Annotated in this window: 57 protein-coding genes and 3 pseudogenes (2 of these 60 only partly in view); 52 read left to right on the forward strand and 8 right to left on the reverse strand. The window is 61.9% G+C overall.

What is annotated here, in order from left to right; translation table 11 throughout:
* Both ACRQ5J_RS03335 and ACRQ5J_RS03340 read right to left on the reverse strand, forming a co-directional pair.
* Positions 1-432: the 5' portion of an ABC transporter ATP-binding protein gene (locus tag ACRQ5J_RS03335; RefSeq protein WP_432381132.1), read on the reverse strand. It extends 288 nt beyond the left edge of the window; 432 of the gene's 720 nt are visible here — the first part of the coding sequence; it begins with the start codon at positions 430-432; the stop codon falls past the left edge of the window.
* 20 nt (positions 433-452) lie between these two features.
* Positions 453-1721 carry an efflux RND transporter periplasmic adaptor subunit gene (locus tag ACRQ5J_RS03340; RefSeq protein WP_432381133.1) on the reverse strand — a complete coding sequence of 423 codons (1269 nt, stop codon included), beginning with the start codon at positions 1719-1721 and terminating at the stop codon, positions 453-455.
* Between the two features lie 171 nt (positions 1722-1892).
* Here ACRQ5J_RS03340 and ACRQ5J_RS03345 point away from each other — a divergent pair, with 171 nt between their 5' ends.
* Entirely contained in the window at positions 1893-3410 is a 1518-nt protein-coding gene (locus ACRQ5J_RS03345; protein WP_432381134.1) for a MutS-related protein, read from the forward strand.
* Here ACRQ5J_RS03345 and ACRQ5J_RS03350 read toward each other — a convergent pair.
* Positions 3363-3902, reverse strand: a complete 540-nt coding sequence (locus tag ACRQ5J_RS03350) for a coiled-coil domain-containing protein (protein ID WP_432381135.1) — start codon at positions 3900-3902, stop codon at positions 3363-3365. The genes ACRQ5J_RS03345 and ACRQ5J_RS03350 overlap by 48 nt on opposite strands.
* A 159-nt stretch (positions 3903-4061) precedes the next feature.
* On the opposite strand from ACRQ5J_RS03350, the gene ACRQ5J_RS03355 reads away from it, so the two are divergent.
* The 3 genes from ACRQ5J_RS03355 (at position 4062) to ACRQ5J_RS03365 (ending at position 7510) form a co-directional block, all read left to right on the forward strand.
* Positions 4062-4589, forward strand: a complete 528-nt coding sequence (locus ACRQ5J_RS03355; protein ID WP_432381136.1) for a GbsR/MarR family transcriptional regulator — start codon at positions 4062-4064, stop codon at positions 4587-4589.
* 73 nt (positions 4590-4662) lie between these two features.
* Complete coding sequence (locus ACRQ5J_RS03360) at positions 4663-5817, forward strand: TIGR01777 family oxidoreductase (protein ID WP_432381137.1); 1155 nt, start codon at positions 4663-4665, stop codon at positions 5815-5817.
* Positions 5818-5908: 91 nt separating this feature from the next.
* On the forward strand, positions 5909-7510 hold the full coding sequence (locus ACRQ5J_RS03365; RefSeq protein WP_432381138.1) for a methyl-accepting chemotaxis protein: 1602 nt from the start codon (positions 5909-5911) through the stop codon (positions 7508-7510).
* 46 nt (positions 7511-7556) lie between these two features.
* On the opposite strand, the gene ACRQ5J_RS03370 is transcribed toward ACRQ5J_RS03365, so the two are convergent.
* Both ACRQ5J_RS03370 and ACRQ5J_RS03375 read right to left on the reverse strand, forming a co-directional pair.
* A complete protein-coding gene (locus ACRQ5J_RS03370) occupies positions 7557-8315 on the reverse strand; it encodes a carbon-nitrogen hydrolase family protein (protein WP_432381139.1) in 759 nt (252 codons plus the stop codon).
* Positions 8315-10224: pseudogene (locus tag ACRQ5J_RS03375) on the reverse strand (phosphoethanolamine transferase). The gene ACRQ5J_RS03370 and the pseudogene ACRQ5J_RS03375 overlap by 1 nt, the downstream one beginning before the upstream one ends.
* Positions 10225-10516: 292 nt before the next feature.
* On the opposite strand from ACRQ5J_RS03375, the gene rpsL reads away from it, so the two are divergent.
* The 7 genes from rpsL (at position 10517) to ACRQ5J_RS03410 (ending at position 17086) form a co-directional block, all read left to right on the forward strand.
* Positions 10517-10900: a 30S ribosomal protein S12 gene (gene rpsL / locus ACRQ5J_RS03380; protein WP_090192387.1), complete on the forward strand. Its 384-nt coding sequence runs from the start codon at positions 10517-10519 to the stop codon at positions 10898-10900.
* 106 nt (positions 10901-11006) lie between these two features.
* Positions 11007-11477 carry a 30S ribosomal protein S7 gene (gene rpsG, locus ACRQ5J_RS03385; protein ID WP_160992324.1) on the forward strand — a complete coding sequence of 157 codons (471 nt, stop codon included), beginning with the start codon at positions 11007-11009 and terminating at the stop codon, positions 11475-11477.
* Between the two features lie 108 nt (positions 11478-11585).
* Positions 11586-13691: an elongation factor G gene (gene fusA / locus ACRQ5J_RS03390; RefSeq protein ID WP_432381140.1), complete on the forward strand. Its 2106-nt coding sequence runs from the start codon at positions 11586-11588 to the stop codon at positions 13689-13691.
* Between the two features lie 70 nt (positions 13692-13761).
* Entirely contained in the window at positions 13762-14952 is a 1191-nt protein-coding gene (tuf, locus tag ACRQ5J_RS03395; RefSeq protein WP_432381141.1) for an elongation factor Tu, read from the forward strand.
* Between the two features lie 127 nt (positions 14953-15079).
* Positions 15080-15397, forward strand: coding sequence for a 30S ribosomal protein S10 (gene rpsJ, locus ACRQ5J_RS03400; RefSeq protein WP_072786805.1), 318 nt, complete (start codon positions 15080-15082; stop codon positions 15395-15397).
* A gap of 104 nt (positions 15398-15501) precedes the next feature.
* On the forward strand, positions 15502-16344 hold the full coding sequence (locus ACRQ5J_RS03405; protein ID WP_432381142.1) for a DUF817 domain-containing protein: 843 nt from the start codon (positions 15502-15504) through the stop codon (positions 16342-16344).
* 31 nt (positions 16345-16375) lie between these two features.
* Positions 16376-17086, forward strand: coding sequence for a siderophore-interacting protein (locus tag ACRQ5J_RS03410; protein ID WP_432381143.1), 711 nt, complete (start codon positions 16376-16378; stop codon positions 17084-17086).
* A 5-nt stretch (positions 17087-17091) separates the two neighbouring features.
* Here the strand turns inward: ACRQ5J_RS03410 and ACRQ5J_RS03415 are convergent, their stop codons facing one another.
* Positions 17092-18363, reverse strand: a complete 1272-nt coding sequence (locus ACRQ5J_RS03415) for an ROK family transcriptional regulator (protein WP_432381144.1) — start codon at positions 18361-18363, stop codon at positions 17092-17094.
* Between the two features lie 364 nt (positions 18364-18727).
* On the opposite strand from ACRQ5J_RS03415, the gene ACRQ5J_RS03420 reads away from it, so the two are divergent.
* The 34 genes and pseudogenes from ACRQ5J_RS03420 to ACRQ5J_RS03585 all read left to right on the forward strand — a co-directional run bounded on the left by ACRQ5J_RS03420 (position 18728) and on the right by ACRQ5J_RS03585 (position 44015).
* Positions 18728-21712 carry a TonB-dependent receptor gene (locus ACRQ5J_RS03420; protein ID WP_432381145.1) on the forward strand — a complete coding sequence of 995 codons (2985 nt, stop codon included), beginning with the start codon at positions 18728-18730 and terminating at the stop codon, positions 21710-21712.
* Positions 21713-21846: 134 nt separating this feature from the next.
* On the forward strand, positions 21847-22872 hold the full coding sequence (locus ACRQ5J_RS03425) for a cupin-like domain-containing protein (RefSeq protein ID WP_432381146.1): 1026 nt from the start codon (positions 21847-21849) through the stop codon (positions 22870-22872).
* Positions 22873-23172: 300 nt separating this feature from the next.
* Positions 23173-25965: a TonB-dependent receptor plug domain-containing protein gene (locus tag ACRQ5J_RS03430; protein ID WP_432381147.1), complete on the forward strand. Its 2793-nt coding sequence runs from the start codon at positions 23173-23175 to the stop codon at positions 25963-25965.
* Between the two features lie 314 nt (positions 25966-26279).
* A complete protein-coding gene (rplC, locus tag ACRQ5J_RS03435) occupies positions 26280-26936 on the forward strand; it encodes a 50S ribosomal protein L3 (protein WP_176645915.1) in 657 nt (218 codons plus the stop codon).
* A gap of 3 nt (positions 26937-26939) precedes the next feature.
* Positions 26940-27560, forward strand: coding sequence for a 50S ribosomal protein L4 (rplD, locus tag ACRQ5J_RS03440; protein ID WP_135205165.1), 621 nt, complete (start codon positions 26940-26942; stop codon positions 27558-27560).
* Positions 27557-27871 (forward strand): 50S ribosomal protein L23, encoded by a 315-nt coding sequence (gene rplW, locus ACRQ5J_RS03445; RefSeq protein WP_072786811.1) that lies wholly within the window; start codon positions 27557-27559, stop codon positions 27869-27871. The genes rplD and rplW overlap by 4 nt, the downstream gene beginning before the upstream one ends.
* Positions 27871-28699, forward strand: a pseudogene (gene rplB / locus ACRQ5J_RS03450) (50S ribosomal protein L2). Before rplW ends, rplB begins: the two are co-directional and overlap by 1 nt.
* 9 nt (positions 28700-28708) lie before the next feature.
* Positions 28709-28984, forward strand: a complete 276-nt coding sequence (gene rpsS / locus ACRQ5J_RS03455) for a 30S ribosomal protein S19 (protein ID WP_155436392.1) — start codon at positions 28709-28711, stop codon at positions 28982-28984.
* A complete protein-coding gene (rplV, locus tag ACRQ5J_RS03460) occupies positions 28981-29313 on the forward strand; it encodes a 50S ribosomal protein L22 (RefSeq protein ID WP_174864456.1) in 333 nt (110 codons plus the stop codon). The genes rpsS and rplV overlap by 4 nt, the downstream gene beginning before the upstream one ends.
* Positions 29314-29322: 9 nt before the next feature.
* Positions 29323-30102 (forward strand): 30S ribosomal protein S3, encoded by a 780-nt coding sequence (gene rpsC / locus ACRQ5J_RS03465; RefSeq protein WP_432381148.1) that lies wholly within the window; start codon positions 29323-29325, stop codon positions 30100-30102.
* A 2-nt stretch (positions 30103-30104) separates the two neighbouring features.
* Entirely contained in the window at positions 30105-30524 is a 420-nt protein-coding gene (gene rplP / locus ACRQ5J_RS03470; protein ID WP_092280172.1) for a 50S ribosomal protein L16, read from the forward strand.
* Between the two features lie 12 nt (positions 30525-30536).
* Positions 30537-30728, forward strand: a complete 192-nt coding sequence (gene rpmC, locus ACRQ5J_RS03475; protein WP_090192442.1) for a 50S ribosomal protein L29 — start codon at positions 30537-30539, stop codon at positions 30726-30728.
* On the forward strand, positions 30725-30991 hold the full coding sequence (gene rpsQ, locus ACRQ5J_RS03480) for a 30S ribosomal protein S17 (protein ID WP_231767623.1): 267 nt from the start codon (positions 30725-30727) through the stop codon (positions 30989-30991). The genes rpmC and rpsQ overlap by 4 nt, the downstream gene beginning before the upstream one ends.
* A gap of 278 nt (positions 30992-31269) precedes the next feature.
* Positions 31270-31638, forward strand: a complete 369-nt coding sequence (rplN, locus tag ACRQ5J_RS03485) for a 50S ribosomal protein L14 (protein ID WP_050409761.1) — start codon at positions 31270-31272, stop codon at positions 31636-31638.
* Between the two features lie 10 nt (positions 31639-31648).
* Complete coding sequence (gene rplX / locus ACRQ5J_RS03490; RefSeq protein WP_092280168.1) at positions 31649-31963, forward strand: 50S ribosomal protein L24; 315 nt, start codon at positions 31649-31651, stop codon at positions 31961-31963.
* A gap of 6 nt (positions 31964-31969) precedes the next feature.
* Positions 31970-32509, forward strand: a complete 540-nt coding sequence (gene rplE / locus ACRQ5J_RS03495) for a 50S ribosomal protein L5 (protein WP_072786817.1) — start codon at positions 31970-31972, stop codon at positions 32507-32509.
* Between the two features lie 6 nt (positions 32510-32515).
* Positions 32516-32821, forward strand: coding sequence for a 30S ribosomal protein S14 (gene rpsN, locus ACRQ5J_RS03500; protein WP_218307160.1), 306 nt, complete (start codon positions 32516-32518; stop codon positions 32819-32821).
* Positions 32822-32834: 13 nt separating this feature from the next.
* A complete protein-coding gene (rpsH, locus tag ACRQ5J_RS03505; protein WP_432381149.1) occupies positions 32835-33230 on the forward strand; it encodes a 30S ribosomal protein S8 in 396 nt (131 codons plus the stop codon).
* A 10-nt stretch (positions 33231-33240) separates the two neighbouring features.
* Positions 33241-33774, forward strand: coding sequence for a 50S ribosomal protein L6 (gene rplF, locus ACRQ5J_RS03510; protein ID WP_161077546.1), 534 nt, complete (start codon positions 33241-33243; stop codon positions 33772-33774).
* Positions 33775-33807: 33 nt separating this feature from the next.
* On the forward strand, positions 33808-34149 hold the full coding sequence (gene rplR, locus ACRQ5J_RS03515; protein ID WP_432383575.1) for a 50S ribosomal protein L18: 342 nt from the start codon (positions 33808-33810) through the stop codon (positions 34147-34149).
* 9 nt (positions 34150-34158) lie between these two features.
* Entirely contained in the window at positions 34159-34677 is a 519-nt protein-coding gene (rpsE, locus tag ACRQ5J_RS03520) for a 30S ribosomal protein S5 (protein ID WP_432381150.1), read from the forward strand.
* Positions 34678-34687: 10 nt separating this feature from the next.
* Positions 34688-34870, forward strand: a complete 183-nt coding sequence (gene rpmD, locus ACRQ5J_RS03525; RefSeq protein ID WP_090192459.1) for a 50S ribosomal protein L30 — start codon at positions 34688-34690, stop codon at positions 34868-34870.
* Between the two features lie 25 nt (positions 34871-34895).
* Positions 34896-35327 (forward strand): 50S ribosomal protein L15, encoded by a 432-nt coding sequence (gene rplO / locus ACRQ5J_RS03530; protein ID WP_432381151.1) that lies wholly within the window; start codon positions 34896-34898, stop codon positions 35325-35327.
* Positions 35328-35357: 30 nt separating this feature from the next.
* Positions 35358-36692 (forward strand): preprotein translocase subunit SecY, encoded by a 1335-nt coding sequence (gene secY / locus ACRQ5J_RS03535; protein ID WP_432381152.1) that lies wholly within the window; start codon positions 35358-35360, stop codon positions 36690-36692.
* 20 nt (positions 36693-36712) lie between these two features.
* The gene (gene infA / locus ACRQ5J_RS03540; RefSeq protein ID WP_005663428.1) at positions 36713-36931 is read left to right on the forward strand and encodes a translation initiation factor IF-1; all 219 of its coding nucleotides are present in this window, start codon (positions 36713-36715) and stop codon (positions 36929-36931) included.
* A gap of 34 nt (positions 36932-36965) precedes the next feature.
* A complete protein-coding gene (rpmJ, locus tag ACRQ5J_RS03545; RefSeq protein WP_005663407.1) occupies positions 36966-37079 on the forward strand; it encodes a 50S ribosomal protein L36 in 114 nt (37 codons plus the stop codon).
* Positions 37080-37106: 27 nt separating this feature from the next.
* Complete coding sequence (gene rpsM, locus ACRQ5J_RS03550; RefSeq protein ID WP_090192434.1) at positions 37107-37472, forward strand: 30S ribosomal protein S13; 366 nt, start codon at positions 37107-37109, stop codon at positions 37470-37472.
* Between the two features lie 14 nt (positions 37473-37486).
* On the forward strand, positions 37487-37891 hold the full coding sequence (rpsK, locus tag ACRQ5J_RS03555) for a 30S ribosomal protein S11 (RefSeq protein WP_072786827.1): 405 nt from the start codon (positions 37487-37489) through the stop codon (positions 37889-37891).
* A gap of 188 nt (positions 37892-38079) precedes the next feature.
* Entirely contained in the window at positions 38080-38703 is a 624-nt protein-coding gene (rpsD, locus tag ACRQ5J_RS03560) for a 30S ribosomal protein S4 (RefSeq protein ID WP_092280154.1), read from the forward strand.
* A gap of 138 nt (positions 38704-38841) precedes the next feature.
* Entirely contained in the window at positions 38842-39819 is a 978-nt protein-coding gene (locus ACRQ5J_RS03565) for a DNA-directed RNA polymerase subunit alpha (protein WP_432381153.1), read from the forward strand.
* A gap of 189 nt (positions 39820-40008) precedes the next feature.
* A complete protein-coding gene (gene rplQ / locus ACRQ5J_RS03570; protein WP_090192432.1) occupies positions 40009-40404 on the forward strand; it encodes a 50S ribosomal protein L17 in 396 nt (131 codons plus the stop codon).
* A gap of 157 nt (positions 40405-40561) precedes the next feature.
* Positions 40562-42715 carry a TonB-dependent siderophore receptor gene (locus ACRQ5J_RS03575; RefSeq protein WP_432381154.1) on the forward strand — a complete coding sequence of 718 codons (2154 nt, stop codon included), beginning with the start codon at positions 40562-40564 and terminating at the stop codon, positions 42713-42715.
* A 57-nt stretch (positions 42716-42772) separates the two neighbouring features.
* Positions 42773-43381, forward strand: a pseudogene (locus tag ACRQ5J_RS03580) (PepSY-associated TM helix domain-containing protein); the annotation flags it as partial.
* 1 nt (position 43382) lies between these two features.
* Entirely contained in the window at positions 43383-44015 is a 633-nt protein-coding gene (locus tag ACRQ5J_RS03585) for a PepSY-associated TM helix domain-containing protein (protein WP_432381155.1), read from the forward strand.
* 51 nt (positions 44016-44066) lie between these two features.
* Here ACRQ5J_RS03585 and ACRQ5J_RS03590 read toward each other — a convergent pair whose 3' ends face one another.
* Complete coding sequence (locus ACRQ5J_RS03590; protein WP_432381156.1) at positions 44067-45728, reverse strand: M20/M25/M40 family metallo-hydrolase; 1662 nt, start codon at positions 45726-45728, stop codon at positions 44067-44069.
* A gap of 135 nt (positions 45729-45863) precedes the next feature.
* Here ACRQ5J_RS03590 and dsbD point away from each other — a divergent pair, with 135 nt between their 5' ends.
* Positions 45864-47882, forward strand: a complete 2019-nt coding sequence (dsbD, locus tag ACRQ5J_RS03595; RefSeq protein ID WP_432381157.1) for a protein-disulfide reductase DsbD — start codon at positions 45864-45866, stop codon at positions 47880-47882.
* On the opposite strand, the gene ACRQ5J_RS03600 is transcribed toward dsbD, so the two are convergent.
* Complete coding sequence (locus ACRQ5J_RS03600) at positions 47883-48428, reverse strand: Spy/CpxP family protein refolding chaperone (protein WP_432381158.1); 546 nt, start codon at positions 48426-48428, stop codon at positions 47883-47885.
* Positions 48429-48616: 188 nt separating this feature from the next.
* On the opposite strand from ACRQ5J_RS03600, the gene ACRQ5J_RS03605 reads away from it, so the two are divergent.
* From ACRQ5J_RS03605 to ACRQ5J_RS03630, 6 genes are all read left to right on the forward strand, one after another.
* Complete coding sequence (locus ACRQ5J_RS03605) at positions 48617-49345, forward strand: response regulator (protein ID WP_432381159.1); 729 nt, start codon at positions 48617-48619, stop codon at positions 49343-49345.
* Between the two features lie 237 nt (positions 49346-49582).
* Positions 49583-50695, forward strand: a complete 1113-nt coding sequence (locus ACRQ5J_RS03610) for an ATP-binding protein (RefSeq protein ID WP_432381160.1) — start codon at positions 49583-49585, stop codon at positions 50693-50695.
* Positions 50696-50818: 123 nt separating this feature from the next.
* On the forward strand, positions 50819-51274 hold the full coding sequence (locus ACRQ5J_RS03615; RefSeq protein WP_432381162.1) for an efflux RND transporter periplasmic adaptor subunit: 456 nt from the start codon (positions 50819-50821) through the stop codon (positions 51272-51274).
* On the forward strand, positions 51262-51981 hold the full coding sequence (locus ACRQ5J_RS03620) for an efflux RND transporter periplasmic adaptor subunit (RefSeq protein ID WP_432381163.1): 720 nt from the start codon (positions 51262-51264) through the stop codon (positions 51979-51981). The genes ACRQ5J_RS03615 and ACRQ5J_RS03620 overlap by 13 nt, the downstream gene beginning before the upstream one ends.
* A gap of 3 nt (positions 51982-51984) precedes the next feature.
* Positions 51985-55134 (forward strand): efflux RND transporter permease subunit, encoded by a 3150-nt coding sequence (locus ACRQ5J_RS03625; RefSeq protein ID WP_432381164.1) that lies wholly within the window; start codon positions 51985-51987, stop codon positions 55132-55134.
* Between the two features lie 306 nt (positions 55135-55440).
* On the forward strand, positions 55441-55653 hold the start of the coding sequence (locus ACRQ5J_RS03630) for a cell envelope integrity protein TolA (protein ID WP_432381165.1). 696 nt of this gene lie beyond the right edge of the window; only the first 213 of its 909 coding nucleotides appear in the window; it begins with the start codon at positions 55441-55443; its stop codon lies beyond the right edge, outside the window.

A 55653-nucleotide genomic window follows, 5' to 3' on the forward strand; every position in this document is an offset into this window, starting at 1 on the left:
GCCGGACAGTTCGGCCGGATAGTGCTTCATGCGCGAGGCCAGGCCGACCTTGGCCAGCGCGTCCTCGATGCGTTCCTTGCGCTCGGCGGCGTTGAAGCCGCGATAGCGCAGCGGCACGTCGACGTTATCGAACAGCGACAGGTCGGGAATCAGGTTGAAGCCCTGGAAGATAAAGCCCAGCTTTTCGTTGCGCAGGCGCGAGCGGGCGTTGTCGTCCATGCCCTTGACGTTGACGCCGTCGAGGATGTATTCGCCGTCGGTGAATTCCTCCAGCAGGCCGGCGATGTTGAGGAAGCTGGTCTTGCCGGAGCCGGAGGGCCCGGTGACGGTGACGAATTCGCCCTGTTTGACGTCGATCTCGAAGCCGCGCAGCGCGTGCGTTTCGATCATGTGGGTGCGGTACACTTTGCTCAGGTTTTTCATGCGCAGCATGGCGGTCCTCTTCAGGAAAGTTATTGGTTGATCGAGACGCGTTCGGCGTTCTCGAAGGTTTCGGTGCCGGCGATGACGATCTTGTCGCCCTGTTTCAGGCCGCCGAGGATTTCCACGGCGGAGACGCTGGTGGCGCCCAGCTTGACCGGCGTGCGGATGGCCAGGCCGTCGCGCACCAGGTAGACGAAGCGGCCGCCTTCGGATTCGACGAACGGGCCGCGCTGCACCATCAGCACATTCGGCTTTTCGTCGATCAGCAGGCGCGCGGTGACGCGCTGGTTCTGGCGTAGCGCGGCCGGCTGCTCGCCGTTGAAGCGCACGCGCGCCAGCACTTGGTTCTTCACCACTTCCGGCGACAGCGCCGACAGCTTGCCGTTGGCGGTGCCGGTGCCGTAGTTGACTTCCGCCGTCATGCCAAGGCCGATGTCGGCGACGTAGGTTTCGGGCACTTCCAGCTCCACCTCGAGGCGCGACAGATCCACCAGCGTCATCAGCGGCGTGTTGGCCGGCACCACGCTGCGGTTGGCCACCGACAGCGTGCCGATAAAGCCGTCGACCGGCGCCCGCACGGTCAGCTCGTCGACGCGGCGCTGGGCGTTGGACAGCGTGCTGCGTTGCTGGTCCAGCTGCTTGACCTTGGATTCCAGCTCCAGCGCGACGTTGTCGTTTTCCAGCGTCGAGGCCTGTTCCGCGTGCCTGGCACGGATGGCGGCGGAGTTCAGTGCGTCCTTGGCCTTCTGGTATTCGATCTTGGCGATGATGCCTTCGTTGGAGACGGCGTCGTAGCGCTCCAGCGTGCGCTGCGCCGACAGGCGGTCGATTTCGGCGGTGTCGGCGTCGCGCTGCGCCAGCAGTTTCTGCTTGCGCGCCAGGATGCGCTGGCGCGCGACGTCCGCTTCGATCTGCGCGTAGGCCGCTTGCTCCTTCTTCAGCGCGTCGGACAGGTCGGGCGATTCCAGCACGGCCAGCACGTCGCCTTTCTTGACCGTGTCGCCGGCGTTGACCTTGAGCGTGACGGTGGCCAGCGACGGCGCATATAGCGTCGGGCTGACGGCGGCGACGATGCGGCCATTGACGGCGGCGTCGCGGATCAGGGTGCCGCGGCCGACTTCGGCGATGCGCAGGCGCGAGATGTTGACCGAGTGGTCGCTGCCGCGCCAGGTGCTGAACAAGTACCAGCCGGCGGCCAGCAGCGCCACGGCGCCGGCGGCGAGGATGATGCGGCGCCTGTTGTTGTGGCCTTTGGCGGGCGTGATCACGGCGTCTTGATTGGAGGTGTCGCGTATCATGGTGGTTCGGTTGTGAGTGGACGGACAACGTTATGCAGAAAATGTGCCATCTTCTAAGTTGTTGATTTGTATGGCTTTGCCTGCGGCTGTCCGTTGTCCGCGAGCGTCCGTTTTGTCCGCGTCGTCCGGCCCGGACTTGAAAATTTGGCAAGCGGATGCATATGCGGCGCCATGACCGACTATCCTTTCGTCCCCAGCGACGTCGCCTTGTACCACCGCACCGTGTCCGGCACGGACAGCGTGGTGGATGCCCACACCTGGAATGATTTGCTGCTGCCTGCGTACAGCGCGCGGCTGGCTCACGAAACCAGCATTCTTGGCCAGCAGGAGCTGCACCGGCGACTGCACGTCGCGCAGGGCGGCGGAGCGGATTCCGTGGCGCGCGTGCGCGCCTTGCTGGCCGACCCGCCGCTGCGTCAGCGTTTGCAAACCGCTGTCGCCGATCTGCGCGGCGCCGATCGCGAGATCAGCGGGACTTTGTTTGGCGCGGCGTTGCCATCGTCGCCGCGCTGGCTGCCGGCGCTGGCCTGGCTGCCGCTGGCCTGCATCGGGGTTGTGGTGGGCGCCCTGTTCTCCGGCTGGCTGCCGTTGTGGGGCGCTGCCGTGGTGCTGGCGCTGCTGTTATGCGCGATCCAGGCGCGTTATTACGAAGCGGTGCAGGAGTGGGGGCGGGGGCTGCATACGACGCAGATGATGTTGCGCGCGCATACCTTGCTTGGGCAGGTGGACGATGTGACGACGGCTATGCTGCGCGAGGATGCGGCGCAGGCGGCCAGGCTGAATCGTCGCCTCAGCCGTTCGCTGGTGGCGGACATGCCGGGCGCGCGCGAATATAGTGACTGGCTGTTCCTGCACAATGTGCGCCACTATTTCCGCAGCCGCGACGTGGTGCGCGAGCACCTCGGCTTTCTGCGCGCCAGCTTTGAGCGCGTGGCGGCGCTGGATGCGGATCTGGCGCTGGCGCGGCATTTGTCGTCGTCGGCGTCGTATTGCTGGGCGGAGCAGGGCGATGCCGTGCAGCTCGACGAGGTGGTGCATCCGCTGCTGGACGGCGCGGCGGCGCTGAGCTTGGGCATGGCGCGGCAGGGCGTGTTCATCTCCGGCCAGAACGGCATCGGCAAGAGTACCTTGTTGCGCACCGTGGGGCTGAATTTGATGACGGCGCGGGCTTTCGGCTTCTGTTACGCGGCGCGCGCGGTGACCCTGCTGCTGCCGGTGTACAGCAGCATGCAGAACGAGGATGCGCTGTCGAGCGGCGAGAGTTTTTACATGGCCGAACTGCGGCGCGGGCAGGAGCTGCTGGCGCTGGCGGCGCAGCGGCCGGCGATTTTCATCATCGATGAGATTTTCCGCGGTACGAATTATGTGGAGTCGGTGGCGGCTGCGGGGGCGGTGCTGGATGCGCTGGCGGCGCGCGGGCGGGTGCTGGTGGCCTCGCATCATCTGGTGCTGGCGTCATTGTTGTCGGAGCGTTTGCAGCCCTGGTGCGTGAGCCGCGTTGATGGACGCTGGCACGTGGCGCCTGGACTGCTGGTGGATACCAATGGCATCGCGCTGTTGGCCGAACGTGGTTTCGCACCGGCGATTACCGAGCGGGCGAACCGCATCCACGCGTGGCTAAGCAATTACATGGCGCATCCGTCAGGAGAACAGCTTTACCAGGTTGATGGCGTGCAGTGCCAGGGATAAGCCTAGCATGACGTAGATCGGCGTGAACTTGGTCCGTAGCGCGTCGATTCTCGCGTTCAAAGATGCAATCTTCGTATCCATGTCCGCGCGTAGCCCATCAATCTTCGCGTTCAAGAATGCAAACTTTGTATCCATGTCTGCGCGTAGCGCGTCTATCTTTGCATCCATGGATATCGACAGCTTTTCTATCTTCGCGTCCATAGAGGCGCGCAATGCATCGATCTTTGCATCCATCGATGTTTGAAGCAATTCTATTTTCGCGTCCATGGCCGTTCGTAGCGCCTCGATCTTTGCGTCCATGGCTGCGCGCAGCATTTCTATGCGGGCCAGTACGTCGGTTCTGAGCAGCACTAGCTCGCTCGGAGAGACGCTGGCTTCCGCCATCGCCGTGCTGAGCGCGTTGGCGTGTGCCTCCGCATCAGCTGCCGGAACCCCGGCTTCCATCAGGTTGCGCGTGTATTCAAGGGTATCGAATTTGATCGGCATAGTCATGATACCTCCCCATTTGATCGTAGCAGAAAGCCCGCGGCAGCAGCCATTCTCCATCGTATCGAATCGCTAACGCTGACTGTTGAGGTATCGCAGACATGCGCATTGACTTCTGTGCAATTGCATTCTATGATTTCTGTAATGACAGAAATAAGAGAAATCATGGACCTCTCGCCGACGATTCAAAAATACATCCTGCACTGGGGTGAAATGGGCGCGCGCTGGGGCGTGAACCGCACTGTGGCGCAGATCCATGCGTTGCTATTCCTGGTCAACCAGCCGCTCAACGCCGAGCAGATCGCCGAGACGCTGAATGTGGCGCGCTCGAACGTCAGCAACAGCCTGAAAGAACTGCAAAGCTGGGGCCTGGTGCGCATCACCCACATGGCGGGCGACCGGCGTGACCACTTCCTGGCCTTGCAGGACGTGTGGGAAATCTTCCGCGTCATCGTCGAGGAGCGCAAGAAGCGCGAGATAGATCCGACGCTGACCGTGCTGCGCGCCTGCGCCGCTGAGGCGGAACACGATCCGCAACTGGAACAGGCCACCAAGGTCAAAATGGACCAGGTACTGGATTTCCTCGAAATGCTGACCTCCACCTACGACGATTACAAGCATCTGCCGCCAGCCACCATGCAACGCTTCCTGAAAATGGGCGGCAAGGTGGCCCGCATGCTGGGAACCGATTAAAAACCGCCCAATCATTTCTGTTTTTACAGAAATTTTTGACCGCAAACACCGTCAACCGTGAGGTGCCTGAACCATGATGATCTCTTCCGAAGGCGAGCTGTTCGAGAAAATCCCCGGTGCTCCGTGGCGCGCGCTGCGTCCGGACATCCCGGCACGCGTCGACAAGAATCCGCTGCCAGGCAAGACCTTCCTCTGCCACCGCAACAACAGTAGCAAGCAGTTCGGCATCCGCATCGGCGTCTGCCTGTCCCGCATGCGCGATGCCTGGGCAGCGCGGCGGCTGGCCCGAACCGAGGCTGCGCCGGCGCCACTGCGTTTCGCCGACGGCGAGCGCAGCTTCCTGGTCACCGGCGCCACCGGTTTTATCGGCCAGCGCCTGGTGCATGCCTTGCTGCGCGACGGCCACCAGGTGACGGTGCTGACGCGGCAGCCGCGCCAGGCCGCGCAGCTGTTCGATGGCCGCGTCGAATGCATCGCCAACATGGCGCAGTTGCCGCCGTCGCGCCGCATCGACGTCATCGTCAATCTCGCCGGCGCGCGCATCCTGGGCTGGCGCTGGACCGCGGCGCGGCGCGCGGTGCTGCGGCACAGCCGCATCGGCCTGACGGCGCAACTGGTGGCGTGGATCGCCCGCGCCGAACACAAGCCGGCGCAGCTGCTGTCGGCGTCGGCCATCGGCTATTACGGCGTGCAGCCGCGCGGCGACGACACCGAACTGACCGAACGGCACGGTCCGCAGCCTGTCTTCATGTCCGACCTGTGCCGCGAATGGGAGGCGGCCGCGCGCGGCGCCGAGGCGCATGGCGTCAAGGTCGCCTGCATGCGCTTCGGCCTGGTGCTGGGACGGCAGGGCGCGTTGCCGATGATGCTGTTGCCGGTGAAGCTGGGCCTTGGCGGTCCGCTGGCGGGCGGCCGGCAGTGGCTGCCGTGGATACACGTCGATGACCTGATCGCCGGCATTGCCCACCTGTGCCGCACGGGCGGCAGCGGCGCGTATAACTTCACCGCGCCCGAATGCCTGCCGCAGGGTGAGTTCAACCGCACGGCGGCGTCGGTGCTGCGGCGCCCGTATGGCTTGCCGACGCCGGGCTGGCCGATGCGCCTGCTGTTGGGCGAGCAGGCCGATCTGCTGCTGGAGGGGCAGCGCGTGGTGCCGGCGCGCTTGCTCGACAGCGGCTTCGTGTTTGCCCATCCGCAGCTGCGCGGCGCCCTGCACGACCTGTTGTAGCAATGCCTTCACAAAAGTTAATTGCTAGCTCATGAAACTTCAAAATTTGGTATAGTCTTTCTAGTCGGAAATACCAATTTGCGGAGGCGGGATGAATAAGGTTACGGTGCGGGCAAGCTTGCTGGGTGTGCTTGTTTTGTTTACGATAATGTTGCTTGCCGGTGCAGGCCTGGGCATTTTTGCCTTGCAGCAGTCGAACCGCTCGATTGCCGAGGTGCACACGATTTCCTCGCAAATCATCACCATCAACGATGCCTACAAGGACACCACCCGTACCCGTTCCGCGCTGACGCGCGGCTATGCCGCGCTGAAAGAGGGCGACGACAAGGCCACCCGCGATTCGGCGCTGGCCTCCGCCAATAAATCCTACCAGCGCACGCTGGACTTCCTCGACAAGTTTGAAAAGGCGCCGGCGTTCCCCGGCCAGGACACGCAGCTGAAGAAAGACCTGGTGGACTCGGGCCGCAAGCTGTCGGCCGTGCTGGAACGGGCTTCGGGCGCGCTGGCCAAGGACGACACCGCCGCTTATTCGGCGATCAATTCCAATGAGCTGACGCCGGTGGGAGCGGCGTTCTCGGCCTCGCTGGAAAAGTTCCAGAAGCTCGGCGACGCGCAAATCCAGGAGCTGACCGATACCCGCGCCAAGGAATACAGCATCGTCATGGGGCTGGTGGCGCTGGGCCTGCTGATCGCGCTGGCCGTGGTGCTGGGCGCGCACCTGATGCTGCGGTCCACCGTGCTGCGTCCGTTGGAAGGCGCGGTCGAGCAGCTGGACCGCGTGGCCAGCGGCGACCTGACGGCGCATATCGAGGCCTCCGGCGATAACGAAATCCAGCGCCTGCTGTCGGCGATCCAGCGCATGCAGCGTGACTTGCTGTCCACCGTGTCGCGCGTGCGCAACGGCGCCGATGTGATCAATACCGGCTCGCAGGAGCTGGCGTCCGGCAATATGGAGCTGTCGTCGCGCACTGAAACGCAAGCCAGTTCGCTGGAGGAAACCGCGGCGTCGATCGAGGAGCTGACCAGCACCGTCAAGCAGAACTCCGAGAACGCGCAGCATGCGCGCACGCTGGTGGAGGGCGCGTCGGTCACGGCGGCGCAGGGCGGCGAGGTGATGCAGCAGGTGGTCAGCACCATGAACGATATCAACGACGCTTCGCGCAAGATTGTCGATATCACCGGCGTGATCGACGGCATCGCCTTCCAGACCAATATCCTGGCGCTGAACGCGGCGGTCGAGGCGGCCCGTGCCGGCGAGCAGGGCCGCGGCTTCGCGGTGGTGGCCACCGAGGTGCGCAACCTGGCGCAGCGTTCGGCGGCGGCGGCCAAGGAAATCAAGGTGCTGATCGATGATTCGGTGCAGAAGATCCAGTTGGGCACCAATCTGGTCGAGCAGGCCGGCACCACCATGACCACGCTGGTGGGCAATGTGCATCAGGTGACGCAGATCGTGGGCGAAATCGCCGTCGCCAGCCGCGAGCAGAGCGATGGCATCGATCAGGTCAACCAGGCGGTGGCGCAGATGGATGAGGTGACGCAGCAGAATGCGGCGCTGGTGGAGGAGGCGGCTGCCGCCACCCAGTCGCTGCAGGATCAGGCGGCCGAGTTGCAGCAGACCGTCAGCATTTTCAAGATCAACGACAGCGCCGTACCGGCGGCCCGCGGCGCGGGCCATCAGCTGGCGCTGCGTTAATTCCGCAGCGCGCGGCGCCGGTCGCCAAGGCCGGCGTCTTCGTTCCTCAGGCTGGCGCCGCCAGCGGCAGCACGCGACCGCGCCAGCCGCCGTTTTCTTCCCCGATGACCAGGTAGTCGCCCGGCCCCGGCGCCTGCGCCAGCAGCTCGCCGCCGGGCGCCCAGAAGGCGCTTTTGCCGGCCACCGCGTAGCCGCCCGACGGCGCGGCGTGGTTGGCCATCAGCACGCCCATGTGGTGTCGCGCCGCATAGCCTTGCAGCAGCGCGGCGTCGGCCGCGTAACCGCCATCGGAGATCAGCACGCCCGCCACGTACAGCGATGCGCCGGCGTCGGCGGCGGCTTGCGCGTGTTCGGCGCGCGTGGTGTCGGCGCAGATGGCTTCGACATAGCGCTGGCCGTGCAGCGCGTGGGCGCAGGCGCCGATCGGCCCCGGCCGGGCATACACCTGTTCGCCGCCATGCAGGTATTGCTTGCGGTAGACGCGGGCGCCGCCGTCCGCCGCCAGCGTGAGGCTGGCGATGCATGGCAGCGGCGCGCCGGCGTCGGTCAGCGGCGCGCCGACGATCACCGTCATGCCGGCCGCCACCGCCGCCGCGCGCAGCGGCGCCAGGCGCGCATCGTCCGCCGTCAGCGCGCAACCGCGCAGCAGCGGCGGTTCATAGCCGCACAGCGACAGTTCCGGGAACACCAGCAGGTGCACGCCTTGCGCCTGTGCGGCGGCGATGAAGCGCAGATGCGTGCGCAGATTGGCGGCGAGATCGCCGGCCACCGATGGCGCTTGCGCCGCCGCGATGCGGATGCCCATTACTTCTCCTGTTTGAGTGGCTTGCCCTTGTCCATCACTTCGCCGCAGTCGCCCTTGAAGGTGGCGTTGTCGTAGTTGGACCAGCCATAGCTGTCGACGTAGCGCTTGTGCTGCTTGAACTGCTGGCTGACAAAACTCCATTCCAGCTTTTCGTCGGGGTAGGCGATATTGCCCATGTCGAGCAGCGTGTGGAAGATGTTCTCCGTGGCCAGCCGCGCCTTGCGGTGGCGTTGCAGCTGCCTGACCTTGTCCGGATAGTGCGCTTGGAATTGATCCGAGTACCATACCACCGCCGGCACGTGGAATTCGAACTGCGTGTTGTGGCCGTGGAAGGCGAGGTTGCAGCTGCCGTCGTACAGCGTCTGGCCATGGTCGGCCACATACAGCATCGACGCCAGCTGCTGCGTTTCCTTGAGCTGGCCGATCACCTGGGCCAGGAACCAGTCCGTGTACAGGATCGAGTTGTCGTAGCTGTTGTTGATCTCGGGCTTGAGCTTGAGGTCGGTGTAGGCCGGCTGGGCGACGCCGAACAGCGACGGCTGCCACTTGTCGAACTCCTTCGGGTAGCGCTGGCTGTAGTTCCAGTGGTTGCCCAGCGTGTGCAGCACGATCAGCTTTTTCGGCGCCGGATCGGCCACCGCCCGTTGCAGCGGCTCCAGCAGGATCTGGTCGAAATTGGAGTGGTTGGTGAAGCCGCCCAGGTTCATGAACTGCACCACGTTGGCTTCCCTGGCAAACACCGACACCGGCGTGTCGAAACGGCCGAACGAGATCTGGTTGGACAGCCAGAAGGTCTTGAAGCCGGCTTCCTTGTAGGCGGTGAGGAAGGATTTTTCGTAGAAGCCATCCTTCAGCGACTGCATCGCCGGCTTGCGCGAGATAATCACCGGCACCGACAGCCGTGTCGCCGAGACGGCGGTGATGACGTCCGGCAGCGTGACCAGGTTGCTTTCCTGGCTCAGCAGCGGCGTGGTGTCGCGCGTGTAGCCGTTGATGCCCCAGCGGTCGTAGCGCGACGATTCGCCGATGACCAGGATGACGATTTCCGGCGTGTCGTTCTGCACCGGCTGGTGGGCCTTGAAGCTGAAGCTGCTGCTGCGGCGGCCGAGGTCGGCCGGTAGGCGCGCTCCTTGTAGAAGTCGATGCCGCGCGCGGTCAGGCCGAACGGCCACGACGCGGCGAATTCGCCCAGGCTGAGCGGCGAGCGCAGCGGCCAGGGCAGCGGCGCCAGCGCCCAGCCGGTGCGGCCGGCGCCGGCAATGGCCGGGATGGCCGGGGCGCTGGCTTCGGCCGCCTCCTGCCCGGCCCCGTCGCTGGCGCTGGCACTGGCCGTGGCGGCGTCTGCCGGGGTGAGGGCGGCATGGCGCAAGGCAGGATGCGGCGTCGCGCTGGCCGGTGGCGCCGGCCGCGCATGCACGCCAAACTCCCAGCCGTAGGCCAGCAGGCCGGCGCCGCCCAGCACGATGGCCAGCGTGGCCCGGCGCGGCGTGCCGCGCCAGCTCAGCGCCGGGCTGCGCAGGGCCGCCAGCTGCACCGCGATCCACCAGGCGATCACGCCCAGCAGCACCGCCGCCATCAGCCAGACCTTGTTGCCGAGGAATTCCATCGCCTCCTTCGGGCTGGTTTCGGCGATGATGCCCAGGTGGTGGGTGGAAATGCCCTGGCCGTAGTAGACGAACAGGTAAATCTCGGTCGGCAGCGCCAGGAAGGCCGGCAGCAGCAGCCAGTGGAACCGGGCCGGGCGGCCGAACACGCTCCACACCGCCAGCCACGCCAGCGCCTCGACCGCCAGCACGTGGCCCAGTTCCGGCACTTGTTTTCCAAGCAATAGCGGCAGGCACGGCGCCAGCGACAGCAGCAGGTAGCTGGCGAGCACAAACAGGGGAGCGGGGCGCAACAGGGATCGCATGGCAACGGCGGCAGTGGTAGTGCCCGCTATTATCTAGCGTTTCACTGGCTTTCTGCTAGTGTCTGCTCCCGGCCGCACCCCGCGGCGGGCCGTGAAATTGGTTGACTGGGCCGTGCTTCAAGTCTATACTCGCGAGTTCTCAATTTATTCTGCACATCGTATACGTTGAATCTGGCTGCTCCATGAGGGTGGCTGGTTGCGCCTCCGACGGCCCAATAGATCGAGAGAAGGTTTTTTGTCCCCGGCATTGTGACCGGGTTGTTAACGTTGTTATTTAGTTGGGTTTAGAACGATGCCAACCATCAATCAACTGATTCGCAATCCACGCACCAAACTGGTCGTGAAGAGCAAATCGCCGGCGCTGGAAAACAGCCCGCAAAAACGTGGCGTGTGCACCCGTGTGTACACCACCACTCCTAAGAAGCCTAACTCGGCACTGCGTAAAGTTGCCAAAGTGCGTCTGACCAACGGTTTCGAAGTGATTTCGTACATCGGCGGTGAAGGCCACAACCTGCAGGAACACAGCGTTGTGCTGCTGCGCGGCGGTCGTGTAAAAGACTTGCCAGGTGTGCGTTACCACATGGTTCGCGGTGCACTGGATACCCAGGGCGTTAAAGACCGTAAACAAGCTCGCTCGAAATACGGTGCCAAGCGCGCCAAGCAAGCTAAGAAGTAATCTACATTAATTGAGTTGAGCCGGTCGCGAGGCCGAGTAAGTGGTTGGCTATGATGGCCGCCGCGAGTGACCGCAAGGCACTCAACTGAAGATAAAAGGAAATGACATGCCACGTCGTCGTGAAGTACCCAAGCGCGAGATCCTGCCGGATCCAAAATTCGGCAACACCGATGTCGCCAAATTCGTGAACGTTCTGATGCTGTCCGGTAAAAAATCGGTCGCAGAAAACATCATCTACGGTGCCTTCGAGCACATCTCGCAGAAATCCGGTAAAGACCCGCTGGAAGTGTTCGCCACCGCGCTGAACAACGCCAAGCCGCTGGTTGAAGTGAAATCCCGTCGCGTCGGTGGTGCAAACTACCAGGTGCCGGTTGAAGTCCGCCCAGTGCGCCGCATGGCGCTGTCGATGCGTTGGCTGCGTGAAGCCGCTAACAAGCGCAGCGAAAAATCGATGCCACAACGTCTGGCAGGCGAACTGCTGGAAGCGGCTGAAGGTCGTGGCGGCGCGATGAAGCGTCGTGACGAAGTTCACCGCATGGCTGAAGCGAACAAAGCGTTCTCGCACTTCCGCTTCTAATAAAATCGGCCAGCTGCGGCTGGCTGTTATCCGTTGTTCGAGGCCGGGCTCATTTTTGGTACCAAAAATGGCGCTCGGTTTTGTCCATTAAACGATTTAGGATTAATTATGGCCCGCAAGACCCCCATCGAGCGCTACCGCAATATCGGTATCTCCGCTCACATCGATGCAGGTAAGACCACCACTACCGAGCGCGTTCTGTTCTACACGGGCGTGAACCACAAAATCGGTGAAGTTCACGATGGCGCCGCCACCATGGACTGGATGGAGCAGGAACAAGAGCGTGGTATCACCATCACCTCGGCTGCGACCACCTGCTTCTGGAAAGGCATGGCGAACAACTTCCCAGAGCACCACATCAACATCATCGACACCCCAGGCCACGTCGACTTCACCATCGAGGTGGAACGTTCGATGCGCGTGCTGGACGGTGCTTGCATGGTTTACTGCGCAGTGGGCGGTGTTCAGCCACAGTCGGAAACCGTATGGCGTCAGGCTAACAAGTACAAAGTGCCACGTCTGGCCTTCGTCAACAAGATGGACCGTACCGGCGCCAACTTCTTCAAAGTGTACGAGCAGATGCGCGCACGCCTGAAGGCCAACCCGGTTCTGATCCAGATCCCGATCGGCGCCGAAGACAACTTCAAGGGCGTGATCGACCTGGTCAAGATGAAAGCCATCATCTGGGACGACGCCTCGCAAGGCATGAAGTTCGACTACGTCGACATCCCTGCAGAGCTGGCTGATCAAGCCGCCGAGTGGCGCGAGAAGATGGTCGAAGCCGCTGCTGAAGCGAACGAAGACCTGATGAACAAGTACCTGGAAGAAGGCGATCTGTCGGAAGCCGAGATCAAGAAAGCCATCCGCGAGCGTACCATCGCTTCGGAAATCGTTCCGATGATGTGCGGCACCGCCTTCAAGAACAAGGGCGTGCAGGCCATGCTGGACGCGGTCATCGAGTACCTGCCGTCGCCGATCGACATCGATTCCGTTAAAGGCACCGATGAAGACGAGCAACCAGCGACCCGTAAAGCAGCTGACGACGAGAAATTCTCGGCGCTGGCCTTCAAGATCATGACCGACCCGTTCGTCGGCCAACTGGCCTTCTTCCGCGTGTACTCGGGCGTGATCAACGCCGGCGATACCGTGTACAACTCGGTCAAAGGTCGTAAAGAGCGTCTGGGCCGTATTCTGCAGATGCACGCCAACCAGCGTGAAGAGATCAAAGAAGTGCGCGCCGGCGACATCGCCGCCGCGGTTGGTCTGAAAGACGTGACCACCGGCGAAACCCTGTGCGATCCAGCGTCGATCATCACCCTGGAAAAAATGGTCTTCCCTGAGCCGGTGATTCAACAGGCCGTGGAACCAAAAACCAAGGCCGACCAGGAAAAAATGGGCCTGGCGCTGAACCGCCTGGCACAGGAAGATCCGTCGTTCCGCGTGCGTACCGACGAAGAATCGGGCCAGACCATCATCGGTGGTATGGGCGAGCTGCACCTGGAAATTATCGTGGACCGCATGAAGCGCGAATTCGGCGTGGAAGCCACCGTGGGCAAACCACAGGTTGCATACCGCGAAACCGTCCGCAAATCGGTTGCTGATGTGGAAGGCAAGTTCGTCAAGCAGTCGGGTGGTCGTGGTCAGTACGGTCACGCTGTCGTGACCCTGGAACCACAGGAACAAGGTAAAGGCTTCGAGTTCGTCGACGCGATCAAGGGCGGTGTGATTCCACGTGAATTCATCCCTGCGGTTGAAAAAGGCGTGCGCGAAACCCTGAACACCGGTGTTCTGGCTGGCTACCCAGTGGTGGACGTCAAAGTGACCCTGACCTTCGGTTCGTACCACGATGTTGACTCGAACGAAAATGCATTCCGCATGGCCGGTTCGATGGCATTCAAGGAAGCGTGCAAACGCGCCAACCCAGTCATCCTGGAACCAATGATGGCTGTGGAAGTGGAAACGCCGGAAGACTACGCCGGTACCGTGATGGGCGACCTGTCGTCCCGCCGCGGTATGGTGCAGGGCATGGACGAAATCCCAGGCGGCGGCGGCAAGATCATCAAAGCCGAAGTGCCACTGTCGGAAATGTTTGGTTACTCGACCACCCTGCGTTCCGCAACGCAAGGTCGTGCAACCTACACCATGGAGTTCAAGCACTACTCCGAGGCGCCTAAGCACGTGATCGACGCTATCGTTACCGCGAAAGCCAAGTAATCTGGTATTTTTGCAGCCGGGTAGATCATCCGGCTGCATATTTAAAACATTGTTCTAAGGAAGAATTAAAATGGCAAAAGAAAAGTTCGAGCGGACTAAACCGCACGTCAACGTAGGCACCATCGGTCACGTCGACCACGGCAAAACCACCCTGACCGCTGCGATCGCAACCGTTCTGTCGAAGAAATTCGGCGGCGAAGCGAAAGCTTACGACCAGATCGACGCTGCTCCAGAAGAAAAAGCACGCGGCATCACCATCAACACCGCCCACGTCGAGTACGAAACCGCCGGCCGTCACTACGCTCACGTTGACTGCCCAGGCCACGCCGACTACATCAAAAACATGATCACCGGCGCAGCGCAGATGGACGGCGCGATCCTGGTGTGCTCCGCAGCTGACGGCCCAATGCCACAGACCCGCGAACACATCCTGCTGGCCCGCCAGGTTGGCGTTCCATACATCATCGTGTTCCTGAACAAGTGCGACCTGGTCGACGACGCAGAACTGCTGGAACTGGTCGAAATGGAAGTGCGCGAGCTGCTGTCGAAATACGAGTTCCCAGGCGACGACCTGCCTATCATCAAAGGTTCGGCACGTCTGGCACTGGACGGCGACACCGGCCCACTGGGCGAACAGGCGATCATGCAACTGGCCGAAGCGCTGGACAGCTACATCCCAACCCCAGAGCGCGCAGTTGACGGCGCCTTCCTGATGCCAGTGGAAGACGTGTTCTCGATCTCGGGCCGCGGCACCGTGGTGACCGGTCGTGTTGAGCGCGGCATCATCAAGGTCGGCGAAGAGATCGAAATCGTTGGTATCACCGACACCGTGAAAACCACCTGCACCGGCGTGGAAATGTTCCGCAAGCTGCTGGACCAAGGTCAGGCGGGCGACAACGTTGGTCTGCTGCTGCGCGGCACCAAGCGTGAAGACGTGCAACGTGGTCAAGTTCTGGCAAAACCAGGCTCGATCAAGCCGCACAACCACTTCACCGGCGAGATCTATGTTCTGTCGAAAGACGAAGGCGGCCGTCACACCCCGTTCTTCAACAACTACCGTCCACAGTTCTACTTCCGTACCACCGACGTGACCGGTTCGATCGAGCTGCCAGCCGATAAAGAAATGGTTATGCCAGGCGACAACGTGTCGATCACCGTCAAGCTGATCAACCCGATCGCGATGGAAGAAGGTCTGCGTTTCGCTATCCGCGAAGGCGGCCGTACCGTGGGCGCCGGCGTTGTTGCTAAAATCATCGCCTAATTTTTAAGCGCTGATTGATACAGGGCCGATATGGTGTGCTACCATATCGGCCCTGTTGTACCAAAATCGTTCTTTTTAAAATTGCTGGCGCTACACAGTTGCCAGTTCGCTCTTTGAGGGAATTATCATGACCGTTACCAATCAAAAAATCCGTATCCGCCTGAAGGCTTTCGACTACAAGCTGATCGACCAGTCGGCCCTGGAAATCGTTGACACCGCGAAGCGCACCGGCGCCGTTGTCAAAGGCCCAGTCCCACTGCCAACCCGCATCCAGCGTTTCGACGTTCTGCGTTCGCCGCACGTCAACAAAACCTCGCGCGACCAGTTCGAAATCCGCACCCACCAGCGCCTGATGGACATCGTCGACCCAACCGACAAGACCGTTGACGCCCTGATGAAGCTGGACCTGCCAGCTGGCGTTGATGTCGAAATCAAACTGCAGTAATCGTTTTTAAGTTGGCAGCCCCGGCTGCCGGCTGATGATGGGCCCGTACGCGCAAGCGTCCGGGCCCATTGTTTTTGCGGCCGATACCGCTAGAGTCCGGGACTATGCTTGCCACTTTAGACACCCATCTGCTCAGCGCCACCGCCCGCGACGACCTGCCCGGCTGGCGCCGCTTCATCCTCGAATTCCTCTACTTCGGCATCAAGGAGGCGCGCGCCTGCCTGTTCGTGGCGCTGTTCTTCGCCAGCGTGCTGCTGGTGCCGCGCGCCGGCCTGTTCGGCGTGCCGCGCTACGACGTGCTGCTGCTGGCGGCGGTCGGCATCCAGGCGTGGATGGTGTGGGCCAAACTGGAAACCTGGGACGAACTGAAGGCCGTGTGCCTGTTCCACATGGTCGGCTTCGCGCTGGAGGCGTTTAAGGTGTCGGGCAGCATCCAGTCGTGGAGCTATCCCGACTTTGCCTACACCAAGGTGCTGGGCGTGCCACTGTTCTCCGGCTTTATGTACGCGGCGGTCGGCAGCTATATCGTGCAGGCCTGGCGGCTGTTCGACCTGCGCATCCGCCACCATCCGCCGTACTGGATGGCGGTGCTGATCGCGCTGATGATCTACGCTAACTTCTTCACCCACCATTACATCGGCGACTACCGCTGGTATCTGGCGGCCGCCGCGCTGGGCCTGTACGCGCGCACCACCGTGGTGTTCCGCCCGCTCGACCGCGACCGCCAGATGCCGCTGCTGCTGGCGTTCGTGCTGATCGGCTTCTTCATCTGGCTGGCGGAAAACATCAGCACCTTCTGGGGCATCTGGCGCTACCCGAACCAGCTGGGCGCGTGGTCGGTGGTGCATGTCAGCAAATGGAGCTCGTGGTCACTGCTGGTGGTGATGACCTTTACCATCGTCGCCCACCTCAAGCACATCAAGGCGCGCATCCACGTGCCGGAATAAAATATTCGCGCGTGCTGCCCGTCTTCAGGGCATGGACACGACCAACTCTCCCCAACGCGCCGGCCGCTTCGAGTCGGCGCTGCAGAAAATCTTCGCGCGCAACGCCCAGGTGCTGGATGTCGAACCCGTCGGCGCGCGCTTCCGCCTGATCACGCTGGGCGGCGCAGGGCTGCGCAATGCCGGCTGGACGCCGGGCGACAAGCTGCAAGTCATGCTGGGCGGCTGGGTGCAGCGCACCTACACGCCGATCGACTGGGACGCCGACCATGGCCGCACGCGCATCCTGGTGTATCTGCACGGCGACGCGCCCGGCGCCCGCTGGGCCGGCGCATTGCAGCGCGGCGACAGCTGCGCCTTGTTCGGCCCGCGAAAATCGATCCGCCTGGCGCCGCAGGCGTCGCCGGTGATCCTGTTCGGCGATGAAACCTCGCTCGGCCTGGCTGCCGCCTTGGCGCAGCAAGCCACCACCTATATGCTGTTTGAGGCGGCCGACCGCGCGGCGACGCAGGCCGTCATCGCGCGCCTGCAACTGCACAACGCCGGCGTGGAAAGCACCGGCTCGCATGCGCTGGCGGCGCAGATGGCCGCGCTGCTGCGCACCCATCCGGACGCCGACATCGTGCTGAGCGGCCGGGCCGCCGCCATCCAGCAGATGGGCCGGCTGGTGCACCAGCACGGCACGGCCGCCAAGCGCCGCCAGACCAAGGCCTACTGGGCACCCGGCAAGGCCGGCATGGACTGACGGCCTCAGCCCCAGACTTGCAGGCTGGCGGCGAGGGCAGGGGGCAGCTCGTCCAGCCGGGCGCGGTTGCGGCGCGCCGGCCCCTGGCCGTCGAAGGGGCGCATCAGGTAGTGGCGCGCCATGGCGGCGCCGCCGATGGCGATGCCGTTGTTGCCGAAGTGCGGCGTGCGTACCGTCGGCGCCGTCAGCTGGGTGGCCGCGGCGCACTCGTCGAGCACGCGCCGGCCCGGCGCGATCAGCCGCTCGCCCAGGCGCAGCGCGGCGCCGCCGATGACGATGCACATCGGGTCGAACGCCACCCACAGGTTGTTGAGCAGCACCCCCATATTGCGCCCGGCCGCCTCGACCGCGCGCGCCGCCGCCTCGTCGCCGGACTCGGCCTGCGTGAACAGACGCTCCAGCTGCTCCTGCGTAGCCGGCTGCTGCTTGCCATAGACCGTGTCCATCAGCGCGCGCAGGCCGATCAGGGCGTCGGCGCAGCCGTGCCGGCCGCAGGAGCAGCGCGGTCCGCCCTGCTGCAAAATGGTGTGGCCCACCTCGCCGGCGAAGCCGTACAGGCCGGTCAGCAGGCGGCCGTCGACGATGATGCCGGCGCCCACGCCGTAACCAATACTCAAATAAATCAGCGGATCGGCACTGCTCTCGCCGGCGAATTCCAGCTCGCCCAGCGCCGCCACATTGGCCTCGTTCTGGATGTACAGCGGTAGTCCGGCCAGCGGCGTGCCGGCGAAGTGCGCGTGCAGCTGGCCGGCCACGTCGACGTTGCGCCAGCCCTGGTGCGGCGCGTAGCGCAGCATGCCGGTGGCGTCGTCGACCACGCCGTGCAGGCCGACGCCGATGCCCAGCACGGTGCGCCGCGCCAGCGCCGGGCTGGCGGTCAGTGCGGCCAGCCCGGCCGCCATCAGTGCGATGCAGCTGGCGGCGTCGTCCGGGGCGGCATAGGGCAGCACCTGCTCGGCCAGCACCTCGCCCAGCAGGTTGGTGGCGACCAGCCGCGCGGCGCTGATGCTGAGGTCGGCGCCCAGCAGGGCCAGGCGGCTGCCGTCGATGTGCAGCGGCGTGGCGCGCCGGCCCAGCGCACCGGTGGTGAGCGAGGCGCTTTCGCTGAGCCAGCCTTCCTCCATCAGTTCGCGCACCAGCAGGCTGATGGTGGATTTGGTCAGGCCGACGGTTTCGGCCAGCGCGGCGCGCGACATGCCGGGGGTGCTGGCCAGCTGGCGCACCAGGGCCATGCGGTTGACTTGTTTTAGTAACTGTTGGTCGCCGGCGACGATCATGGGCGGGTTCCGGAAGAGGGTGTGGCGGCGATCATACACGAAGCTTGTCATAATAACTATGAAACCGCCGGAAGGCATAGTTCCAGCCCGGTTGGTGCGCCGATACAACAGCTTGCAGTGCGATTCGCTACGGGAATTCGTTCGATCGATTGACGAATGGAAGCGTTTCTCCGATACTGATATTGTCTAATTTGTCATATTAATGAAGTAAATTCGACATCGCACCCGGCGGGCATCACCCCGCCCTGTTTTCTGCGGCACCCCGGTAAAAAACAAGAACTACCAGCCCGTTGTTTGTGTAGGATCACGCCCGGCAGAGCAGCGCCGGTATAAATCAAAATAAGGAGATGAAGTGCGTACTTTTATGAAAACGTTTTCAAAGCCGCCGCGCCAGCGCCGCCTGATCAGTCTGGCGGTGGCGGGTGCCTGCGCCACGTTCGGCAGCGTCCACGCGCAGGACGCCACCAGCAACAATTCGACCGACAGCATGACCAGCGGCCCTTCGGTGGTGGTGACCGGCATCCGCGCCAGCCTGCAGTCGACCATGAACATGAAGCGCAACGCCGACGGCATCGTCGACGGCATTGTGGCGGACGATATCGGTAAATTCCCCGACACCAACCTGGCAGAATCGTTGCAAAGGATTTCAGGCGTTTCCATCGACCGCAGCAACGGCGAAGGGCAGAAGGTCACCGTGCGCGGCCTCGGCCCGGACTTCAACCTGGTGCTGTTGAACGGCCGCCAGATGCCGACCACCGACCTGAGCGACCTGTCCGGCCGCTCGTTCGACTTCTCCAACCTGGCGTCGGAATCGATCTCGCAGTTGCAGGTCTACAAGACCGGCCGCGCCGACAGCCCGACCGGCGGCATTGGCGCCACCATCAACGTCATGACCGCGCGTCCGCTGGACAACCCGGGCATGCGCGCCAGCATCGGCGCCAAGGCGGTGCACGACACCTCCAACAACAATGTGCCGGACATGCACAAGGGCAGCAAGGTCACGCCTGAAATCTCCGGCATTTACAGCAACACCAGCGCCGATGGCCGCTTCGGTGTCGCCATCAGCGCCAGCTACCAGGAACGCGATTCCGGCTTCAGCAAGGCTGGTAGCGCTAACGGCTACCAGGGACCGTTCCGCGGCTCCGACACCACCGAAGGCACGACGCTGCCGCAGCCTGGCCAGCCGGGCGCGCAGAACATCACCAACCGTCCGGGCCAGAACGACCTCTACCAGATCCCGCAGAACTTCGGCTACGGCGTCAACGCCATCCAGCGTCAGCGCACCAACGGCCAGCTGGTGCTGCAGTTCCGCCCGGTCAAGGAGCTGACCTCGACGCTGGATGTGACTTACTCGGAAAACAAGGTGCAGACCAAGCGTAACGAGCTGAGCGTGTGGTTCGGCCAGACGCCGACCTCGACCAGCAGCTGGCCGAGCGGCCACGTGGTGTCGCCGATCACCTACCAGGAAGTCTACAAAACCCCGCAGGACATCTCGGTAGTGGGGGGCGACTATGCCACCAAGACCAAGAACCAGTCGATCGGCTTCAACACCGTGTGGAAAGCCACGCCGGACCTGCGCCTGGAGTTCGACGCCCACCACTCGACCGCCGAGTCCGGCGCAGACAGCCCGTTCGGCACCGAGAACAACCTGTCCAACGCCAGCTTCAGCCGCGGCACCACCAAGGTGGACTACAGCACCGAACTGCCGGTGGTCAGCATGCCGCTGGCCGACCTGGTCAACCAGCCGATCCAGGCTGCCGGTTCTTGGTTCCACAACAGCTGGCAGAAGGCCACCGTCAACCAGGCGCAGGCCAAGGGTAGCCTGAAGCTGCTGGAGGCGTCCGACCTGAACTTCGGCGTCAGCTACACCGACTCGAAGAACCGTTCGACCTACTCCAACGTGCAGAACAACACCTGGGGCGGCGCCACCAAGCCGTCGGACTACCCGGCTAGCATCTTTGTGGCCAGCCCGCTGAGCTCCTACTTCGAGGAATTCGGCGGCCATAACTCGGCGGCACTGTACCCTTACCTGTACAGCTTCGACTTCGCCAAGCTGCGCGAGATCACCGCCAAGGCCACCGGCAACGCCGCCGGCTACCTGCCGAACTTCGCCAGCGCCGACACCGACCGCCTGCTGCAGGAGAAGTCGACCTCGGCCTACGTGTCGTTCGGCACGGACTGGGACACGGCGATTCCGTTCCGCTCGACTGTTGGCCTGCGCTTCGAGCGTACCAAGGTCACGTCGGTGGCGCAGATCCTGCCGGGCACGGCGGTGAAATGGGAGTCGCAGAACGAATTGCCGCTGGTCTTCGCGGGCAAGGAATACTCCACCAAGGAGTCCAGCTACAACAACGTGCTGCCTAGCCTGAACCTGGACGTCGACGTGCGCAAGGACATGAAGGTACGCGCCAGCGCCGGCGTCACCATCGGCCGTCCGCGTTACGACCAGCTGCAAGGCGGTCTGACGCTGGGCACCATCGCCAATGTGTTCACCGGCGGCACGGCGTCGATCGGCAATCCGGAACTGAAGCCGGTCAAATCGAAAAACCTGGACCTGTCATGGGAATGGTATTACGACCAGCAAAGCGTGTTGTCGTTGGCCGCCTTCCACAAGAAGATGGACAATTACGCCGGCCAGACGGTCACCCCGCAGTCGCTGTACGGCTTGCACACCCCGATTGGCGGCGCCTACTACAACGCCGCCATCGCCTCGGGCTGCTCGGCAGCCGATACCAACTGCCTGCGCAATTACATCCTGACCAACTTCAGGAACAGCCCGGGCGTGGAGTACCTCGGCGTCAAGTCGGACGGCAACCTCGATGGCAAGATCACCGGCCTGCCGACCGACCCGCTGATGAACTTCCTGGTGACCTCGTACGCCAACCAGAAGTCGGCCACCGTCAAGGGCGCCGAGCTGAACGTGCAGCACATGTTCGGCCGCAGCGGCTTCGGCGTCCAGGCCAACTACACCTGGGTCAGCTCGCCGACCAAGTATGACAACGCCAACACCAACGACCAGTTCGCCATTCTGGGCCTGAGCAATTCGGCCAACCTGGTGGGTATCTACGAGGATGCCAAATGGTCGGTGCGCGTGGCCTACAACTGGCGCGACAAGTTCCTGGCCTCGACCGTGGACGGCGGCAGCCGCGCTTCGCCGGTGTACACTGACAGCTATGGACAAACCGACGTCAGCATCGGTTACAACGTCAACCAGAACCTGAGCCTGCAAGCCGAGGTGATCAACCTGACCAATTCCACCCAGCGTCAGTTTGGCCGCACCGAGGCGGCGACCATGAATGTGACGCAGGGCGGTCCGCGTTATATGCTGGGCGCGCGCTACAAGTTCTAAGCGGTTTTTCCGGCGCCGGCCGGAATCCATGCCGGGCAGTTGTTCCGGCGTTCCATGGGTTCCGGCCTGGCCGGAACGACGGAGGTAACCACAGGCCGTCGCGCGAGCGACGGCCTTTTTCATGAAAGCCGAGTGTGCAACAGATAGCCGAAATCGATTGCGAACGCAGCCTGCAACTGCGCGGCGACGGCAGCCGGGCGCTGCCCGACGACATCCTGGCCGCGACCACGCCGCTGGTGTTGCGCGGCCTGGTGGCCGACTGGCCGCTGGTGCGCGCGGCGCGCCAGTCGGCGCACGCGGCCGACGCCTACCTGCGCCGCTTCTACCGCGACGCCACCGTGCTGGCCACGTCGGCGCCGCCCGCGACTGGCGGCAGGATTTTCTATAACGACGACCTCAGCGGCTTCAACTTCAGCGCGCAAATGGTGCGGTTCGACCAGGTGCTCGACGCGCTGCGCGCCCATCTCGACCATCCGCAACCGCCGACGCTGTACGTCGGCTCGACCACCGTCGACACCTGCCTGCCCGGCATGCGCGGCGAAAACGATCTCAACTTCGGCGCGCGCGATCCGCTGGCCAGCATCTGGATCGGCAACCGCACCTGCGTGCCGGCCCATTACGACCTGCCGGACAATCTGGCCTGCGTGGCGGCCGGCCGCCGCCGTTTCACGCTGTTCCCGCCGGAGCAGCTGAAAAACCTGTATATCGGGCCGCTGGACTTCACGCCGGCCGGGCAGTCGGTCAGCCTGGTCGATCCGCAGGCGCCGGACCTGGCGCGCTTCCCGCGCTATGCCGAGGCGCTGGCGCAGGCGCAGACGGCGCTGCTGGAGCCGGGCGACGCGCTGTTCATCCCCAGCATGTGGTGGCATCAGGTGGAGGGGCTGGAACCGTTCAATATCCTGATCAACTACTGGTGGCGGCAGTCGCCGGCGTGGATGGACACGCCGTTCAACACCTTGCTGCAGGCGCTGCTGACGCTGCGCGAGCTGCCGCCGGCGCAGCGCGCGGCGTGGCAGGAAATGTTCCGCCACTACGTGTTCGACAGCGACGGCAGCGAGGCTGCGCATATTCCGCCGGCCGCGCGCGGCGTGCTGGCGCCGCTGGACGCGGCCGGCGCCCGCGCGCTGCGCGCCCAGGTGCTGAACCGTCTGAACCGTTAGCCGCCTTGCCGGCCCGCTGCAACCGCGCCAGCAGGCGCGGTTTTTTATGCGCCGGTGCTGTGCACTGATCCTGATGATATTTGGTCTTTTGCTAATGTCGTCGTGTAAAACCCGGTTCACGTTTTCACATTAAAACAACAAAAATATGGCAGATAGTTACCAAGACCATAAAAAATCCATATTTTTACTTTGTGAGGCTGGCAATATTGTGCGAAATTGCGGCCTAGACGTAGAAAGTGACAGTTGTTAAGAAACCGCTGCACTAAGAAGCGCAAAGAGAAATCACTTCAGGGAGCACTTTTGAATCACACCATTAAGAAAAGCGCCATCGCTATGGCGCTGGGTTTGGCATTTTCGCAACATTCGGTAGCCCAGGAAGCGGCTGCGGAAGCAAAGATCCAACGTGTTGAAATCACCGGTTCCAGCATCAAGCGGACCGAAACTGAAGCGGCCGGCTCGGTCCAGGTACTGACCCGCGACGATATCGCGCGTACCGGCGAGACCACCGTGCTGGGCATTCTGAATTCGTCGGCTGCGGTCGGCATTTCCAGCAACTCCGCGACCGCCAGTTCGGGCGGCTTCGCCACCGGTTCGTCCAGCGTCGGCATGCGCGGCCTGGGCAAGGTTGCTACGCTGGTGCTGGTCAACGGCCAGCGCGTGGCGCAATACGGCCTGTCGGACAATGGCCGCCAGGCGTTCACCAACCTCGACGCGATTCCGTCGGCAGCGGTGGAGCGCATCGAAATCCTGAAAGACGGCGCTTCGGCCATCTACGGCTCGGACGCGATCGCCGGCGTGATCAACATCATCCTGATGAAGGACTTCGTGGGCGCCAAGATCAGCGCTAACTACAAGGAGTCGGAAAACTTCAAGGACCAGCGCAACCGCAACGTCTCCGGCATCATCGGCTGGGGTGACATCGACACCAACGGCTTCAACACCTACCTGACCTACGAAGGCTACAAGGCCGACGGTTTCTCGACCGGCGACCTGCGCAGCAACGTGCCGGACTGGCACCGCCTGACCCCGGGCCGTTCGACCTGGGATGCGCTGAGCTCGTACTCGCCGACCGGCAACTACTACCAGAGCGCGACCAACATCACCGCCGCACCAGGCTGCCCGGCCGGCGCCATCGATCCTAGCGACAAGCTGTGCAAGTACGACCTGCTGCCGACCACCGGCCTGCAGACCGACGCCAAGCGTTACGCCATCGCCAGCAACACCCACTTCCGCATCGGCAAAGCGATCGACGCCAACTTCGAGATTACCAACTCGGGCGCCAGCAACGACTACATCGTGTCGCCATTCGCGCTGGGTTCGACCACCACGCCCTACACGTGGTACGACGCGGTCAACGGCAACATGGTCGGTCCGTTCTACTATCCGAAGCTGCCGGTGGGCCACCCGAACAACCCGTTCTCCGTGCCGGTCGAGTACCGCGCCCGCTTGATGGACACCGGCAACGGCTTCAACTTCAACCGCGCCGAGTCCGAACAGACCCGGGTGATGCTGACCCTGGCAGGCGACGTCGCCGGCTGGGACTGGAAATCGTCGAGCGGCTACATGACCTCGAAGGCGACCAAGTCGACCCGCGGCACCAGCGCTGCCGGTTACACCAACGCCATCGTCAACGGCACCTACAAGTTCGGCCAGCAAAACGACGTGGCCCTGCTGGAATCGATGTACCCGACCCGCGCCACCGTCGGTGAATCGAAGACCGCCTTCTTCAACGCCGTGGTGTCGGGCGAAGTGATGCAACTGCCGGCCGGCCCGCTGAGCGTTGCGGTCGGCACCGATATCCGTCGTGAGCACTACCAGATGGCGGCCTCGGACAATGTGCTGCGCGGCGAGCTGGTCGGCGTTGCCGGCCTGCAGGTTGACGACAAGATGGACCACTACGCGCTGTTCACCGAAGCCACCATTCCGGTGGTTAAGCGGGTCGAGCTGAGCGCCGCGCTGCGCGCCGACAAGTCGAGCAACAGCGAGGTGCACTACTCCCCGAAAGCCGGCCTGCGCATCAACGCCAGCGACAGTCTGCTGCTGCGCGCCACCGTGTCGGGCGGCTTCCGCGCGCCGAACATCGTCGAAACCGGTAACGGTCTGGGCCGCGGTTCGTTCGCCTCCAACACCGTCGATCCACGCCGCTGCGCGACCGCCAGCACGCTGAACAACCTGGTGCAGAACGCCCCGGGCGCCACGACGGTCGACAAGACCCAGGCCAACACGCTGCGTAACGCCGATTGCAACTTCAGCCTGACCACCTTCGTTGCCTCGAACAAGGACCTGAAGCCGGAAACCTCGCGTTCGATCACCGCCGGTTTCGTGTTCGAGCCAGTCAAGAACTGGACCATGGCGCTGGACTACTTCCACATCGAGCGCAAGAACGAAATCACCACCCGCAACATCGCGGATGTGCTGGCCGGTGAAGACAGCCTGCCCGAAGGCCGCCTGATTCGTATCGACAACACCATCTCGGACAACCAGTTCCTGGCGCTGGTCAACAAGTACGCACCGGGCAACACCGTCAACTTCGGCGGCGTCGGCGCGATCGGCCTGTTGTACAACCCCTACGTCAATACCGGCAAGACCCGCGCTTCCGGCTTCGACTTCGACGCATCGGGCCGCTTCAACACCGATCTGGGCCAGGTTCGTCTGAAACTGGAAGGTAACTACCTGTGGAAGTACCAGGAGTACAGCCTGACCAAGAACGCCTACGGCGACAACATGGCCGGCAACTACGACATGGGTTCGCGCCTGAAAACCAAGCTGCGCGCCAGCCTGAAGAATGGCAATTTTGACCACGGCATGACGGTGAACTACGCTAGCGGCTACAGCAACAATAACGAAGCTGCGCCGACCTACTGCGTTACCAACAAAGTTGCGGCGGCCTATATGGACACCTGCGGCCACGTTGGCAGCAATACCACGGTCGACTACAACCTGACCTACAGCGGTATCAAAAATACCAAGCTGAGCCTGTTCATCGACAATCTGTTCGAACAGGACGCGCCGGTGCAATGGCGCCAGGGCTACACCGACAGCGGCTACCAGTTCCGCCGTATCGGCCTGACCGCTTCCTACTCGTTCTTCTGATCGCGTAGTCAGCCGACTGAAAGACCAGGCCGCGTGCCTGGTCTTTTTTGCCCGCGCGGGGCGGCGGTAGCGCGTCGATCCGGCAGGCGGCGATGGCCGCGCAAGGCGCATGGCGCCTGGCTTTGCGCGTAGTTCGGCCAGCCCGCCCGACAGGGGCGCCAAAAAACTGACATACCTCGTACTAAGTTGTTGCGTCAACCCCTAAATCAAGATACACTAGCCGGCTTCGGTATGGATTCCGTCTTTTTATGGTCCGTACTATTTTTGTAGTTCAACATATCCCCGCCCAATCGTAGGTGGGAATTGGAGAAAAAATGAGCCTTGGCCTCCTCGGTCGCAAGGTTGGCATGATGCGCATCTTCACCGATGACGGGGATTCGATCCCGGTCACCGTTGTTGACGTATCGAACAACCGTGTTGCGCAAATCAAAACTCCTGAAACTGACGGCTACACCGCAGTTCAGGTCGCATTCGGTCAACGTCGCGCTTCCCGCGTGACCAAAGCCGTTGCTGGTCACCACGCTAAAGCCGGTGTTGAAGCTGGTACTCTGCTGAAAGAGTTCCGCGTTGACGCTGCTAAAGCCGCCGAACTGAAAGCTGGCGAAGTTGTCGCCGTTTCGCTGTTCGAAGTAGGTCAGAAAGTCGACGTGCAAGGCGTGTCGATCGGTAAAGGCTACGCCGGTACCATCAAGCGTCACAACTTTGCTTCGGGTCGCCAGACCCACGGTAACTCGCGTTCGCACAACGTGCCAGGTTCGATCGGTATGGCGCAAGATCCAGGCCGCGTGTTCCCTGGTAAGCGCATGACCGGTCACATGGGTGACGTCACCACGACCGTGCAGAACCTCGAAATCGCCCGTATCGACGCCGAACGCCAGCTGCTGCTGGTCAAGGGTGCGATCCCTGGCGCCAAAAATGGCCAGGTAGTGGTTTCGCCGGCTGTCAAAGTTAAAGCAAAGAAGGGAGCTTAAACGATGGAACTCAAGCTCTTGAACGCTCAAGGTCAAGCCGCCTCTAACGTTGCCGCCGCCGATACCGTCTTCGGCCGTGACTACAACGAAGCGCTGATCCACCAGATCGTCGTTGCTTACCAAGCCAATGCACGCAGCGGCAACCGCAAGCAAAAAGACCGTGAAGAAGTCCACCACACGACCAAGAAGCCATGGCGCCAAAAAGGCACCGGCCGCGCCCGTGCTGGTATGTCGTCGTCGCCACTGTGGCGCGGCGGTGGTCGCATCTTCCCGAACTCGCCTGACGAGAACTTCACCCACAAAGTGAACAAGAAGATGTACCGCGCTGGCGTTTGCTCGATCCTGTCGCAGCTGGCCCGCGAAGACCGTCTGGTCGTCATCGAAGATCTGTCGATCGAAGCACCAAAAACCAAGCTGCTGTCGCAAAAGCTGACCGGCATGGGCTTTGACTCGGTCCTGATCATCACCGATACCGCCAACGAAAACCTGGAACTGGCTTCCCGCAACCTGCCGAACGTGCTGGTTGTCGAGCCACGTCACGCCGATCCAATGTCGCTGGTCTTCTACAAGAAGATCCTGGTGACCAAGGCTGCGCTGGCGAAGATTGAGGAGATGCTGGCATGAGCGCATTGAAATTTAGCGAAGAACGCCTGCTGAAAGTGCTGGTAGCGCCAGTGATTTCCGAGAAGGCCACCCTGGTCGCGGAAAAGAACGAGCAGATCGTGTTCCGTGTTACCACCGACGCGACCAAGCCGGAAATCAAGGCTGCCGTTGAACTGCTGTTCAAAGTCCAAGTGGAATCGGTGCAAACCGTCAACCGCGAAGGCAAGCAAAAGCGTTCGGGCGCCCACATCGGCCGCCGCAACCACACCAAGCGTGCTTTCGTGTGCCTGAAGCCAGGCCAGGAAATCAATTTCACCGAGGAGGCTAAATAATGGCACTCGTTAAGATGAAGCCAACCTCCCCAGGCCGTCGCGGCATGGTGAAGGTGGTGAACTCGGACCTGTTCAAAGGCCGTCCGTTCGCCGCCCTGGTTGAGAAAAATCGAAAACTGCTGGCCGTAACAACAACGGCCACATCACCACCCGCCACATCGGTGGTGGTCACAAGCAGCACTACCGCGTGATCGACTTCAAGCGTAACAGCAAGGACGGCATCCCGGCGAAAGTGGAACGTATCGAATACGATCCTAACCGCACCGCGCACATCGCGCTGCTGTGCTACGCCGATGGCGCCCGTACCTACATCATCGCCACCAAGGGCATGGCTGTGGGCGACACCATCCTGACCGGTTCGGAAGCGCCGATCAAGTCGGGCAACTGCCTGCCGATCCGCAACATCCCGGTCGGCACCATCATGAACTGCGTCGAAATGCTGCCGGTAAGGGTGCCCAGATGGCCCGTACCGCCGGCGCCGGCGTGGTGCTGATGGCCCGTGAAGGCACCTACGCCCAGGTTCGCCTGCGCTCCGGTGAAGTGCGCCGCGTGCACATCGAGTGCCGCGCCACCGTCGGTGAAGTCGGCAACGCCGAACACAGCCTGCGCAAGATCGGTAAAGCCGGTGCCATGCGCTGGCGCGGTGTCCGTCCTACCGTGCGCGGTGTGGTCATGAACCCGATCGACCACCCGCACGGTGGTGGTGAGGGCCGTACCGCCGCTGGTCGTCACCCAGTGTCGCCATGGGGCCAGCAGACCAAGGGTAAGAAGACGCGCAGCAACAAGCGCACTTCTTCGATGATCGTCTCGCGCCGCGGCAAGAAATAAGGATAAATCATGACTCGTTCATTGAAAAAAGGGCCGTTCTGTGACGCCCACCTGGTGAAAAAAGTCGAAGCCGCACAAGCGTCCAAAGACAAAAAGCCAATCAAAACCTGGTCCCGTCGCTCGACCATCATGCCTGACTTCATCGGCCTGACGATCGCTGTTCACAACGGCAAGCTGCACGTGCCTGTGTACGTTTCCGAGAACATGGTAGGTCACAAGCTCGGCGAATTCGCGCTGACCCGCACGTTCAAAGGCCATGCCGCTGACAAGAAGGCGAAGAAATAATGGAAACCAAAGCTATCCTCAAAGGCGTGCGCCTGTCGGACCAAAAGGGCCGCCTGGTTGCTGACCTGATCCGTGGCAAGAAAGTTGACGCTGCACTCAACATTCTGCAGTTCAGCCCGAAAAAAGGCGCCACCATCATCAAGAAAGTGCTGGAGTCGGCCATCGCCAACGCCGAGCACAACGATGGCGCCGATATCGACGAACTGTTCGTGAAAACGATCTACGTCGAAAAGGGCCCGATCCTGAAGCGCTTCACCGCGCGTGCAAAAGGTCGCGGCGATCGTATCTCGAAACAATCGTGTCACATTTATGTGACCGTCGGCAACTAAGGAGCCACGATGGGTCAGAAAATTCATCCAACTGGTTTCCGCCTGGCGGTAACCCGTAACTGGGCTTCGCGTTGGTACGCTGGCAATGGTAACTTTGCCACCATGCTGAACGAAGACCTGAAAGCACGTACCTTCCTGAAAGCTAAGCTGAAGAACGCTTCGGTCGGCCGCATCGTCATCGAGCGTCCAGCCAAGAACGCGCGTTTCACCATCTACAGCTCGCGTCCAGGCGTGGTCATTGGTAAAAAAGGCGAAGACATCGAAGTACTGAAGTCGGCGCTGACCAAGATCATGGGTGTGCCGGTGCACGTCAACATCGAAGAGATCCGCAAGCCAGAGATCGATTCGCAGCTGATCGCCGACTCGATCGCGCAACAGCTGGAAAAGCGCATCATGTTCCGCCGCGCCATGAAACGCGCGATGCAGAACGCCATGCGTCTGGGCGCCCTGGGCATCAAGATCATGTCGTCCGGTCGTCTGAACGGCATCGAGATCGCCCGTACCGAATGGTATCGCGAAGGCCGTGTGCCACTGCACACGCTGCGCGCTGACATCGACTACGGCACCTCGGAAGCTTCGACCACCTACGGCATCATCGGCGTCAAGGTGTGGGTCTACAAGGGTGACCGCTCGCCGACCGGCGAAGCCCCGGTGATCGATACCCCGCCAGACGAGAAAAAGCCACGTGGCCCACGTCGTGAAGACGGCAAGCCAGCTGGCCGTCCACGCCCGGCTGGTGCCGGTGGCGCCCGCCGCGCTGCTAAGCCAGCCGAGAAAGCAGGAGAATAATCATGCTGCAACCAGCACGCAGAAAGTATCGTAAAGAGCAGAAAGGCCGTAACACCGGCATTTCGCACACCGCCGGCACCAACGTGTCGTTCGGCGAATTCGGTCTGAAGGCAGTTGCCCGTGGTCGTATCACGGCACGCCAAATCGAGGCAGCACGTCGCGCCATGACCCGTCACATCAAACGTGGCGGCCGTATCTGGATCCGCGTCTTCCCGGACAAGCCGATTTCGAACAAGCCTGCCGAAGTCCGTATGGGTAACGGTAAGGGTAATCCGGAATACTACGTCGCTGAAATCCGCCCAGGCAAAGTCCTGTACGAGATGGACGGCGTAGGCGAAGAACTGGCGCGCGAAGCATTCCGCCTGGCCGCTGCCAAACTGCCACTGGCGACCACCTTCGTGGTCCGTCAAGTTGGTCAATAACAGGAGTGAATTATGAAAGCATCTGAACTCCGCGGCAAAGACCAGGTAGCTCTGCAGAAAGAGCTGAATGACCTGCTGAAGGCACAATTCGGCCTGCGTATGCAAATCGCTACGCAACAGCTGAGCAACACCTCGCAGCTCAAGAAGGTACGTCGCGATATCGCACGCGTAAAAACGGTATTGAACACGAAGGAAGCAAAATGACCGAGCAAGTAAAGCTGAAGCGCACGCTGATCGGTAAAGTTGTGTCCGACAAGATGGACAAAACCGTTACCGTTCTGATCGAACGTCACGTGAAGCACCCTCTGTATGGCAAGATCATCGTTCGTTCGGCCAAGTACCACGCCCACGACGAGACCAACCAGGTGAAAGCCGGTGATACGGTGGAAATCGCCGAAGGTCGCCCGATCTCCAAAACGAAGGCATGGACCGTGACCCGTGTGGTGCAAGCCGCACAAATCGTTTAATTGAAGCGATGTCCGCCTGGGGCCGCACGCAAGTGTGGCGCCGGGCGGCGTTTTTCAATTAGTTCTTGCAAGCCCGCGAGTTGTATGTAATACTCGTGGGCTTCGTTCATGTAACGCCGCAAAGTGTCTGGCCACAGACGCTGAACCGTGCGGTCAGTAGCAGTTCGAAGGTCAAGCACCCAAGCAGCGGGGCCAGCAGGCTCTTCTGGCGGGACCAAGACTGACCGTTAGGTCCGCATTGTGTGGATTCTTCGGCTTAAGTTGGGAAAGAGAATATTATGATTCAAACTGAAAGCCGGCTCGAAGTAGCCGACAACACCGGTGCCAAGGAAGTCATGTGCATCAAGGTGTTGGGCGGTTCCAAGCGCCGTTATGCTGGCATTGGCGATGTGATCAAAGTAACCGTCAAGGTTGCTCAGCCACGTGGCCGTGTCAAAAAAGGTGAAATTTATAACGCCGTGGTAGTGCGCACCGCTAAAGGTGTTCGCCGCCAAGACGGTTCCCTGGTGAAGTTCGACGGCAACGCCGCCGTGCTGCTGAACGCCAAGCTGGAACCGATCGGTACGCGTATCTTTGGACCAGTGACGCGCGAGCTGCGCACTGAGAAGTTCATGAAGATCGTGTCCCTGGCACCTGAAGTACTGTAAGGAGTCAGCAATGGATAAGATTCGTAAAAACGACGAAGTCATCGTTCTGGCCGGTAAAGACAAGGGCAAACGCGGTGTCGTTTCGCGTCGCGTAGACGCAGAACACGTTGTGGTTGAAGGCGTCAACGTCGCGAAAAAAGCGACCAAGCCGAACCCAATGACTGGCGTTCAAGGTGGTATCGTCGACAAGACTATGCCGATTCACGTGTCCAACGTGGCGTTGTTCAACGCTGCGACTGGCAAGGCAGACCGTGTTGGTTTCAAAGAAGTGGATGGCAAAAAAGTCCGCGTCTTCAAATCGTCCGGCGAAGTAGTGAAGGCTTAAGAAATCATGGCACGTCTCCAAGAATTCTATAAAGAAAAAGTCGTTGCTGACCTGACCGAGAAATTCGGCTACAAGTCGGTGATGGAAGTTCCGCGTCTGACCAAGATCACCCTGAACATGGGTGTGGGTGAGGCCATCGCCGACAAGAAAGTGCTCGAGCACGCTGTTGGCGACCTGACCAAGATCGCCGGCCAGAAGCCAGTGACCACCAAGGCCCGTAAAGCAATCGCCGGTTTCAAGATCCGCGAAGGCTATCCGATCGGCACCATGGTGACCCTGCGCGGCGCGCGCATGTACGAGTTCCTCGACCGTTTCATCACCGTGGCCCTGCCGCGCGTGCGTGACTTCCGTGGTGTGAACGGCAAGGCCTTCGACGGCCGTGGCAACTACAACATCGGTGTGAAAGAGCAGATCATCTTCCCTGAGATCGAGTACGACAAGATCGATGCGCTGCGTGGTATGAATATTTCGATCACCACCACCGCTAAGACCGACGACGAAGCGAAAGCTCTGCTCGCCGCCTTTAAATTCCCGTTCAGGAACTAAGAGATCATGGCAAAACTCGCACTGATTAACCGTGAGCTGAAGCGCGTGGCCCTGGCGAATAAATTCGCCGCCAAACGCGCCTCGCTGAAGGCCATCATTGATGACCAGTCGAAGTCGGAAGAAGAACGTTACGAAGCGCGCCTGAAACTGCAAGCGCTGCCACGTAACTCGGCGCCGACCCGCCAGCGCAACCGCTGCGCCGTCACCGGTCGTCCACGCGGCACCTTCCGTAAATTCGGTCTGGGCCGTATCAAGCTCCGTGAATTCGCCATGCGTGGTGAAATCCCGGGTATGACTAAAGCTAGCTGGTAATAGGAGAACAAGCATGAGTATGAGCGATCCTATCGCCGATATGCTGACCCGCATTCGCAACGCCCAAGGCGTGCAAAAAGCGACCGTGGCCATGCCATCGTCGAAAGTTAAAGTAGCGATTGCCAACGTCCTCAAGGACGAGGGTTACATTGAAGATTTCGCAGTCGCTGAAGATGGCGGCAAGTCGGAACTGAAAATCGGTTTGAAGTACTACGTAGGCCGTCCTGTCATCGAGCGTCTGGAGCGCGTGTCGCGTCCAGGTCTGCGCGTGTACAAAGGCAAAGACGAAATCCCTTCGGTCATGAATGGTCTGGGTGTGGCGATTGTATCGACCCCACAAGGCGTGATGACCGACCGCAAAGCACGCGCTACCGGTGTCGGCGGCGAAGTGATTTGCTACGTGGCCTAAGGAGTAAGACATGTCCCGAGTAGCTAAAATGCCTATCGCTGTGCCAGCTGGCGCTGATGTCGCCATCTCCGCACAAGCGATCACCGTCAAGGGCCCGCTGGGCGTCCTGACCCAGAGCCTGAACGGCCTGGTTAAAGTAGAAAACAACGCTGGTACCCTGAGCTTTGAGCCGTCCAACGACAGCCGCGAAGCCAACGCCATGTCCGGCACGCTGCGCGCGCTGGTCAACAACATGGTGAACGGTGTGACCAAGGGCTTCGAGAAAAAGCTGAACCTGGTTGGCGTGGGCTACAAAGCCCAGGCCCAGGGCGACAAGCTGAACCTGTCGCTGGGTTTCTCGCACCCGGTCGTGCACGCCATGCCAGAAGGCGTGACCGTGACCACCGCCACCCCGACCGAGATCGTCATCAAAGGCATCGATCGTCAAAAGGTGGGTCAGGTTGCTGCAGAAGTTCGTGCTTACCGCGCTCCGGAGCCTTACAAAGGCAAGGGCGTCCGTTATTCGGACGAAGTGGTTAAGATCAAAGAAACCAAGAAGAAGTAATTAGGGGCTGACGATGGATAAAAAGAATCTCGTCTGCGCCGCGGACGTCAAACCCGTATCAAGATCGCGCAACTGAAAGTGAACCGCCTGTCGGTGCACCGCACTAACCTGCACATCTACGCGAACCTGATCAGCCCGGAAGCCAAAGTACTGGTTTCGGCCTCGACCCTGGAAGCGGAAGTACGCGCTGAACTGGCAGGCAAATCGGGCAAGGGTGGCAACGCCGCTGCCGCCGCACTGGTCGGCAAGCGCGTAGCAGAAAAAGCACTCAAAGCCGGTATCACCGAAGTCGCCTTCGACCGTTCCGGTTTCCGTTATCACGGCCGTGTGAAGGCGCTGGCAGAAGCCGCGCGTGAAGCCGGTCTGAAGTTCTAAGGAACGATCATGGCAAAAATGCAAGCAAAAATGGCAAGCGACAAGCCGGACGACGGCATGCGCGAAAAAATGATCGCGATCAACCGCGTGACCAAAGTGGTCAAGGGTGGTCGTATCATGGGCTTCGCGGCGCTGACCGTGGTTGGTGACGGCGATGGCCGCATCGGCATGGGCAAGGGCAAGTCGAAAGAGGTACCGGTTGGTGTGCAGAAGGCAATGGAAGAAGCCCGCCGCAACCTGATCAAGGTACCGCTGAAAAACGGCACCCTGCACCACACCGTGATGGGTCGCCACGGCGCCTCGAAAGTGATGATGTCGCCTGCTAAACCAGGTACCGGCGTCATCGCTGGCGGCGCGATGCGCGCGATCTTCGAAGTGATGGGCGTGACCGACGTGGTCGCCAAATCGACCGGTTCGAGCAACCCGTACAACCTGGTTCGCGCCACGCTGGACGGCCTGGCCAAACTGCACACTCCGGCTGACATCGCTGCCAAGCGCGGCAAGTCGGTCGAAGAGATCCTGGGTTAAGGTGAACGACATGACTACGAAAACCGTCAAAGTACAACTGGTGAAGGGCCTGATCGGCACCCGTCAAGACCACCGCGCCACCGTGCGCGGCCTGGGCCTGCGTCGTGTCAACTCGGTTGCCGAGCTGCAGGACACCCCATCGGTACGCGGCATGATCAACAAAGTGTCGTATCTCGTTAAAGTAGTTGCGTAAGCCCCGGCTTACTCACGGAGAAATCATGGAACTGAATACCATTCAACCAGCCGAAGGCGCCAAGCACTACAAGCGTCGCGTCGGCCGCGGTATCGGCTCCGGCCTGGGTAAAACCGCGGGCCGCGGCCACAAGGGTCAAAAATCGCGTTCGGGCGGCTTCCACAAAGTCGGCTTCGAAGGCGGTCAGATGCCTCTGCAACGTCGTCTGCCTAAGCGCGGTTTCAAGTCGCTCAACGCCACCTTCAAAGCTGAAGTGCGTCTGTCCGACCTGAACAACCTGGCTGTGGGCGAAGTCGACATCCTGGTGCTGAAACAAGCTGGCGTACTGAGCGTGCTGGCACGCGACGTGCGCGTCATTCTGTCCGGCGAGATCACCAAAGCGGTGAACCTCAAAGGCCTGAAAGTGACCGCTGGCGCGAAAGCCGCCATCGAAGCAGCCGGCGGCTCGGTAGCCTGAGCCCCCGCACACAGCTGATCGGAGCGAAAATTGGCGACTAATCCACAATTGGCAAAAAGTGCAGCAGCTGGTTTCCCCTGGGGCCGGCTCTGGTTCCTGCTTGGCGCATTGGTGGTTTATCGTATCGGCGCTCACATCCCGGTTCCCGGGATCGATCCGGTACGATTGGCAGAGCTGTTCAAGTCGCAAGAGGGCGGCATCCTGGGCATGTTGAACATGTTCAGCGGTGGCGCGCTCTCGCGCTTTACGGTCTTTGCGCTCGGCATCACGCCTTACATCTCGGCCTCGATCATCATGCAACTGGTGTCGATCGTCTCGCCGCAGATGGAAGCGCTGAAAAAAGAGGGCGAAGCAGGCCGCCGCAAGATCACCCAGTACACCCGTTATTTCACGGTGGTGCTGGCGCTGTTCCAGGCGTTCGGCATTGCCGTCGCGCTGGAGTCGCAGCAAGGTCTGGTGCTGGATCCAGGCATTGCCTTCCGTTTCGTGACGGTCGTTACGCTGTTGACCGGCACCATGTTCGTGATGTGGTTGGGCGAGCAGATTACCGAGCGCGGTCTCGGTAACGGCATCTCGATCATCATCTTCGCAGGTATCGTGGCCGGCTTGCCGGGCGCGCTGGGTGGCCTCGGCCAGTCGGTGTCGACCGGTCAGATGGGCGCGCTGTCGGCGATCATCATCATGATCCTGGTGGTGGCGGTAACGTTCCTGGTGGTATTCGTGGAACGTGGCCAACGCAAGATTCTGGTCAACTATGCGAAACGCCAGGTGGGTAACAAGATTTACGGTGGACAAACGTCGCACCTGCCATTGAAGTTGAACATGGCCGGCGTGATCCCACCGATCTTCGCTTCGTCGATTATCTTGTTCCCGGCAACGATCGTGGGCTGGTTCACGACGGGCGCCGACACGGCCAACCCGGTCGTCCGGTTCCTGAAAGATTTGGCTGCATCGATGGGGCCAGGCGAGCCCATCCACGCACTGTTGTACGCCATTGCGATCGTGTTTTTCTGTTTCTTCTATACAGCGCTGGTCTTCAACAGCAAGGAAACAGCGGATAACTTGAAGAAGAGCGGGGCCTTTGTGCCAGGGATTCGTCCCGGTGAGCAGACTGCCCGTTACATCGACAAGATTCTGACCCGATTGACACTGGCTGGCGCCATCTACATCACTCTGGTGTGTTTGTTGCCGGAATTCATGCAAGCCGAGTGGAAGGTACCGTTCTATTTTGGTGGTACTTCTCTGTTGATTATTGTGGTTGTGACCATGGACTTCATGGCCCAAGTACAAAACTACGTGATGTCGCAGCAATATGAATCGCTGCTGCGCAAAGCAAACTTCAAAGGCGGAATTCCGACGCGATAAGCGCGGTTTCAATACACCGAATGGCAAAAGACGACGTCATACAGATGCAGGGCGAGATCCTGGAAAATCTCCCTAATGCAACATTTCGAGTAAAGCTGGAAAACGGGCACGTGGTGCTCGGGCATATTTCAGGTAAAATGCGGATGAACTATATCCGCATCCTGCCTGGCGATAAGGTGACGGTCGAACTGACACCTTACGACCTGTCCCGCGCCCGCATCGTGTTCCGGACCAAGTAAATTTAGATAATCGAACCTTAGAAGAGAGTTCATAATGAAAGTTAACGCCTCAGTCAAGCGGATCTGCCGCAACTGCAAGATCATCAAGCGCAAAGGCGTTGTTCGCGTAATCTGCGTCGAACCACGTCATAAACAGCGTCAAGGTTAATAACCGTTATTTATCGAGGAATAACGAATGGCACGTATTGCAGGGGTTAATATCCCAAATCACCAGCACACCGTTATCGGCCTGACGGCCATCTACGGTGTAGGCCGCCCACGCGCGAAGTTCATCTGCGCGCAAACGGGCATCGCGACCAATAAAAAGGTCAAAGATCTGGACGACAGCGAACTGGAAAAGCTGCGCGATGAAGTCGGTAAATTCATCGTCGAAGGCGACCTGCGCCGCGAACTGTCCATGAACATCAAGCGTTTGATGGATCTGGGTTGCTACCGTGGTATGCGTCACCGCAAGGGCCTGCCGGTCCGCGGTCAGCGCACCCGCACCAATGCACGTACCCGCAAGGGCCCGCGCAAAGCCGCTCAATCGCTCAAGAAATAATCTAGGGAAATCACATGGCTAAGCAACAAAGCAGCGCAGCAGCAGCTCGCGTACGCAAGAAGGTCAAGAAGAACGTTGCCGAAGGTATCGCACACGTTCACGCTTCCTTCAACAACACCATCATCACCATCACCGACCGTCAGGGCAATGCGCTGTCGTGGGCGACCTCCGGTGGTGCTGGCTTCAAGGGTTCGCGTAAATCGACCCCGTTCGCAGCGCAGGTTGCTGCTGAAGCCGCTGGTAAAGTCGCGATCGAATGCGGCGTGAAGAACCTGGAAGTGCGCATCAAGGGCCCAGGCCCAGGCCGTGAATCGGCTGTGCGCGCGCTGAACAACCTGGGCATCAAGATCACCGAGATCCAGGACGTTACGCCAGTGCCGCACAACGGCTGCCGCCCTCCAAAGCGTCGCCGTATCTAATGGCCGGGCCGGCTGCGCCGGCCTCGCTGTTACACAATAAAGCTGGTGCAGGAAGCCGGAGACGGCTATACTGCCCGGCTATTGTCGTCTGTCATCATGGCAGGCTTCGCCACCGTCTGGCTCATTGCAGACCAGACTAGCGTTCACCCGCGTGGGTCGGAACGTCATTATTTTAAAAGGAAAGCACCGTGGCACGTTATATCGGACCAAAAGCAAAACTCTCCCGCCGTGAAGGCACTGATCTGTTCCTGAAAAGCGCCCGTCGCTCGCTGGACAGCAAATGCAAACTGGACGTAAAACCAGGTCAGCACGGCGTCAAGTCGGGCGCCCGTACCTCGGACTACGGCAACCAGCTGCGTGAAAAACAAAAAGTTAAACGTATGTACGGCGTGCTGGAACGTCAGTTCCGTCGCTACTTCGCAGAAGCTGATCGTCGCAAAGGCAACACCGGCGAAACCCTGCTGAAGCTGCTGGAAGCCCGCCTGGACAACGTCGCCTACCGCATGGGCTTCGGCTCGACCCGCGCTGAAGCGCGTCAGCTGGTATCGCACAAAGCCTTCACCGTGAACGGCAACGTGGTCAACATCGCTTCGTACTCGGTCAAAGTCGGCGACGTCATCGCCGTGCGCGAAAAAGCCAAGAAACAAGTGCGTATCGTGGAAGCGCTGTCGCTGGCGGAACAAGTCGGCATGCCAGCCTGGGTGTCGGTGGATGCCAAGAAAATGGAAGGCACTTTCAAGTCCCTGCCAGAGCGTAACGAAATCGCTAACGACGTCAACGAATCGCTGATCGTCGAGCTGTACTCGCGTTAATTGACGGTATAACCGTCACCCCCGCGCAGGCGGGGGCCCAATTTATCGTAAGCCCGCCCGCTCATTCGAGTGGGCGTTTTCACTAATGCCATCAGCCTTATCGGCTTAACGCGCCGAGGGTATTGAAAAGGACATTTCATGCAAAACAGTTTGTTGAAACCACGTATTATCGATGTAGAAACCCTGGGTGCCGGCCACGCTAAAGTCGTGATGGAACCGTTTGAACGTGGCTACGGTCACACCCTGGGCAACGCGCTGCGTCGCGTGCTGCTGTCGTCGATGATCGGCTACGCGCCGACCGAAGTGACCATCGCCGGTGTGGTGCACGAGTACTCGTCGCTGGACGGCGTGCAAGAAGACGTGGTGGACCTGCTGCTGAACCTGAAGGGCGTGGTGTTCAAAGTGCACAACCGCGACTCCGTCACGCTGACCCTGAAGAAAGAAGGCGAAGGCGCCGTGCTGGCCTCGGACATCGATCTGCCGCACGACGTGGAACTGATCAACCCGGACCACGTGATCGCCCACCTGACCGCCGGCGGCAAACTGGACATGCAGATCAAGGTCGAAAAAGGCCGCGGCTATGTGCCAGGCAACGTCCGTCGCCTGTCGGAAGACACCAACAAAACCATCGGCCGCATCATCCTGGACGCCTCGTTCTCGCCAGTGCGCCGCGTGTCGTACTTCGTTGAGTCGGCCCGTGTCGAACAGCGTACCGACCTGGACAAGCTGATCATCAACATCGAAACCAACGGCGTGATCTCGCCGGAAGAGGCGATCCGTCAATCGGCGCGCGTGCTGGTCGATCAGCTGAATGTGTTCGCTGCGCTGGAAGGCACCGAAGCTGCCGCGGAAGCGCCATCGCGCGCACCGCTGGTCGATCCGATCCTGCTGCGTCCAGTCGACGACCTGGAACTGACCGTGCGTTCGGCCAACTGCCTGAAAGCAGAAAACATCTACTACATCGGCGACCTGATCCAGCGCTCGGAAAACGAACTGCTGAAGACCCCGAACCTGGGTCGCAAGTCGCTGAACGAGATCAAGGAAGTGCTGGCTTCCCGCGGCCTGACGCTGGGCATGAAGCTGGAAAACTGGCCGCCTGCTGGTCTGGAGAAGTAATACGATCCGTCGCTCCCGCGCAGGCGGGAGTCCATGCTGAGCATGCTCGGCATGGGTCCCGGCCGACGCCGGGACGACGGTTCTGCAGTATCGCCTTGGCATGTTGCCGGGGCGTTTCACTAAAACCGGTCCGCGCTCATAGTGAGCGATCGAAGAACTCGGATTTAAACATCATCGAAAGGAAGTACCATGCGTCACCGTCACGGCCTCCGTAAACTGAACCGTACCTCGTCCCACCGTCTGGCTATGCTGCGCAACATGACCGTCTCGCTGCTGCGTCATGAAGCCATCAAAACCACGCTGCCAAAAGCTAAAGAACTGCGCCGCGTCGTTGAGCCGATCCTGACCCTGGGCAAGACCGACACCCTGGCTAACAAGCGTCTGGCATTCGCCCGTCTGCGCGACCGCGAAATCGTAGGCAAACTGTTCTCGGAACTGGGCCCACGTTTTGCCAACCGCAACGGCGGCTACCTGCGCATCCTGAAAATGGGTTTCCGCGTTGGCGACAACGCTCCAATGGCTTACGTTGAGCTGCTGGACCGTCCAGAAGTCACCGCCATCGAAGACGCACCAACCGCTGAGTAATCAGCCGGTCGTCCCGTCGCACTGAAAGCCAGGCCTAGCCTGGCTTTTTTTCGTCCGTAGCTTGGTAAATCCAGGTTAATTACCTGTATTTCATTGACTTAAAAATGAGAATCGTTATCATTCCTGTTTCGATGAAAGCAACCTACACGGGGAAATGATGGACAAGCAGTTGAAGATGAAACACCTGGCCGTGCTGATCGGCCTGGCGCTGCCGCTGCTGGCGCAGGCGGACGATGACAGCGCGGTGCTGCCGACGGTGCAGGTGACGTCGCAAAAGCTCGGCGATACCAGCTACACGGCCGCCAAGGCCAAGGGCGCCACGCCGCTCGACCTGTCGCTGCGCGATACGCCGCAGTCGGTCAGCGTGGTGACGCAGCAGCGCATCGAAGACCAGGGGCTGCAGACTGTCACCGACGTGGTCAACAACGTGGTCGGCATTTCCGTCAACCAGTATGAAACCAACCGCGCCGGCTTCACCGCGCGCGGCTTCGACATCGACAACTTGCAGATCGACGGCGTGCCGACCACCTGGGCGCAATCGTGGTCGTCGGGCGAAGTGGCCAGCACCCTGGCGCTGTACGACCGCGTGGAAGTGGTGCGCGGCGCCACCGGCCTGATGACCGGCGCCGGCAACCCGTCGGCGTCGATCAACCTGGTGCGCAAGCGCGCCACCAGCAAGGAGCTGACCGGCTCGGCCGAGATCGGCGTCGGCAACTGGAGCGCGCGCCGCGCCCAGGTCGACGTCTCGACGCCGCTGAGCCAGGACGGTTCGGTGCGTGGCCGCGTGGTCGGCGAATACACCGACGCCGACAGCTGGGTCGACCTGCTGAGCAACAAGAGCAAGACCATCTACGCCACCGTGGAAGCCGACCTGACGCCATCGACCGTGCTGGACGTGGGCTTCAGCCGCCAGGAAAACGACGTCAAGGGCCCGAACTGGGGCGGCCTGTCGTACTGGTACACCAACGGCAACCTGACCAACTGGGACGTCTCGAAGACCTCGGCCGCCGGCTGGACCCGCTGGAATACCTCGTTCAACAGCGCCTTCGCCAATCTGGCGCACACCTTCGACAACGGCTGGAAGCTGACCGCCAGCGTGGCCCGTGGCGACCGTCGCGGCGATTCGCAACTGCTGTACCTGTTCGGCTATCCCGACGCGGCCACCGGCACCGGCATGTTCCCGTTCGCCGGCGCCTACCTGACCCGCACCAAGCAGGACAACGCCAACCTGGAGCTGTCCGGTCCATTCCAGCTGGGTGGCCGCAAGCACGAGGCGGCGTTCGGCTATATGTACTCGAAGGCGGACTTCACTTCGGACCGTCGTCCGGAAGGCGCGCTGGCCGACACCGGCAACTATAATAACTGGAACGGCGCCGCCTATCCGGAGCCGACCTGGGGGGCCGCGACCTTCTACGAGCAAAGTGTGACCAGGCAGGACGCTGTGTATGGCGTGGCACGCTTCTCGATCACCGATCCGCTGAAACTGATCGTTGGCGCCCGCGTCACCAACTACAAGAAAACCGGCCAGGTGGTCGGCAGCAGCGCCTACGAGGTGAAGAACGATAACGAGATCACCCCGTATGCCGGCTTGGTCTACGACATCAACAACACCTACTCGGCCTATGCCAGCTACACCAGCATCTTCCAGCCGCAGAACTATAAGGACTTCGGCGGCAAGACACTGGACCCGGTGCGCGGCAAAGCGGCGGAGGCCGGCATCAAGGGCGAGTATCTGGACGGCCGCGTCAATGCCTCGCTGGCGGTGTTCCACATCAAGCAGGACAACCTGGCGCAGGACGCCGGCACGGTGTCGCGCAACGGCGGCTTGCCGGAGGCGTACTATGTGGGCGTCGACGGCGCCACCAGCCGCGGTATCGAGCTGGAGCTGAACGGTGAACTGGCGCGCGGCTGGAACGCCAGCGCCGGCTACAGCATCTTCCGCGCCAAGGACGCCACCGGCGCCGATTTCAACAGCCTCTACCCGCGCAAGCTGTTCCGCGTCTTCACCACCTACGCGCTGCCAGGCCAGCTGAGCGGGCTGACCGTGGGCGGCGGCGTCAACTGGGAAGGCCGTACCTACACGATCGACTCGTCCGCGCCGAACTTCGCGAGCAATCAGGGCGTGATCAATCAGGACAGTTTCGCGCTGGTGAACCTGATGGCGCGGTATGACATCAGCAAAAACCTGTCGGCCCAGCTGAACGTCAACAATGTCACCGACAAGAAGCACTTCGGCATGTTCGCCGCCTATGGCGCGATCACTTACGCGGCGCCGCGCACCACGTCGCTGACGCTGAAATACAAGTTCTGACGCTAACGTAATCGGCCGGAGCCTCAGGGTTCCGGCCTTTTTTTCTGAGGAGAACCCATGCGCGCCTTCTGGACCTTGGTACACCGATATCTCGGCCTGCTGACTGCGGGCTTTTTGTTTATTAGCGGCGTCACCGGCGCCATTATTTCGTGGGACCACGAGCTGGACGACCTGCTCAACCCGCACCTGATGGAGGCCCACACGCCCGGCACGCCGCAGCCATCGCTGGAACTGGCCAGGCAGGTGGAGGCGCGCTACCCGCAGGTGCTGGTGTCCTTCATCCCGATCCAGATCGAAAAGGGCGAGGCGATTGCATTCGGCGTGTCGCCGCGTGTCGATCCGGCCACCGGCAAGCTGTTTGAGCCGGGTTTTAACCAGGTATTTGTCGATCCGGTCAGCGGCGCCGAATTGGGCAAGCGTGAATGGGGCGCGGTGTGGCCGATTACCAAGGAAACGTTTGTCTCGTTCCTGTATCGTTTGCATTACACGCTGCATATTCCGGAAATGTGGGGCATCGACCGTTGGGGTTTATGGCTGATGGGCGGTATTGCCATGATCTGGGTGGTGGATAGTTTTGTGGGTTTCTATTTGACGCTGCCATTGCGCCGCAAAGAGGCCAGCAAACCATGGATGCAACGCTGGAAACCGGCGTGGAAAATACGCTGGAATGGCGGCAGTAATAAACTCAATTTCGATTTGCACCGTGCATTCAGCTTATGGACCTGGGGCTTTGCTGCTTATTTTGTCGTTTACCGCATTCTCGCTGAATCTTTACAGCGAAATATTTTATCCGGTAATGAGCAAAATATCGAAAGTCACGCCAACGCCATTCGATACCATTCCTATGGCGGAATTGCACAAGCCACATACGCCGAAAGTGCAATATGCCGGCGTGGTGGAAACCGCGACCCAGGAAGCGGCAAAACGTCAATGGGAAGAGCCGGTTGGCGCGGTGTTTTATACCAACGCGTTCAATGTTTATGGCGTGAGTTTCTATAAACCGGGCGACGATCACGGTTCCGGTGGCGTTGGTCCTGCGTACCTGTACTACGACGGCGCCGACGGCAAGCTGCTGGGCGAGCGTCTGCCATGGAAAGGTACGGCGGCGGACATCTTCGTGCAGGCCCAGTTCCCGCTGCACTCCGGCCGCATCCTCGGCCTGCCGGGGCGCATCCTGATTTCGATCATGGGCGTGGTGGTCGCCATGCTGAGTGTGACTGGCGTGATCATCTGGTGGCGCAAACGCGCGTCCCGCGTGGTCACCGCCGAGCGTCGCGCCGGCGACCTGGTCGAAGCGTAATGCCGGGTACGTGCTAAAAATTAGCACGTACCCGCTAAGTTCGAGCGTGACTTACTTTAAGCGACGCTCTCCGGCTGCCTTGAACTCGGAGCCGGCGTTCCACGTCGGCGTGTCGCCCTGGGCAATATCGAGGCCGACCTGGAACAGCAGCTGGATATCCTGCACGCCGCCGCTGAAGTCCCAGTCGGTGCGGAAGCTGTCGGTCACCTGGTGGTAATCGTGCGTGAAATAATTATTCACGACATCGGTGGCGTAGTTATCCGGCTTGTTCAAATAGCCGCTGCGCGCCTTGGTATATAAAACCGGCACGCCAGCGCGCGCCAATTCCAGGTGGTCCGCGCGATAGAAACTCCCCAGCTCGGGGCGCGAATCTTTTTCCATGACGCGGCCCTGGGCCCGGGCATATTTCTCCAGCAATCCATCGATGCTGGAATGGCCGGATGTGACGTTTTCAATTTGCCGGGTTTTGCCCCAGGCGTTAATGCCGTCGATATTAATATTGGCGACCGTGCTTTTGAGAGGATAAAGCGGATGGGCGGCGTAATATTTTGCGCCCAGCAGTCCGCGCTCTTCCGCCGTAGTGGCGATAAACAGAATGGAGCGTTTGGGTGCTTTAGGCAGGGCTTTATAGGCTTTGGCCAATTCCAGCAGCGCGGAAACGCCGGACGCATTATCCAGCGCGCCGTAATAAATCTTGCCGGTTTTCTCGTCGACGCCCAAATGGTCCCAGTGGGCGCTATAAATCACATATTCGTTTTTCAGCTTCGGATCGCTGCCTTCGATTTTCGCGACGACGTTATTCGAATTGACCGTGCGCGCGATATTGTCGATCTTGAAGTCGGCCGTGCCTTTCAGGCTGACCGGGCGGAACTCCTTGGTCAGCGCCTGTTTTTTCAGCGTGTCGAAATCGTAGCCGGCGGCTGCCATCATGGCTTTGGCCTTGTCGAGCTGAATCCAGCCAGGTACGGCTGGCGCGTCTGGATCATCGCCTTCGCGTAGCAGGCTGAATTGCTCGCTATTGCCGCCGCTGCGTACCACGTCCCATGGATAGGCGGCTGGCTTGGTTTCATGAATGATGATGGCGGCGGCCGCGCCCAGCTTGGCGGCGATCTCGTATTTATAGGTCCAGCGGCCATAGTAGGTCATGGCTTTGCCCTTGAACATGTTCGGATCGAGCTGCTCCGGGTTGCTCGGGTCAGGAATGGCCGGGTCATTGATCAGCATGAGAATGGTTTTGCCGCGCACATCGACGCCCTTGTAGTCATCCCAGCCGTATTCCGGCGCCTGCACGCCGTAGCCGACAAACACGATTTCCGAGTTGTTGACGGCGACCGTCGTTGGCTGGCTGGTCGAATGTGCAACAAAGTCATCGGCGAAGTTCAACGTCGTCTTCCGGCCGCCGATGGTGTAGCTGAAGGCAGGCGTCGGCTTCTGGCCGCGCATCGGCACCGCCTGCACCCAGCTGCCGTCCGGGTTGCCGGGCTTGAGGCCGAGCTTCTGGAATTCCTGCTGAAGATAGGCCACGGTTTGCGCTTCGCCGGCGGTGCCGGGCGCTCTGCCTTCAAAGGCGTCGGAAGCCAGGACTTTGATGTGGGCGCTCAGGTCTTGCGCGGAAATGGCGTTCAGCGCCTTGGCGGGCGCCTGGGCCAGCGCCAGGGCCGGCAGGGTGCTCAGCACCAAAATTGACAGCAGCAGGGGACGGGGAGGGGACATAGGGCGATGCTCCAGACGGTGAAAAAATTTAGTTTCGCATATATCAAGGTTTTAAGGCCGCGCTCAGGCGGGAAAAACGGCATCGGTGTACTATGCTGTTGCTCCAATGAACAGACCCTCTGAGAGAACGCCGTCATGTCCCGTTTTGCCCGCTTCACCCGATTGCTTGCACCGCTGTTGGCGCTGATCGCGCTGCTGTTGCAGCCTGCCCGTGCCGAGGAATTCCTCGATCCGTCGGAGGCGTTCAAGTTTTCCGCGCGCATGGTGGATGGACATACGATGGCGGTGACGTTCCAGATTGCCGACGGTTACTATATGTACCGTGAGCGTTTCAAGTTCAGCGCGCAGGGCGCCAGGCTGGGCGTGCCGCAGATCCCGCCAGGCAAGGTGCATTATGACGAGACTTTTGCCAAGGATGTGGAGACGTACCGCAAGAGCGTGACCATTACCGTGGCGGTGGACGGCAACGGGCCGTTCACGCTGCTGGCTGGCGGACAGGGCTGCTCCGAGAAAGGGCTGTGCTATGCGCCGCAGGATTACAAGGCTTCGTTGACGGCCGCCGGCTCGGTGCCGATTCCGGCGGCCCAAGCCGCCACCCCGGCCGCGCAAGCCGGTACGGCGGGCGCGGCGCCGAATGCCGCGACTGCTGGCGCGAGCGGCGTGACCCGGGCCGCGAGCGCTGCAAGCGACGCCGCTGCCGCCAGGCCGGCCGCGGCCAACGCCTTCCCGCCAGGCGCGGCGGGGCAGGGCGCGGTGAATGAGGGCGTCGATGGCGGCAAGGCCGCCGCGCTGACGCCGGGCGTGAAGATCTACACCATTCCCAACCCGACCGCGACCGATATCGTTCCGGCCGCGCCGCCGGCCGCGCCGGCCGCCGCTGCGCCGTCGCAAAGCGATGACGTCAACCGCTGGATCGCCGCGCTGAAGAGCGGCGACCTGCTGGTCATCGTACCCATGTTTATCCTGCTCGGCCTGGGGCTGTCGTTCACGCCGTGCGTGCTGCCGATGGTGCCCATCCTGTCCTCGATCATCGTGGGCGAAGGCGAAAAGACCAGCCGCGGCCGCGGCCTGCTGCTGTCGGTGACGTACTCGCAAGGCATGGCGATCGTCTACACCGCGCTCGGCGTGGTGGCCGGCATACTGGGCGAGGGCCTGGCGGCGGAGTTGCAAAATCCATGGGTGCTGGGCGCTTTTGCCTTGTTGATGGCCCTGCTGTCGCTGTCGATGTTCGGCTTCTACGAGTTGCAAGTGCCGGCCGCGCTGCAATCCCGCCTGAGCACGGTATCGAACCAGCAGTCCGCCGGCAAGCTGGCCGGCGTGTTTGTGATGGGCATGATTTCCGCGTTGATCGTCGGTCCCTGCGTCGGCCCGGCGCTGGTGGCCGTGCTGATCTACATTGGCCAGGCGCACGACCCGGTCATGGGCGGCTGGGCGCTGTATGCGATGGCGCTGGGCATGAGCGTGCCGCTGATCCTGGTCGGCGTGTCGGCCGGCGCGCTGCTGCCGAAGGCTGGTGCGTGGATGGACAGCGTCAAGCGCTTCTTTGGCGTGCTGATGCTGGCGGTCGGCTGGTGGCTGGTGTCGCCGGTGCTGCCGGGCGCTGTGCAGATGGGCGGCTGGGCCCTGCTGTTTATCGGCTATGGCATGTATCTGCTGCTAAACAACGGTAAATGGGTCGCAAAATCGCTGGGCGTGATCGTCGCCGTGCTGGGCCTGATGCAGCTGGTTGGCGTGGCCAGCGGCGGCCGCGATCCGCTGGCGCCGCTGGCGCACCTGACCGGCAAGGGCCACGAAACGCCGCTGGCCTTCCAGCGCGTCAAGACCGTGCAGCAGCTTGACGCCATCCTCGCGCAAACCAACGGCAAAACCGTGATGCTGGACTTTTATGCCGACTGGTGCGTGTCCTGCAAGGAAATGGAAAAATTCACCTTCGTCGATCCGGCCGTGCGTGCCCGGCTGGCCAATACGCTGCTGCTGCAAGTCGACGTCACCGCCAACGATGACGAGGACAAGGCCATGCTGAAACGCTTCGGCCTGTTCGGGCCGCCGGGCATCATCCTGTTCGACCGGCACGGCAAGGAAATCCCGAACTCGCGCGTGATCGGCTTTCAGAACGCGGCGAAGTTCGCCGCCTCCCTGTCCGTACTGAACTGATCAGCCCTGGCGCGGCGCCGGGCCGCCCCAGCCTTCATGCTGGCCGTGGCCCCAGCCGCCGCGATGGCCGTGGTGGCCATGGCCGCGACGACCGTGTTCGCCGCGCGGGCCGCGCAGGCCGTGCTCGTCAAACAGCGTCTGCTGCGCCGGATTCAGCTGGGCGTAGAAGGCCGTCACCGCCTTGACGCGGTTCTCCAGGAACGCTTCGCGTTTTTTGGTCATGTCCAGCGCCAGGTTCAGGCGCTCGGGCGCGGTCAGCTTGTCCATCCGCTTGCGCTGCGGGCGCTGGCCGTCGGGGGCGGCCGGCTTGATCGCCGCCTGATAGCTGGCCCAGGCCGATTCCTGCTGCGCGGTCAGCTTCAGCAGGTCATGCAGGCGCGCCTGGCGCTTGGCGTACATCTCGGCCATGCGGGCCTGCACCTGTTCCTTGGTCGGCTGCTGGTGCGCGCCGTGCGGGCGCTGCGCCGGGGCGCTTTCCTGGGCGTGCGCCGCGGCCATGCCCAGCACGGTGAAACCGATCAGTATGCTTTTACGTAAGATGTTCATGGTCGTTCCTTCATTGTTGAGGGTTCATCAATCGCGGCACCAGGCGTGCCGCGTTGGTAACCATATTGGCGGCCGAAGGTTGCTCTTACGTTGCTCGCATCCCGGTTTTTGTATCCAGATGTTAAGCCCCGGCTGCCATATACAAGACGATACAATTGGCGCTTGGTCTTGCATGGATAATGACGGTTATGGAACCAACATCTACTATCTTAATTGTCGACGACGACCGCGACATCCGCACCCTGCTGGCGGATTACCTGGAGTCGAACGGCTACCGCGCGCTGTGCGCGCCGGACGGCGCCGCCATGTGGAAGCTGCTGGACGAAGGCCGCCCGGAGCTGGTGGTGCTCGATCTCAACCTGCCCGGCGACGACGGCCTGACCCTGTGCCGCAAGCTGCGCGCGCACTCGACGCTGCCGGTCATCATGCTGACCGCGCGCAACGAGCCGCTGGACCGCATCCTCGGCCTGGAAATGGGCGCCGACGACTACCTGCCGAAGCCGTTCGAGCCGCGCGAGCTGCTGGCGCGCATCCGCAGCGTCCTGCGTCGCAGCAACGCCATGCCGACCGGCGCCGGCGCCGACAAGGCGCAGCAGATGAAATTCTCCGGCTGGACGCTGGACCTGACCGCGCGCCACCTGCTCAATCCGGACGGCATCGTCATCATGCTGTCGGGCGCCGAGTTCCGGCTGCTCAAGGTCTTCCTCGAACACCCGAACCGCGTGCTCAACCGCGACCAGCTGCTGAACCTGACGCAAGGCCGCGACGCCGACCCGTTCGACCGTTCGATCGACATCCAGATCAGCCGCCTGCGGCAGAAGCTCGGCGAGGATGCGCGCATGCCGCAAATCATCAAGACCGTGCGTAACGGCGGCTATGTGCTGGCCGGCCAGGTCAGCGTGGAGCCGCCAGCGTGAAAGCCTTCATCGGCTCGATGACCGGGCGCGTGTTCCTGGTCCTGCTGCTGGGCATCGTGGCTTCGGCCGCGCTGACCCAGTGGCTGGCCGTCAACGAGCGCACCCGCGCGCTGGAGCGCTACCGCGACTTCCACGCGCTTGAACGAGCCGAGCAACTGATCACCACCGCCGACGTCATGCCGGAGAGCGCGCGCCCGACCTTTCTGGTGGCGGCCGCGCGGCACCGTCAAGCTGGAGATGGGCGGCCAGCCGCAGGCGCCGGCGCTGCCGCCGACCGAATTTTCGACCGCGCTGCAACAGCGCCTCGGCGAGCGCTACCAGCTGCTGCCGCTCGACGAGCATCCGGCCGCCTGCGACCAGCCGCGCCAGACCACCACGCTGTTCGCTTCCAGCCAGTGGAAGGGCACGTGCGAAACCATGAACGTGCGCCTGTACGACGGCCAGCTGCTCAAGCTGTCGGTGCTGCCGCCGCGCCAGGCGCCGGCCTCGCCCAACAGCGAGCTGCTGTCGCTGCTGCCGTTCCTGCTGTCGATCGCCTTTCTCGCCTACTGGGTGGCGCGCATGTCGATGCGGCCGCTGAAGCGCCTGGCGCAGGCCGCCAAGGACCTCGGCAACGACATCAACCACCCGCCGGTGGTGCTCAGCGGCGCCGCTGAAATCCGCCAGGCCAGCGCCGCCTTCAACGCCATGCAGGCGCGCATCCGCCAGCACATCACGCAGCGCACGCAGATGCTGGCCGCCATCACCCACGATTTGCAGACGCCGCTGACGCGCCTGCGGTTGCGGCTGGAAAAAGTCGGCGACGACGAACTCAAGCAGCGCCTGATCGACGACCTGTCGGCCATGCAGCAAATGGTCAGGGAAGGACTGGACCTGGCGCGCAGCATGGACTCGACCGAAACCATGCAGGCGCTCGACCTCGACTCGCTGCTCGACAGCGTGTGCAGCGACGCCACCGACGTCGGCCAGCAGGTCGAGCTGCGCGGCCGCGCCGGCATGGCGCTGATGGGCCGGCCGCTGGCGATCCGCCGCTGCCTGGTCAACCTGATCGACAACGCCGTCAAGTATGGCCGCTACGCCAACGTGACGGTCGAGCGCCTGGCGGGCGCGGCGCGCATTCGTATCCGCGACGGCGGCCCCGGCATTGCGCCGGACCAGATGGCACGGGTGTTTGAACCGTTCTATCGCATCGAAACCTCGCGCTCGCGCGAATCCGGCGGCACCGGGCTGGGCCTGACCATCGCCCGCAACATCGCCGAGCAGCACGGCGCCAACCTGACGCTGGCCAACCACAAGGATGGCGGCCTGGAAGTGACGCTGGTGCTGCCGGAATACTACGCGGGCAACTGAACCACACAACGGCGAAAAACTGTGCGGGCGTAATACTGGTGCAGTTTTTCTCGGAGATACTATGCGACAATATTCCGCCCATGCATGGTGGCAATATTTTTCGACGACAAAATTATTATTAAAATGAAAAAATCTTCCCTAGCATCCCTGATCGGCGCCATCGTGGTAGTGGGCGGCGGCATCTGGTACGCCATGCACGGCGGCGACCATCCGACCACCGGCAGCCGCATGAACAACGGCCCGCAGGGACCGACCACCGTCAGCATCGTCGCGCCGCAGCGCCAGGACGTGCCGGTCACCTTGCAGGCGAACGGCACGGTCACGCCGATCAGCACGGTGGACCTGCATCCGCAAACCACCAGCACCATCGCCAAGGTGCACATCCGGGAAGGGCAGTTCGTCAAGGCGGGCGAGCTGATGTTCACGCTCGACGACCGCAGCGAGCGCGCCAACGTCGACAAGGCGCAGGCCCAGGTCGAGCGCGACCGCGCCGCGCTGGCCGACTACGAGCGCCAGTACCAGCGCGCGCTGGAACTGCTGGAGAAAAATTCATCGCCCAGGGCGCGGTGGACACGCTGAAGAGCCAGGTGGATTCGGCGCGCGCCTTGCTGCAGGCCGACATCGCCGCCGTGCGCGCCGCCAGCGTCGACGCCAGCTACACCGCGATCCGCGCGCCGATGAGCGGCCGGGTCGGCGCCATCAACGTCTATCCCGGCAGCCTGGTGCAGATGACCACGCTGCTGACCTCGGTCACGCAGCTGGACCCGATCACGGTCGCCTTCACGCTGCCGGAAACCGCGCTGGCCGGCCTGATGGCGGCGCAGCGCGCCGGCGCCGTGCCGGTGCAGGTGACGCTGGACAATTCCTCGCTGGCCGTCAACGGCAAGCTCAGCTTCATCGACAACACGGTCGATCCGGTGGCCGGCGTGATCCGCGTCAAGGCGCAGTTCGACAACAAGGACACCAGCCTGTGGCCGGGCCAGTACGTCAACACCAAGCTGATCGCGCAGGTGCTGAAAGACGCGACGGTGATTCCGCAAAACGCTATCATTAGCAATACCCGCGGCACGTTTGTGTACGCGGTGGACAAGCAGCAATCGGCCCAGGTGGTCCACATCAAGCGCTTGTACGCGTTTGGCGAGCATGCCGCCGTGTCCGGCCTCAAGGGGGACGAGCAGGTCATCGTCGACGGCAAGCAGAACCTGCGGCCGGGCGGCAAGGTGCGCATCGCCGCGGCCGACAAGCCGGCCGATGCGAAGGTTGATGGTACTAAGCAGAAAGGCTAAGCGATGAACCTTTCCGAGTTATGCATCCGCCGCCCGGTGATGGTGGTGCTGCTGTCGGCCACCCTGATCCTGGCCGGCGTGCTGTCGTACTTCTACATCCCGGTGGCGGCGCTGCCGAGCTACAACACGCCGGTGATCAACGTCTCGGCCGACCTGCCGGGCGCCTCGCCGGAAACCATGGCCTCGTCGGTGGCCTTGCCGCTGGAGAAGCAGTTCTCCACGATCGCCGGCCTGACCCTGATCACCTCGACCAACACCCTGGGCAACTCCTCGCTGACGCTGGAGTTCGACCCCAGCATCAACGTCAACGAGGCGGCGGTCGACGTGCAGGCGGCGCTGCTGCGCGCGCAGCGCCAGTTGCCGATCGAGATGACCGACCTACCGTCGTACCGCAAGGTCAACCCGGCCGACGCGCCGGTGCTGTTCATGACCATGAACTCGCCGTCGCTGAGCCTGTCCGAGCTGAACGACTACGCCGAGAACCTGGTCGCGCCTAGCCTGTCCACGCTGCCCGGCGTGGCGCAGGTGACCGTCAACGGCCAGAAGCGGTTCGCCGTGCGCATCCGCGCCAAGTCGGACCTGATGAACGCGCGCAACCTGACGCTCGATGAGTTGCAGCAAGCGATCAAGTCGGCCAACGCCAACACGCCGCTGGGCATTCTCGACGGCCCCAAGCAGACGCTGACCATCCAGGGCAACGCCCAGCTGATGAAGGCGGCCGACTACGCCGACCTGATCGTCGCCCAGCGCAACGGCGAGCCGGTGCGCCTGAAGGACGTGGCCGAGGTGCAGGACAGCTACCAGTCGACCAAGGCGGCCGGCAGCTACAACGGCGAGCGCTCGATCGTGCTGCTGGTGCAGCGCCAGCCGGACGCCAACACGGTGCAGGTGGTGGACGGCGTGCGCCGCCTGCTGCCGCAGTTCAAGGCGCAGCTGCCGGCGTCGATCAACATCAACCTGGTCAACGACCGTTCGGTGTCGATCCGCGAAGCGATCCACGACGTCAACCTGACGCTGCTGCTGACCATCTTCCTGGTGGTGATGGTGATTTTCCTGTTCCTGCGCCGCGCGGCCGCCACCTTCATCCCGGCCATCACCATGCCGATCTCGCTGCTGGGCGCGCTGGCGCTGCTGTACGCCTTCGGCTACTCGCTGGACAACGTCTCGCTGCTCGGCATCACGCTGGCGGTCGGCCTGGTGGTCGACGACGCCATCGTGGTGCTGGAAAACATCGTGCGCCACATCGAGATGGGCAAGCGGCCGCTGGAGGCGTCGCTGGTGGGCGCCAAGGAAATGGGCTTCACCATCATTTCGATTTCCGTCTCGCTGGTGGCGGTGTTCATCCCGATCTTCTTCATGCCGGGCGTGATCGGCCTGATGTTCCACGAATTCGCCGTGGTGGTGGCGCTGTCGGTGCTGGCGTCGGCGGCGGTGTCGCTGATGCTGGTGCCGATGCTGGCCAGCCGCATGCTGCCGGCCGACGCCGTCGATCCCGAGCACGACAAGGGCAACTTCCTCGGCCGCTGGTTCGAGGCCGGCTTCGGCGCGCTGCGCGACTTCTACGCGCGCACGCTCGACACCGCGCTGCGCCACCGCTACGTCGTGCTGCTGCTGGCGCTGGGCACCTTTGCGCTGACGGCGGTGCTGTACATGACCACGCCGAAAGGCTTCTTCCCGGAGGAGGACCTGGGGCAGATCCGCGTCAACACCGAGGCGGCGGAAGACATCTCGTCGGCCTCGCTGCTGGAACTGCAGGAGCGCGTGGCCACCGTCATCCGCAACGACCCGAACGTGCAGGACGTCACCTCCTTCGTCGGCGGCGGCAACACCGGCCGCATGTTCCTGGTGCTCAAGCCGCGCGGCGAGCGCGAGAAGATGCCGCAGGTGCTAGACAGCCTGCGCAAGGCCACCAGGCAGGTGCCCGGCATCGCCGTCTACCTGAGTCCGGTGCAGAACTTGCAGCTGGGCGGACGGCAGTCGAAATCGCGCTACCAGTACACGCTGCAATCGGTCAGTCCGGGTGCGCTGAACGAGTGGGCCGACAAATACATGGAGCGCATGCGCGCCGACCCGGACTTCCGCGACGTCACCAGCGATTCGCAAAACCGCGGCCTGCAAGCGTCGCTGAAGATCGACCGCGACAAGGCCAACAACCTCGGCGTGGCGATCGGCGACATCCGCACCGCGCTGTACCTCGCCTTCGGCGAGCGTCAGGTATCGACCATCTACTCGCCGGCGGCCAGCTACTACGTGATCCTGGAGGCGGCCGACGCCGACCGCCAGTTCGACAGCGCGCTGACCAAGATCTCGGTGCGCAACAAGAGCGGCCAGCTGGTGCAGCTGTCGAGCTTTGCGTCGGTCGAGCGCACCATCGGCCCGACGGCCGTCAACCACCAGGGCCAGTTGCAGGCGATCACGCTGTCGTTCAACCTGGCGCCGGACGTGCCGCTGGGCACGGCCACCGCCAAGATCGACAGCTGGGGCGCCGACATGCGCCTGCCGCCGTCGATCATCACCAACTACGGCGGCGACGCGGCGGTGTTCCAGAGTTCGCAGGGCAGCCAGCTGATCCTGATCATCGCCGCGCTGGGCGTGATCTACGTGCTGCTGGGCGTGCTGTACGAGAGCTACATCCACCCGCTGACGATTCTGGCCGGCCTGCCGTCGGCGGCGGTCGGCGCGCTGATCACGCTGCGCCTGTTCAATATGGACCTGACGATGATTGCCATCATCGGTATCCTGATGCTGATCGGTATCGTCAAGAAGAACGCCATCATGATGATCGACTTCGCGCTGCACGCGCAGCGCCAGGAAGGGCTGACGCCGGAGGTGGCGATCCGCCAGGCCTGCATTCTGCGCTTCCGCCCGATCATGATGACCACCATGGCGGCGCTGATGGGCGCCTTGCCGATCGCGCTGGGCCTGGGCGCCGGCGCCGAGCTGCGCCAGCCGCTGGGCCTGGCGGTGGTGGGCGGCCTGATCTTCTCGCAGGTGATCACGCTCTACATCACGCCGGTGATCTACCTGTTCCTCGACAAGTACAGCGGCACCGGCCCGATGAGCGACGCCGAAATCGCCGCCGACGCCGCCATCGCGCCGCCGGCGCGCGACCAGGTGCACGCTGTGCCGCTGAAAGCGGTCAACAAGCACTGAGCGAGGGCGTAAGGGGCGGCTGAGCCACATCCTTACGCATCGGTAATCTGTTAAACGGCGGCGGCGCGGCAGGTGTTGGTTAGCGAACACAGCAACGCAGCCATGCCCGTTAGAATGGGGCTCAGTCCGCTATAATATTGCCACTTTACAAAGCAATTGATACATACAGTAACACCCGTCAAGGGATGAAACTTGTAAAGTAGGCAGTCTGGTGCCGTGGCATGGCATTTGGAGCGGTTCCCAAAAGAGCGGGACTCTGGCACTATGGCCCCATTTTGACGACTCGCGTTCCACAAGGTTGGTATCTTGCACCACGACTCCCACATCCTCTCCGCACACTCGGACTACTGCGAGACTTGCGGCCAGCGCCTGCCGGGCACGCAGGACAGCTACGCCACGTGGGAACGCAAATCCAAGAATAACCGCATCGGCATCGGCATCTCGATCGGTCTGCACGTGCTGGGCGTGCTGTACTACCTGTTCGCGCCGTCGCACACGCCGCCGATGAAGCCGCCTGCG

The organism is Duganella sp. P38 (genome assembly GCF_050859475.1).
Classification (GTDB): Bacteria; Pseudomonadota; Gammaproteobacteria; order Burkholderiales; family Burkholderiaceae_D; genus Rugamonas.

Excerpts from the sequence above, each read along its gene's own strand:
- rpsG (WP_160992324.1), top strand. The coding sequence starts at position 11,007 with ATGCCACGTCGTCGTGAAGTACCCAAGCGCGAGATCCTGCCGGATCCA.
- infA (WP_005663428.1), top strand. The coding sequence starts at position 36,713 with ATGGCAAAAGACGACGTCATACAGATGCAGGGCGAGATCCTGGAAAAT.
- ACRQ5J_RS03410 (WP_432381143.1), top strand. The coding sequence starts at position 16,376 with ATGGACACGACCAACTCTCCCCAACGCGCCGGCCGCTTCGAGTCGGCG.
- ACRQ5J_RS03610 (WP_432381160.1), top strand. The coding sequence starts at position 49,583 with ATGGGCGGCCAGCCGCAGGCGCCGGCGCTGCCGCCGACCGAATTTTCG.
- rpmD (WP_090192459.1), top strand. The coding sequence starts at position 34,688 with ATGACTACGAAAACCGTCAAAGTACAACTGGTGAAGGGCCTGATCGGC.
- dsbD (WP_432381157.1), top strand. The coding sequence starts at position 45,864 with ATGTCCCGTTTTGCCCGCTTCACCCGATTGCTTGCACCGCTGTTGGCG.
- ACRQ5J_RS03365 (WP_432381138.1), top strand. The coding sequence starts at position 5,909 with ATGAATAAGGTTACGGTGCGGGCAAGCTTGCTGGGTGTGCTTGTTTTG.
- rplE (WP_072786817.1), top strand. The coding sequence starts at position 31,970 with ATGGCACGTCTCCAAGAATTCTATAAAGAAAAAGTCGTTGCTGACCTG.
- ACRQ5J_RS03345 (WP_432381134.1), top strand. The coding sequence starts at position 1,893 with ATGACCGACTATCCTTTCGTCCCCAGCGACGTCGCCTTGTACCACCGC.
- rpsK (WP_072786827.1), top strand. The coding sequence starts at position 37,487 with ATGGCTAAGCAACAAAGCAGCGCAGCAGCAGCTCGCGTACGCAAGAAG.
- rpmC (WP_090192442.1), top strand. The coding sequence starts at position 30,537 with ATGAAAGCATCTGAACTCCGCGGCAAAGACCAGGTAGCTCTGCAGAAA.
- ACRQ5J_RS03340 (WP_432381133.1), bottom strand. The coding sequence starts at position 1,721 with ATGATACGCGACACCTCCAATCAAGACGCCGTGATCACGCCCGCCAAA.
- rpsE (WP_432381150.1), top strand. The coding sequence starts at position 34,159 with ATGGCAAAAATGCAAGCAAAAATGGCAAGCGACAAGCCGGACGACGGC.
- rpsN (WP_218307160.1), top strand. The coding sequence starts at position 32,516 with ATGGCAAAACTCGCACTGATTAACCGTGAGCTGAAGCGCGTGGCCCTG.
- ACRQ5J_RS03590 (WP_432381156.1), bottom strand. The coding sequence starts at position 45,728 with ATGTCCCCTCCCCGTCCCCTGCTGCTGTCAATTTTGGTGCTGAGCACC.
- ACRQ5J_RS03575 (WP_432381154.1), top strand. The coding sequence starts at position 40,562 with ATGGACAAGCAGTTGAAGATGAAACACCTGGCCGTGCTGATCGGCCTG.
- fusA (WP_432381140.1), top strand. The coding sequence starts at position 11,586 with ATGGCCCGCAAGACCCCCATCGAGCGCTACCGCAATATCGGTATCTCC.
- ACRQ5J_RS03585 (WP_432381155.1), top strand. The coding sequence starts at position 43,383 with ATGGCGGCAGTAATAAACTCAATTTCGATTTGCACCGTGCATTCAGCT.
- ACRQ5J_RS03600 (WP_432381158.1), bottom strand. The coding sequence starts at position 48,428 with ATGAACATCTTACGTAAAAGCATACTGATCGGTTTCACCGTGCTGGGC.
- rplO (WP_432381151.1), top strand. The coding sequence starts at position 34,896 with ATGGAACTGAATACCATTCAACCAGCCGAAGGCGCCAAGCACTACAAG.
- ACRQ5J_RS03420 (WP_432381145.1), top strand. The coding sequence starts at position 18,728 with ATGAAAACGTTTTCAAAGCCGCCGCGCCAGCGCCGCCTGATCAGTCTG.
- ACRQ5J_RS03370 (WP_432381139.1), bottom strand. The coding sequence starts at position 8,315 with ATGGGCATCCGCATCGCGGCGGCGCAAGCGCCATCGGTGGCCGGCGAT.
- ACRQ5J_RS03405 (WP_432381142.1), top strand. The coding sequence starts at position 15,502 with ATGCTTGCCACTTTAGACACCCATCTGCTCAGCGCCACCGCCCGCGAC.
- ACRQ5J_RS03350 (WP_432381135.1), bottom strand. The coding sequence starts at position 3,902 with ATGACTATGCCGATCAAATTCGATACCCTTGAATACACGCGCAACCTG.
- rpmJ (WP_005663407.1), top strand. The coding sequence starts at position 36,966 with ATGAAAGTTAACGCCTCAGTCAAGCGGATCTGCCGCAACTGCAAGATC.
- rpsM (WP_090192434.1), top strand. The coding sequence starts at position 37,107 with ATGGCACGTATTGCAGGGGTTAATATCCCAAATCACCAGCACACCGTT.
- ACRQ5J_RS03355 (WP_432381136.1), top strand. The coding sequence starts at position 4,062 with ATGGACCTCTCGCCGACGATTCAAAAATACATCCTGCACTGGGGTGAA.
- rplF (WP_161077546.1), top strand. The coding sequence starts at position 33,241 with ATGTCCCGAGTAGCTAAAATGCCTATCGCTGTGCCAGCTGGCGCTGAT.
- rplW (WP_072786811.1), top strand. The coding sequence starts at position 27,557 with ATGAGCGCATTGAAATTTAGCGAAGAACGCCTGCTGAAAGTGCTGGTA.
- rplN (WP_050409761.1), top strand. The coding sequence starts at position 31,270 with ATGATTCAAACTGAAAGCCGGCTCGAAGTAGCCGACAACACCGGTGCC.
- tuf (WP_432381141.1), top strand. The coding sequence starts at position 13,762 with ATGGCAAAAGAAAAGTTCGAGCGGACTAAACCGCACGTCAACGTAGGC.
- ACRQ5J_RS03415 (WP_432381144.1), bottom strand. The coding sequence starts at position 18,363 with ATGATCGTCGCCGGCGACCAACAGTTACTAAAACAAGTCAACCGCATG.
- rplC (WP_176645915.1), top strand. The coding sequence starts at position 26,280 with ATGAGCCTTGGCCTCCTCGGTCGCAAGGTTGGCATGATGCGCATCTTC.
- ACRQ5J_RS03605 (WP_432381159.1), top strand. The coding sequence starts at position 48,617 with ATGGAACCAACATCTACTATCTTAATTGTCGACGACGACCGCGACATC.
- ACRQ5J_RS03565 (WP_432381153.1), top strand. The coding sequence starts at position 38,842 with ATGCAAAACAGTTTGTTGAAACCACGTATTATCGATGTAGAAACCCTG.
- rpsC (WP_432381148.1), top strand. The coding sequence starts at position 29,323 with ATGGGTCAGAAAATTCATCCAACTGGTTTCCGCCTGGCGGTAACCCGT.
- rplP (WP_092280172.1), top strand. The coding sequence starts at position 30,105 with ATGCTGCAACCAGCACGCAGAAAGTATCGTAAAGAGCAGAAAGGCCGT.
- rplD (WP_135205165.1), top strand. The coding sequence starts at position 26,940 with ATGGAACTCAAGCTCTTGAACGCTCAAGGTCAAGCCGCCTCTAACGTT.
- rplX (WP_092280168.1), top strand. The coding sequence starts at position 31,649 with ATGGATAAGATTCGTAAAAACGACGAAGTCATCGTTCTGGCCGGTAAA.
- ACRQ5J_RS03360 (WP_432381137.1), top strand. The coding sequence starts at position 4,663 with ATGATGATCTCTTCCGAAGGCGAGCTGTTCGAGAAAATCCCCGGTGCT.
- rpsS (WP_155436392.1), top strand. The coding sequence starts at position 28,709 with ATGACTCGTTCATTGAAAAAAGGGCCGTTCTGTGACGCCCACCTGGTG.
- rpsH (WP_432381149.1), top strand. The coding sequence starts at position 32,835 with ATGAGTATGAGCGATCCTATCGCCGATATGCTGACCCGCATTCGCAAC.
- rpsJ (WP_072786805.1), top strand. The coding sequence starts at position 15,080 with ATGACCGTTACCAATCAAAAAATCCGTATCCGCCTGAAGGCTTTCGAC.
- rplQ (WP_090192432.1), top strand. The coding sequence starts at position 40,009 with ATGCGTCACCGTCACGGCCTCCGTAAACTGAACCGTACCTCGTCCCAC.
- ACRQ5J_RS03615 (WP_432381162.1), top strand. The coding sequence starts at position 50,819 with ATGAAAAAATCTTCCCTAGCATCCCTGATCGGCGCCATCGTGGTAGTG.
- ACRQ5J_RS03625 (WP_432381164.1), top strand. The coding sequence starts at position 51,985 with ATGAACCTTTCCGAGTTATGCATCCGCCGCCCGGTGATGGTGGTGCTG.
- rpsL (WP_090192387.1), top strand. The coding sequence starts at position 10,517 with ATGCCAACCATCAATCAACTGATTCGCAATCCACGCACCAAACTGGTC.
- rpsQ (WP_231767623.1), top strand. The coding sequence starts at position 30,725 with ATGACCGAGCAAGTAAAGCTGAAGCGCACGCTGATCGGTAAAGTTGTG.